The sequence below is a fragment of the Pseudomonas sp. GW822-FHT07A10 genome, from assembly GCF_058798795.1.
Genome location: NZ_JBXAKV010000001.1, coordinates 519,043 through 576,713, shown reverse-complemented (window position 1 = coordinate 576,713; position 57,671 = coordinate 519,043). Strand labels below are relative to the sequence as shown.

37 protein-coding genes and 1 tRNA gene (2 of these 38 only partly in view) are annotated in these 57,671 nt (G+C 58.4%); 28 read left to right on the top strand and 10 right to left on the bottom strand.

Annotated elements, in window-relative coordinates:
- The 6 genes from AC1RL4_RS02380 to AC1RL4_RS02355 all read left to right on the top strand — a co-directional run.
- Positions 1-935, top strand: partial view of a glycosyltransferase family 2 protein gene (locus tag AC1RL4_RS02380; protein WP_230172245.1) — the 3' portion only. 19 nt of this gene lie to the left of the window's left edge; the window shows 935 of its 954 coding nt (coding positions 20-954); the start codon falls outside the window, past its left edge; its stop codon occupies positions 933-935.
- A 13-nt stretch (positions 936-948) separates the two neighbouring features.
- Positions 949-2,367: an oligosaccharide flippase family protein gene (locus AC1RL4_RS02375; protein WP_096480325.1), complete on the top strand. Its 1,419-nt coding sequence runs from the start codon at positions 949-951 to the stop codon at positions 2,365-2,367.
- 83 nt (positions 2,368-2,450) lie between these two features.
- Positions 2,451-3,515, top strand: a complete 1,065-nt coding sequence (gene galE, locus AC1RL4_RS02370) for a UDP-glucose 4-epimerase GalE (protein ID WP_096480326.1) — start codon at positions 2,451-2,453, stop codon at positions 3,513-3,515.
- Positions 3,512-4,981 carry a family 16 glycosylhydrolase gene (locus AC1RL4_RS02365; protein ID WP_493119020.1) on the top strand — a complete coding sequence of 490 codons (1,470 nt, stop codon included), beginning with the start codon at positions 3,512-3,514 and terminating at the stop codon, positions 4,979-4,981. Before galE ends, AC1RL4_RS02365 begins: the two co-directional genes overlap by 4 nt.
- 68 nt (positions 4,982-5,049) lie before the next feature.
- Positions 5,050-5,343 carry a hypothetical protein gene (locus AC1RL4_RS02360; RefSeq protein ID WP_028940779.1) on the top strand — a complete coding sequence of 98 codons (294 nt, stop codon included), beginning with the start codon at positions 5,050-5,052 and terminating at the stop codon, positions 5,341-5,343.
- Between the two features lie 119 nt (positions 5,344-5,462).
- The gene (locus tag AC1RL4_RS02355; protein WP_018928889.1) at positions 5,463-7,460 is read left to right on the top strand and encodes a peptidase U32 family protein; all 1,998 of its coding nucleotides are present in this window, start codon (positions 5,463-5,465) and stop codon (positions 7,458-7,460) included.
- A gap of 171 nt (positions 7,461-7,631) precedes the next feature.
- On the opposite strand, the gene AC1RL4_RS02350 is transcribed toward AC1RL4_RS02355, so the two are convergent.
- A tRNA-Gln gene (locus AC1RL4_RS02350) sits at positions 7,632-7,706 on the bottom strand.
- Positions 7,707-7,930: 224 nt separating this feature from the next.
- Here AC1RL4_RS02350 and AC1RL4_RS02345 point away from each other — a divergent pair.
- The 5 genes from AC1RL4_RS02345 to AC1RL4_RS02325 all read left to right on the top strand — a co-directional run bounded on the left by AC1RL4_RS02345 (position 7,931) and on the right by AC1RL4_RS02325 (position 24,079).
- Entirely contained in the window at positions 7,931-9,043 is a 1,113-nt protein-coding gene (locus AC1RL4_RS02345; RefSeq protein ID WP_230172238.1) for a CapA family protein, read from the top strand.
- 154 nt (positions 9,044-9,197) lie between these two features.
- Entirely contained in the window at positions 9,198-10,937 is a 1,740-nt protein-coding gene (locus tag AC1RL4_RS02340) for a dipeptidase (RefSeq protein ID WP_230172237.1), read from the top strand.
- A 156-nt stretch (positions 10,938-11,093) separates the two neighbouring features.
- A complete protein-coding gene (locus tag AC1RL4_RS02335; RefSeq protein WP_230172236.1) occupies positions 11,094-13,070 on the top strand; it encodes a metallophosphoesterase in 1,977 nt (658 codons plus the stop codon).
- A gap of 302 nt (positions 13,071-13,372) precedes the next feature.
- Positions 13,373-19,402: a DUF5801 repeats-in-toxin domain-containing protein gene (locus tag AC1RL4_RS02330; RefSeq protein WP_493119016.1), complete on the top strand. Its 6,030-nt coding sequence runs from the start codon at positions 13,373-13,375 to the stop codon at positions 19,400-19,402.
- 288 nt (positions 19,403-19,690) lie between these two features.
- A complete protein-coding gene (locus tag AC1RL4_RS02325) occupies positions 19,691-24,079 on the top strand; it encodes a T1SS-143 repeat domain-containing protein (RefSeq protein ID WP_230172232.1) in 4,389 nt (1,462 codons plus the stop codon).
- A 284-nt stretch (positions 24,080-24,363) separates the two neighbouring features.
- On the opposite strand, the gene AC1RL4_RS02320 is transcribed toward AC1RL4_RS02325, so the two are convergent.
- The 4 genes from AC1RL4_RS02320 to AC1RL4_RS02305 all read right to left on the bottom strand — a co-directional run bounded on the left by AC1RL4_RS02320 (position 24,364) and on the right by AC1RL4_RS02305 (position 30,008).
- On the bottom strand, positions 24,364-25,083 hold the full coding sequence (locus AC1RL4_RS02320) for a response regulator transcription factor (protein WP_096480330.1): 720 nt from the start codon (positions 25,081-25,083) through the stop codon (positions 24,364-24,366).
- 470 nt (positions 25,084-25,553) lie between these two features.
- Entirely contained in the window at positions 25,554-26,933 is a 1,380-nt protein-coding gene (locus tag AC1RL4_RS02315) for a TolC family outer membrane protein (protein ID WP_026331615.1), read from the bottom strand.
- A gap of 2 nt (positions 26,934-26,935) precedes the next feature.
- Entirely contained in the window at positions 26,936-28,249 is a 1,314-nt protein-coding gene (locus AC1RL4_RS02310; protein ID WP_019578661.1) for an HlyD family type I secretion periplasmic adaptor subunit, read from the bottom strand.
- On the bottom strand, positions 28,227-30,008 hold the full coding sequence (locus tag AC1RL4_RS02305; protein WP_096480331.1) for a type I secretion system permease/ATPase: 1,782 nt from the start codon (positions 30,006-30,008) through the stop codon (positions 28,227-28,229). Before AC1RL4_RS02305 ends, AC1RL4_RS02310 begins: the two co-directional genes overlap by 23 nt.
- A gap of 209 nt (positions 30,009-30,217) precedes the next feature.
- Between AC1RL4_RS02305 and AC1RL4_RS02300 the strand changes: the two genes are divergently transcribed.
- Positions 30,218-30,883: a class I SAM-dependent methyltransferase gene (locus AC1RL4_RS02300; protein WP_019578659.1), complete on the top strand. Its 666-nt coding sequence runs from the start codon at positions 30,218-30,220 to the stop codon at positions 30,881-30,883.
- 118 nt (positions 30,884-31,001) lie between these two features.
- Here the strand turns inward: AC1RL4_RS02300 and AC1RL4_RS02295 are convergent, their stop codons facing one another.
- Both AC1RL4_RS02295 and AC1RL4_RS02290 read right to left on the bottom strand, forming a co-directional pair.
- The gene (locus AC1RL4_RS02295; RefSeq protein ID WP_028940787.1) at positions 31,002-32,342 is read right to left on the bottom strand and encodes a sensor histidine kinase; all 1,341 of its coding nucleotides are present in this window, start codon (positions 32,340-32,342) and stop codon (positions 31,002-31,004) included.
- Positions 32,339-32,998 carry a response regulator transcription factor gene (locus AC1RL4_RS02290; RefSeq protein ID WP_019578657.1) on the bottom strand — a complete coding sequence of 220 codons (660 nt, stop codon included), beginning with the start codon at positions 32,996-32,998 and terminating at the stop codon, positions 32,339-32,341. The genes AC1RL4_RS02295 and AC1RL4_RS02290 overlap by 4 nt, the downstream gene beginning before the upstream one ends.
- 162 nt (positions 32,999-33,160) lie before the next feature.
- On the opposite strand from AC1RL4_RS02290, the gene AC1RL4_RS02285 reads away from it, so the two are divergent.
- The 4 genes from AC1RL4_RS02285 (at position 33,161) to AC1RL4_RS02270 (ending at position 38,218) form a co-directional block, all read left to right on the top strand.
- On the top strand, positions 33,161-33,631 hold the full coding sequence (locus tag AC1RL4_RS02285) for a DUF2271 domain-containing protein (protein WP_019578656.1): 471 nt from the start codon (positions 33,161-33,163) through the stop codon (positions 33,629-33,631).
- A 24-nt stretch (positions 33,632-33,655) separates the two neighbouring features.
- Entirely contained in the window at positions 33,656-35,836 is a 2,181-nt protein-coding gene (locus tag AC1RL4_RS02280) for a PepSY domain-containing protein (protein ID WP_230172229.1), read from the top strand.
- On the top strand, positions 35,826-36,791 hold the full coding sequence (locus AC1RL4_RS02275; protein WP_019578654.1) for an FAD:protein FMN transferase: 966 nt from the start codon (positions 35,826-35,828) through the stop codon (positions 36,789-36,791). The genes AC1RL4_RS02280 and AC1RL4_RS02275 overlap by 11 nt, the downstream gene beginning before the upstream one ends.
- Positions 36,792-37,177: 386 nt before the next feature.
- Entirely contained in the window at positions 37,178-38,218 is a 1,041-nt protein-coding gene (locus AC1RL4_RS02270) for an ABC transporter substrate-binding protein (protein WP_019578653.1), read from the top strand.
- A gap of 182 nt (positions 38,219-38,400) precedes the next feature.
- Here the strand turns inward: AC1RL4_RS02270 and AC1RL4_RS02265 are convergent, their stop codons facing one another.
- On the bottom strand, positions 38,401-39,273 hold the full coding sequence (locus AC1RL4_RS02265; RefSeq protein WP_019578652.1) for a DNA/RNA non-specific endonuclease: 873 nt from the start codon (positions 39,271-39,273) through the stop codon (positions 38,401-38,403).
- 370 nt (positions 39,274-39,643) lie between these two features.
- Here AC1RL4_RS02265 and AC1RL4_RS02260 point away from each other — a divergent pair, with 370 nt between their 5' ends.
- Positions 39,644-40,264, top strand: coding sequence for a glutathione S-transferase family protein (locus AC1RL4_RS02260; protein ID WP_019578647.1), 621 nt, complete (start codon positions 39,644-39,646; stop codon positions 40,262-40,264).
- A gap of 117 nt (positions 40,265-40,381) precedes the next feature.
- Here AC1RL4_RS02260 and AC1RL4_RS02255 read toward each other — a convergent pair whose 3' ends face one another.
- A complete protein-coding gene (locus AC1RL4_RS02255) occupies positions 40,382-40,978 on the bottom strand; it encodes a TetR/AcrR family transcriptional regulator (protein ID WP_230172227.1) in 597 nt (198 codons plus the stop codon).
- Between the two features lie 529 nt (positions 40,979-41,507).
- Here AC1RL4_RS02255 and AC1RL4_RS02250 point away from each other — a divergent pair.
- From AC1RL4_RS02250 to AC1RL4_RS02215, 8 genes are all read left to right on the top strand, one after another.
- Positions 41,508-42,521, top strand: coding sequence for an SDR family oxidoreductase (locus AC1RL4_RS02250; RefSeq protein ID WP_018927950.1), 1,014 nt, complete (start codon positions 41,508-41,510; stop codon positions 42,519-42,521).
- A gap of 80 nt (positions 42,522-42,601) precedes the next feature.
- Positions 42,602-44,122 carry a class I adenylate-forming enzyme family protein gene (locus tag AC1RL4_RS02245; RefSeq protein WP_230172225.1) on the top strand — a complete coding sequence of 507 codons (1,521 nt, stop codon included), beginning with the start codon at positions 42,602-42,604 and terminating at the stop codon, positions 44,120-44,122.
- On the top strand, positions 44,112-44,723 hold the full coding sequence (locus AC1RL4_RS02240) for an HAD-IB family hydrolase (protein WP_019578645.1): 612 nt from the start codon (positions 44,112-44,114) through the stop codon (positions 44,721-44,723). The genes AC1RL4_RS02245 and AC1RL4_RS02240 overlap by 11 nt, the downstream gene beginning before the upstream one ends.
- Positions 44,724-44,726: 3 nt before the next feature.
- Positions 44,727-46,490 (top strand): FAD-dependent monooxygenase, encoded by a 1,764-nt coding sequence (locus tag AC1RL4_RS02235; RefSeq protein WP_019578644.1) that lies wholly within the window; start codon positions 44,727-44,729, stop codon positions 46,488-46,490.
- 118 nt (positions 46,491-46,608) lie between these two features.
- Positions 46,609-47,694: an acyl carrier protein gene (locus AC1RL4_RS02230; RefSeq protein ID WP_096480337.1), complete on the top strand. Its 1,086-nt coding sequence runs from the start codon at positions 46,609-46,611 to the stop codon at positions 47,692-47,694.
- Between the two features lie 83 nt (positions 47,695-47,777).
- Positions 47,778-51,188, top strand: a complete 3,411-nt coding sequence (locus AC1RL4_RS02225; RefSeq protein ID WP_230172218.1) for a polyketide synthase family protein — start codon at positions 47,778-47,780, stop codon at positions 51,186-51,188.
- A 59-nt stretch (positions 51,189-51,247) separates the two neighbouring features.
- Positions 51,248-51,724 (top strand): SRPBCC family protein, encoded by a 477-nt coding sequence (locus tag AC1RL4_RS02220; RefSeq protein ID WP_019578642.1) that lies wholly within the window; start codon positions 51,248-51,250, stop codon positions 51,722-51,724.
- 85 nt (positions 51,725-51,809) lie between these two features.
- Positions 51,810-52,508, top strand: a complete 699-nt coding sequence (locus tag AC1RL4_RS02215) for an outer membrane protein (RefSeq protein ID WP_096480339.1) — start codon at positions 51,810-51,812, stop codon at positions 52,506-52,508.
- Between the two features lie 197 nt (positions 52,509-52,705).
- On the opposite strand, the gene AC1RL4_RS02210 is transcribed toward AC1RL4_RS02215, so the two are convergent.
- Positions 52,706-53,482 (bottom strand): alpha/beta fold hydrolase, encoded by a 777-nt coding sequence (locus tag AC1RL4_RS02210; protein ID WP_096480340.1) that lies wholly within the window; start codon positions 53,480-53,482, stop codon positions 52,706-52,708.
- Between the two features lie 610 nt (positions 53,483-54,092).
- On the opposite strand from AC1RL4_RS02210, the gene bcsQ reads away from it, so the two are divergent.
- The 3 genes in view from bcsQ to bcsB are tightly spaced (each overlapping or abutting the next) and all read left to right on the top strand, a layout consistent with a single transcriptional unit that may run on beyond the window.
- Positions 54,093-55,178, top strand: coding sequence for a cellulose biosynthesis protein BcsQ (gene bcsQ, locus AC1RL4_RS02205; RefSeq protein WP_230172216.1), 1,086 nt, complete (start codon positions 54,093-54,095; stop codon positions 55,176-55,178).
- A complete protein-coding gene (bcsA, locus tag AC1RL4_RS02200) occupies positions 55,175-57,406 on the top strand; it encodes a UDP-forming cellulose synthase catalytic subunit (RefSeq protein WP_028940799.1) in 2,232 nt (743 codons plus the stop codon). Before bcsQ ends, bcsA begins: the two co-directional genes overlap by 4 nt.
- Positions 57,403-57,671, top strand: the beginning of a protein-coding gene (gene bcsB / locus AC1RL4_RS02195; RefSeq protein WP_290371264.1) for a cellulose biosynthesis cyclic di-GMP-binding regulatory protein BcsB. The gene runs 2,035 nt beyond the window's last position; 269 of the gene's 2,304 nt are visible here — the first part of the coding sequence; it begins with the start codon at positions 57,403-57,405; its stop codon lies beyond the right edge, outside the window. Before bcsA ends, bcsB begins: the two co-directional genes overlap by 4 nt.

Below are 57,671 nucleotides of genomic sequence, written 5' to 3'. Positions count from 1 at the left end.
CTTCACCCAATACCGTGTGCGTCATAATCGCGATGTACAACGGCGCCGACAGCATTGAGCAAACACTGGCGTCCGTGGCCGGGCAAACGCGACTGCCCGATCACGTCATCGTCATCGACGATGGTTCCACCGATGATGGACCCCAACGGGTCAGGGACTTCAAGGCGCCGTTTCGCCTGACGCTGTTGCATCAAGCCAACGAAGGCCAGGCCAGCGCCCGCAACCACGGCCTGCAGCACACTGAAGAGACTCTTGTGGCGTTTCTCGATGCCGATGACAGATGGTATCCGCGAAAGCTGGAGCAACAAGTGGCACTGTTTGAAGAACTGGATCGTCAGGGACGGCCGGTGGGGCTGATAGATTGCTACGTGCATAACGACTACAGCGACGGCAGGCGAATACTGGAAGACCGGCAAAAAAACGGTAGGCATTTCGACGATTTCATCCGCGCCAACGTCCTCAATGGCGTGTCCTCCGCGATGGTCAAACGCGACGTGATCATGCAACTCGGCGGCTTCAATGCCAGCCTGCGTTACTCCGAAGACCGCTTCATGTGGACCCGGATCGCCGAACACTGGGAGGTCCATACGGTGCCAGAGGTGCTGCTGCAGCGCATGGTCAACAGCGCCAACATGACCGCGCAACCGACAAGGTACTACCCGTACAAGATCAAGTTCATCGAAGCGTTCCTCGCCCAATTTGGCGCGCAGCTCAGCAAGCAGCAACGGATCGATTTCGCGCTGGGCAGCCTCTCCGACTTTCTCGAACTGTTTTCCCGCAGAGGCGAGCACACCCAAGTGATCGGTGTGTACCGGCGAATGCTGGAGTATTCCTGGCAAACGCTGATCTTCAGGAACGGCAAACCGACATTGCGCTTCCTCTATGCATGCGTCCAATCATTGCGCAAGGCACCTGCGTCCACCACCGCTCATTGAGCCGGTATCCGCCATGGCCAATCATCGTCTGGTTAAATTGATCTGGATTTTCACCGAGAAATTCGGCCTGATTTTCCTGTCGATGATTACCTTTGTCGCGTATGCCAGGCTGCTGTCGCCCACAGAGTTGGGGGTGGGCACGGTCATCATTGCCGTCGTCGAGTTGATCGGGATGATTTATTCCTCGGTTCTGGAAGACCCGCTGGTACGACTCGAACGACTGGAAGACAAACACATCGCCACAGCCTTCTGGGCGTCGGTACTCGTCAGCCTGCTGTCCATCGTCGTCATCTCGGGCGCGGTAACGCTGTACACACCCGACCCGGTGCAGCGATGGATGACGGCGGTGGCCTCGGTGAAAATCCTGTTCACCATGATGGCGCGGGTCTATGTGGCGCAAATGCGCCGTAGCGGCAACTTCAGGATGTTGGCGTCGCGCACGTTACTGGGCAAAGTGTGTGGTGGCGTGGGTGGCATCGCTGTCGCGCTTTGGGGGTTGGGGGCCTGGGCGGTCATTGCCCAGGTACTGATCATGGAGTTCGTGTCCATTGTCGTATTAATGCGTGCAGACCCGCGCCGCATTGCCTTTAGCATTGACGGCCCGCTCCTGCGCGAACTGTTGAAGGCCGGCGCACCGGTTGCCATCAACGCGCTGAGTTCGCAAACGCTACAGCGCGGGGTCACCGTCATCCTGGGCATGACGGCCGGTAGCAACGCGGTGGGCATGTTCAACATGGCGATGCGCATCATCGATCTGCCGCGCACGGCGATCTATCACGGCCTGATCAGCTATGCGCTGCCGGTGTTTGCCCGGCGCAGCGCCGATCCCTCGCGGTTGCGCGCGATCATCAGCGATTCGACCGCCGTCAGCGGCTTCCTGCTGACGCCCCTGTTCATCGGCATCGCACTCACGGCGCATGACCTGATCCTGTTGATCTTCGGCGCCAAATGGACCGAGGCCATTCCCCTGCTGCAAGTGCTTGCGTGCACGGCAGCCATCGGCAATACCGCCATGTACGCCACAACCGCACTGGTCGCGGTCAATTGCAGCCACCTGACCATCAAGGCCGAAGTGGCAACCACCGTACTGGCACTGGCGCTGGTCTATAGCTTCGGCAGCCTTTATGGCGGCATGGCCGCCGCCCTCGCCCTGCTAGCCCGGATGGCGATCATCACGCCACTGCAAATCCGTGGGTTGAACCGCGCAATCGGCTATGACTGGCGGCTGTTTTTCGAAACCAACTATCGCAGCGTGGTTGCCTCGTTGGTCATGGCTGCGATCGTCCTGATGGTTTCTTTCCGATTGAGTGTTCAAGGCTACCTGCACCTGTTCTGCAGCATCGTGGTTGGCGCGCTGAGCTATGCCGTGGCGTACAGCGTGATGCATCCGCGCTGGCTGCAAGAATTCAAATCGGTTTTCACCACCCGCTGAGAGGACGCACCCGACAACCTTTCTCCTACCCGGACCACATTCTCCTGACTCGCGCAATTTCCTTGTGACAGGAACGCCTCATCATGCACAAAACCACGTTGATTACCGGCGGGGCCGGATACATCGGCTCGCATACCACCCTGACCCTGATTGACGCCGGTCAACAGGTGCTGGTCCTCGATAACTTGTGTAACAGCTGCCGCGAATCGCTCGCGCGCCTGGAGTATCTGACTCGCAAGCGAGTCGACTTCATTGAAGGTGATATCCGCGATAACCACCTGCTCGATGATATCTTCAGCCGCTACGACATCGATGCCGTGGTGCACTTTGCCGGTCTCAAATCCGTGGAGGAAAGCATTCGAAAGCCGCTGGACTATTACGCCAACAATGTCATTGGCACGCTCAATCTTTGCCATGCGATGGCCCGATTCGAGGTCTTCAAACTGGTGTTCAGCTCATCGGCCACGGTGTATGGCATTCCCCGACAGATACCGCTCATTGAAGATCTGGGCACAGGCAAACCGATCAATCCCTATGGTCGTACCAAGCTGCTGATCGAAGAGTTGCTCACCGACTTGTGCCTGTCCGATCCGCAGTGGAGCATTGCGGTGCTGCGCTACTTCAACCCGATTGGTGCTCACGATAGCGGGCTGATCGGGGAGAACCCCAATGGCAAGCCCAACAATCTGCTGCCTTGCCTGACACGAGTCGCGATGAGGCAAATGCCCGAACTCACCGTATACGGCAGCGACTATCCCACTGTCGACGGAACGTGCGTGCGCGATTACGTCCATGTGGTCGACCTTGCCGAAGGCCATCTCAAAGCGTTGCGGGCGTTGCAGAACAGAAACGGTATCCACGTCTGGAACCTGGGAACAGGCATTGGCCACAGCGTGCTGCAAATCATCCGCAGCTTCGAGGACATTACCGGTATTACCATCCCGTTCCGGTTCGCGCCACGCCGTGTCGGCGATATCGCCGAATGCTGGGCCGACCCCACCAAGGCGGGGCGTGATCTGGGCTGGTACGCACAGCGCGACCTGATGCAGATGATCATCGACACCTGGCGATGGCAAATGTGTAATCCGCACGGATACCGCTCCCAACCCGGATTGGCCGCATCGATTGTGTTAAAGCAATGGGTATGAGCAGGTACATTCTTTTGGCAGCCCTGGTATCGGTGGTGTGCTACGCGTCGGGGGGTACTCCCCCGCCGCTGGCCAACGGCCTGGTGCTGTGGCTTGACGCTGCCGATGCTTCAAAAATGACCTTCGATGCCCAGAACCACCTCCTGCGGTGGCACGACAAGTCCGGCAAATCCAATGACGTTACCGTAGACGATGCCGCAGGCGCCCTCCCTCAGCGTGTGGAGGACGCCATGAATGGCCATTCGGTGGTGCGTTTGAGTGGCTCGTCGGCGTTCCTTGGCAAGACAATTCGTGCCGCAAAAGGCCCCATGACCTTATTGATCGTGTCACGCAGACTGAACGGGCAAAGCGGCGGCGAGACCTGGCAGCGGCTGTTCAGCTCGCGCCCGTGGATCGCTGAAAACGACAACGTGGCACCGAATTTCGCGATCAGCGTGCAACAGCCCTCCGCCTACGCCCCGGCCCTCTTCGTTCTGGAACTCAACGACGTGCCCATAGGCCCGTTTGCGGTGGGGCGCAATGTGGTCGGTAGCACCGAAGACTTGCGTGGCGACATCGCGGAAGTGTTGATGTACGACCGTCACCTGGCCTCTCTGGAGGAACGGCAGCGCGTGTTTCAGTATCTGGCGCAAAAATGGTCCGTCGCTATCCCCAAGGCGGCCAATTCCTGGACCCGTATTGGCCCCCTGGATGCTCTACCGCAGCGGATCAATGCCGAACTGCCGCTGTCCGATCAGGCCAATGTCGGCCAATGGAGGGTGGACAGCCAATTTTCCGACGACTTCAACGGTGCGACCCTTAACACCAGTCGCTGGCACGTCAACAATGCCACGGGCACCGAATCGCTCGGGCGTAAACCAGCGCTGTTCACGCCGAACAATGCCTACCTGAGTGATGGCCATCTGAACATCGTTTTCCGCAAGGAAAACGTGCCGCAAAAGTACGTTCGGCTGGGTTACCAAGGCTATAGCTCGGCGATGGTCCGCACGATCGAGCGCAGTTTTTACGGCTACTACGAAGCCCGCGCCAAACCCATGGAATCGGCGGGTTCCAGCGCCTTCTGGCTAGCGTGGACGGGGCTTGCCGACAATGCCACGGAGATCGACATATTCGAGATCGGCGGCAAGACCAAGGGCGCTGCCTTCGACCGTCTATACAACATGAACGCCCATGTCTGGGCCACGCCACAGAGCACCGCCCACCTCAGCGACGGCAGCAGCTGGATCGCCCCGTGGCGCCTGGCCCGCGACTTTCATGTCTACGGTTTTGACTGGCAACCCGACACCTTGCGCTGGTACGTAGACGGCGTCCTGGTGCGAGAGGCCAAGAACACCCACTGGTTCTTCCCGATGCAAATCAACTTTGACAGCGAGGCCATGTGGAATTGGTTCGGCGTTGTCGACGACGCCGATCTGCCCTCCACTTTCAGCGTGGACTACCTCAAGGTGTGGCGGCGCGGTCGATAGCCGGGTCTTGATCCAGCGTCTTTGAATTTGATCCTTCCCCCTTCACGCCAATCGAGAGGGTGCGGCAAATGAACGGTACGATGACTTCCGAGCAAGCGACAGCCTGTCTGAATCTGGCGCTTGAACGAAACAGACAACTGTTCAATGAAGCCTATGACCTGAGCCGCGCCGCCCTTGATCTTCTCGATCAGCCCCACATGGACGCGGAAAAATTCACGCAGTACCAGGAGAAAAGACGCAACGCCGATCGTAAATACCAGGAAGCCATCGAACACTTGCGATTAATCATGGCTGAATATCCTGTCCATCCTTGCTCAGCGGCAGATTCATCACATCAGCCATCGGATTCGGCCAAGGGATGAAGCCGATGGTTATTCGTGTTGCTCAGCGGACAAACGCCATCGGGCAGCACATGGGTGCCGGTCAGGCGTTTCGCCGCTACAATGCGCACCTTGACCGTGACAAGCCAGACTAAAAAAACATGTCCCTACCCAAGCATCACCTGGAATTGCTCAGCCCCGCCCGCGACGTGGCCATCGCCCGCGAGGCCATCCTGCATGGCGCCGACGCGGTGTACATTGGCGGCCCGAGCTTCGGCGCCCGCCACAACGCCTGTAACGAGGTGAGCGATATCGCCCAATTGGTGGAATTCGCCCGTCGCTATCACGCGCGGGTGTTCACCACCATCAACACAATCCTGCATGACAACGAGCTGGAGCCGGCGCGCAAGCTGATCCACCAGTTGTATGACGCCGGTGTCGATGCGCTGATCGTCCAGGATCTGGGCGTGATGGAACTGGACATCCCGCCGATCGAGCTGCACGCCAGCACCCAGACCGACATCCGCACCCTGGCGCGGGCGAAGTTCCTCGATCAGGCCGGTTTCTCGCAGCTGGTACTGGCCCGCGAGCTGAACCTCCAGGAGATCCGCGCGATTGCCGACGAGACCGACGCGGCCATCGAATTTTTCATCCATGGCGCGCTGTGCGTGGCGTTCTCCGGCCAGTGCAACATCTCCCATGCGCAGACCGGTCGCAGTGCCAACCGTGGCGACTGCTCCCAGGCATGCCGCCTGCCCTACACCCTCAAGGATGAAAAAGGCGGTGTGATCGCCTACGAAAAACACCTGCTGTCGATGAAGGACAATAACCAGAGCGCCAACATCCGCGCGCTGGTGGAAGCCGGTGTACGCTCGTTCAAGATCGAGGGACGCTACAAGGACATGGGCTATGTGAAGAACATCACCGCCTACTATCGCCAGCGCCTGGACGACGTCCTCGAAGACCGTCCGGACCTGGCTCGCGCTTCCAGCGGCCGCACCGCGCACTTCTTCCTGCCCGATCCGGACAAGACTTTCCATCGTGGCAGCACCGACTACTTCGTCAGCGAGCGCAAGATCGACATCGGCGCCTTCGACTCGCCGACCTTCACCGGCCTGCCGGTGGGCGTGGTGGAGAAAGTCGGCAAGCGCGACCTGCTGGTGGTCACCCACGAACCGCTGTCCAACGGCGACGGCCTCAATGTGCTGGTCAAGCGCGAGGTGGTGGGCTGGCGTACCAACATCGCCGAACCGAAAGGCGAGTTCGAAGAAGACGGTGAAAAGCGCTACCGCTACCGTGTCGAGCCCAACGAAATGCCGAAGGGGCTGCACCAGTTGCGGCCGAATCACCCGCTGAGCCGCAACCTCGACCACAACTGGCAGCAAGCCCTGCTCAAGACCTCCGCCGAGCGCCGGGTGGGCCTGGCCTGGGTCGCTCGCCTGCGCGAGGATCGCCTGGAACTGACCGCCACCAGCGAGGAAGGTGTCAGCGCCAATGTCGCCCTGGACGGTCCATTCGGCCTGGCCAACAAGCCGGAACAAGCCCTGGAGCAACTGCACGACTTGCTCGGCCAATTGGGCACCACGCAGTACCACGCCACGGATATCAAGCTGGATGCACCGCAGGCGTATTTCATCCCGAACTCGCAGCTCAAGGCCTTGCGCCGCGAAGTCATCGAAGCGTTGACCGCGGCCCGCATCGAAGCCCACCCACGGGGTGGTCGCAAGGCCGAGACCAATCCGCCACCGGTGTACCCGGAGTCCCACCTGTCGTTCCTGGCCAACGTCTACAACCAGAAAGCCCGCGACTTCTATCACCGTCACGGCGTCAAGCTGATCGACGCGGCCTATGAGGCTCACGAGGAGACCGGCGAGGTGCCGGTGATGATCACCAAGCACTGCCTGCGTTTCTCCTTCAACCTCTGCCCCAAGCAGGCCAAAGGCGTCACCGGCGTGCGCACCAAGGTCGCGCCGATGCAGCTGGTGCACGGTGACGAAGTGCTGACACTGAAGTTCGACTGCAAGCCTTGCGAGATGCACGTGATCGGCAAGATGAAGGGGCACATCCTTGGTCTGCCGCAACCGGGCAGCGTGCAGCAGGTTGTCGGGCACATCAGCCCTGAAGACCTGCTCAAGACCATCCCTCGCGCGCCCCACTGAGTGACGGACGAGCGCGCCGCTACGGCGTCGCGCTCGCTGCGTTCGGAGGGATATTTAACCGACACAAAAAAACGCCAGGCCGAATCGGCACTGGCGTTTCTCGTAAACACGACCATCCAGGACTCGCGCAATACCGCCGACAGAGTCATAACTGAATAAGTGTAAGGAAAATGGCAGGGGCGGCTGGATTCGAACCAACGCATGGCAGGATCAAAACCTGCTGCCTTACCGCTTGGCGACGCCCCTGTAGCTGTTGCGATGAGTGCCTGGCACTCTCTTTCTGATTTCGCAGCTTGCGAGCAATATCGAGCTGCTGCGTCCCTACGCTGCAAGCCCCGTAAGGGCCTCTGCAAGAACGCGCGGAAATTTATCAACTTTCGCGGCATCTGGGAAGCCCAAAAACAAGCTAATTTGTTTTAAAACAGACATTTACTATTGAATCAGGCTATTCGGGATATCCGGAGGGTGCCATGGCAGCCGTTACCGATACGCTGAAGCTGTTTCTCACCGGCGATGTCATGACCGCCCGAGGCATCGACGCAGTGCTGCCGCATCCTGGCGATCCACGGCTTTACGAAGACTACGTCAAGAAAGCCGGCGATTACGTCCGGTTGGCAGAACGACGCAATGGCCCGATTCCCCGCCCGGTCGATTTCAACTATATCTGGGGCGTTGCGCTGGATGAGTTCGAACGTCGCCAGCCACACGCACGCATCATCAACCTGGAAACAGCGGTGTCCCGACGCGGACGACCGGAGCCAAAGGGCATCAATTACCGCATGAGCCCGGAGAACTTCCCGGCCATCAGTGCCGCCGGCATCGACTGCTGCGTGCTGTCCAACAACCATGTGCTGGACTGGGGCGCGCCTGGCCTGGCCGATACGTTGGCCACCCTGGCGAACAACGGCATATGCAGTGCCGGCGCCGGACACAACCGGCAATCCGCCGAAGCGCCCGCCGTGCTGGCGCAGCCTGACGGGCGGCGCTTGCTGGTGTTTGGCCTCGGCGCTCCCGACAGCGGCATTCCACCGCAGTGGGCCGCCACGGATAGCCGCGCGGGCGTCGCGCGACTGGAAGATCTGTCGATGCAAAGCCTGCGCCCTGTGGCCGAACGAATTCTCAAGTACAAAAATCCGGGGGATCGGGTGGTGGCCTCCATTCACTGGGGCGGCAACTGGGGGTTTGAGATCCCTCGTGAACAGGTCCGGTTCGCCCATGCCTTGATCGACGAGGCCGGAGTTGATGTGGTGCACGGCCACTCCTCGCACCACATCAAGGGCATCGAGGTGTACCGCGAACGCCTGATTCTCTATGGCTGCGGGGATCTGCTAAACGATTACGAAGGCATCGAGGGCCACGCAGATTATCGCGGCGACCTGGGGCTTTTGTACTTTGCCTCGCTGGCCCCGGACGGGCACCTGCAGACGCTGGAGCTGATACCCACTCGCCTGCAGCGCTTTCGCCTCTGTCGCGCCGAAGGGGATGACCGTCAATGGCTGCAAGACACCCTTTCTCGCGAGTGCAAACGCTTGGGCAGCAGCCTCCAGACGGGCGCGCAAAATGCCTTCGAGTTGCATTGGTAGGCTTTTTCATTTCTGCGTCGCTTTTGCATTTCTGTGCGACAGATCGCACTTCAGGTACTCCCGTACTACTCCCTATTGGTGTTAATTTGGAAAAGTTTCTGACTAATCAATCAGATATTTCCTACCAACCACCTGCAAAGGAATGCCCCCAGCAATGGATTTCTCACTCAAGCACCTGGCCGCGACAACCCTGATGCTGGCCAGCCTTTCGTCGTTCACCACCTCAGCGCACGCCAACATTACCCCGCAACAGAGCGCGACCATCCTCAAGACCTTCAGCGATGCATCAGTAACGGATTTCAGGCAGTTCCTGGAACGCCTGGCCAAGAGCGAGCTTGCCAAAACCGGCAATCTTGGCCCGACAATCAGTGCTTTCCAGGGCAACAAGCCCCTTTCCGCTGAACAGCAGAACGAGATTCATCGCCTGCTTGGCCTCTATGCGCGGGTGAAGTACGGCAACGCTGCCACCGAGACCTTGCGCGAACTGGTGGCCATCCCGACCTTCCGCGTGGACGGTGTGGCCCAGCACGAGAACCCTGAATTCATCAAGATCGCCGACAAGCTCAAGGGCCTTGCCCAGGCCTTCGACCTGAACTTTCGCAATATCGACAACCGCGTCTATGAAATCTCCCTCGAAGGGGCTGGCGACGAAATCGTGGGCATTCACGCGCACGCCGATGTGGTGCCCGTGACGCCGGAGAACTGGGTTCTGAAAGACGGCACCCGCCTCGATCCGTTCAAGGTCACCCTGGTCGGCGACCGTATGTATGGCCGAGGCACCGAAGATGACAAGAACGGCATCGTGGTTGCGCTCTACGCCATGAAGATCATCAAGGAAGAGAAGCTGCCGCTGGCTCGCCATTTCAAGCTGCTGGTAGACACCACCGAGGAAACCACCGGCGACGCCATCCCCTATTACTTCGAACACAACCCGACACCCAACTACAACCTGGCGCTGGATGGCGGCTACCCGGTGGTGATTGCCGAGAAAGGCTACGGCACCGTCATGGCGAACTTTGCCCTGCGGAGCGCTCAGGGCAAGGGCGCCGAAATCACCTCAATGACCGGCGGCCTGGCAACCAACCAGATTCCGTCAACGTCGGTCGCTACCCTTGTGACTGACAAGCCCGCCGAACTGGCCGCCAGCCTGCAGAAGGCAGGTAGCGATTATGCCAAGCGCAATGGCGGCAACTTCGAGGTGACCGCCAAGGTCGTCGGCAAGGACGTCAAGCTCACGGTCACCGGCGTTTCTGCCCACTCCTCCGAACCCGAGTCAGGCATCAACCCGGTGGCACGGATGCTGGGCTTCATCAACAGCCTCGATGGCAAGGTCGCGCTCAAGCACAACCACATTACCGACGCCGCCCGCTACGCCGTCGACAACTGGGGGCTGGACTACCTGGGCGGCAAATTGGGGGTCGGTTTTTCCGATGCCTTCATGGGGCCGCTGACCACCTCCCTGACCTATGTCGGGATGGATGAAAAAGCCTTCAAGCTTGCGGTCAACCTGCGCGTGCCGAAGGGCAAGTCCCCGGAAGCGCTCAAGGCTGAAATCGCCGAAAAGCTGGGTGCCTGGAGCAAGAAGACTCACATTGCAGTGGCCTTCGACTACAAGATCGCCGAGCCGATGTACCGCAACCCCGAAGGTGAATGGGTCAAGGCGCTGTTGGCCGTGGCCAGCGAAAACCTTGGCATGGAACACAAGTTCGGTACCTCAGCCGGCGCCACTTCGGTCCATGAGCTGCCCAACGGCGTGCAGTTCGGTTTGGCCAGGCCCGAGCTCAAGTACACCGGCCACAACGACAACGAGTTCAAGACCGTCGACCAGTTCCTGCTGGACCTGCAGATCGTGACCGAGATGATGGGTCGCATCGGGCAGTTGCCGACACTCTGATCCCCCTTCCGGACCCGCCATTGCGGCGGGTCCATCGTTTTGATCGTCTTGCCATGAACCGGCGGCTATCGCATAACTGACCTATTCTGAATCAACCGACAAGAAGTCAAACCCCACCTGATGTACCCGGACTCTTACAGCAATGGAGGCTAGGCGATGAAGGAGCAATCGATTGAGTTCCGCGCTGGAGATGGCGACTTTGGAGAGGGGCACTCTGCGCTCCTCGCCATGACCCACGCCACCCAATCTTCCACGACCAATAGCCGCATCGAGCTTTACACCCAGGAGTCGATGGTCAACTGGTTAGGCCCGTTTCAGCTCATGCGCACGGGCATGCAATCGGCCGCCGCCACCACCATGGGTGCCTTCGCAGACCCACGCGATGTGTTGGCCATGCTCAACCCCCGGGACTCCAACCCGCCCATCCAGGTGGCTGCCGAGGGTGATGTGTGGATCGACTACCTGGCGGATACCGGCGATGGCTGGGACTCCACCTATTCCATGGCGCTGTGCGTCAGCCAGGATGTCAAGTTGCCGGAGCTCACGCTGCCGCGCGGCGACGTGCTGCTGCTCGGCGGCGATCAGGTCTACCCCACACCGGCCCAATCCGGCTATCGCACCCGCTTCCTTGATCCCTTCCGCGCCGCCTTCCCCGGGCCGGTCCCCAAGGTTCGCCCGAATGAGCAGGACCAGCCCGTGCCGCAGCCGGGTGCACCGTGGATGGTGGCGACGCCCGGCAACCACGATTGGTATGACGGCCTGCGCGGTTTCTCTCAACTGTTTTGCGAGCAGAAGCCCATCGGCGGCTGGGAAACCCGTCAGCGCGCCAGTTATTACGTACTGCAGCTGCCCAATGGCTGGTGGATCTGGGGCCTGGACCTGCAATTGGAGTCGATGATCGATCGACAGCAGAAGCAGTACTTCGAAGAGATGCGCGCCAAACTGCAGCCAGGCGACCGCGTGATCCTCTGTACACCCGAGCCGAGCTGGGTGGATGAGGCCGAACGACTCGCACGCGTGGGGCGCAAGACCCTGCCCTCGATCGAGACCCAGACCCTGCGCTTCAGCAGTCTGCGCGAGATCGAACAGCTCTTGGGTGACCACTTGGCGGTGGTCCTGGCCGGAGACTCGCACCACTACGCGCGCTACCAGCCAAAAGCCGGCAGCCAAGCACCGCAACGCATCACCTGTGGAGGCGGTGGCGCCTTCCTGCATGGCACTCATCAACTTCCCGATCCGCCCGAGCCGATCAGCGTCGGCGGAACGCCACAGCACTACGAGCTGGCGGCAACCTACCCGGACAAAAAGACCTCCGAACAGCTGCGTAATCGGGCATGGCGGCTACCCACCCACAACCTCTCGTTCTGCGGCATGCTGGCCATCATGTACTTGCTGTTCGACTGGATGGTAGAAAGCGCCAGCAAGGTGCCCCATCCGGCGCGCGATAATCGCAGCCTCGTCGAGGTATTGTCTGGCCTCGAAGTATCTATTCCCAACCTGCGCGAGGTATGGCGACAACTGGTCCTGGTCCTGGCACACAGTCCTTCGTCGGTGATGCTCGCCGTGATCATTGTGTTGGGCTGCGCAGTGCTCTCAGCCGCCGGGGTCAAGCGCACCCGAAAGCTTGCCTATGGCGTCGGGGCCGTTCACGGGTTGCTTCATCTGGGACTGGCGATCGGGCTGCTGTGGCTCATGGGCCGTATCAACATCCACTACTTGCAGTTCGAGGTAGAAAACCTGCTCCAGGTCTTGTTGTTCCTGGTGGGGACACTGGTGCTCGGTGGTAGTTTGGGAGGCCTGCTATTCGGTGCCTGGATGGTGATGGCCAACACTTTATGGGGGCTGCATAGCGAGGTGGTTTTTTCCTCGCAACGCATCGCCGACCATAAATGCTTCCTGCGCATGCACTTCAACGGCGACCAACTCACCATTTACCCGCTCAAGCTGGAGAAGGTCTGCCGGCGCTGGTCCGTGGCGTCGGGAGTCGCCAAACTGGCAAAGGTGCAGCGCACCTGGAGGTTGCGGGCAACGCCTGAAAGCACTGGCCCGCGCTTCGTGCCGGCCTCGGGCGAGCTCGAACTGCGGCTGATCGAGCAGCCTATCGTGATTCGGCGTCGAGGAAGCAGCGCATGAACTCCGCCTGCCAGTAATCACTTGGGGGGTTCCCAAATCCGGCCGCCCGAGTTGACTCAAATTCAGCTCGACATACGGGCGGGTAAAGACCGGACAACCTTGAGCCCCGGCGTCATATCCTCATACATAAACGGAATATGTGGTGCCGCTTTTTAGCGTCCTCACTCCGTTCCCCCTCCCATATAGGCCGAAACTCCCACCCCGTTTGGGAGTATCGGCCAATGTTCAATCTCCAGCGCTTAGTCATAGTTGTAGAGGTCAATGGTCAGGCCTCGATGACCGTAATTGCTCAGGAGAACGTCATGACTATTCGCGAGCAAAATTCATCGCTAACGAGCGATCCGACCTCTCTCAACTTAACGTCGATTACGGCCAACGCTCTGAGCGTTACGCCCGGTGCAAACGTTACGCTGGATGAAACGGCCGGGTTGCAGAACCTCACCGCCACGCCAACCCCCGCGGGAGACGCTGACGACAACGACATTCTGCTGGCCTCTCTACCTTCGGCCTTCTCTACCCGTTTGACCGCACTGGGTGCAGGTACCGCAACAGGTGCGGCCTTGAGTGGCTATACCGGTGCCGCGGGCGACACCGGCAGCAATGCGTTCACCCTCACCGACGCGTCCGGCATTACCGACATCAGATTCGTCGACAGCGCTGGCGCACCGCTCGACGGCGTGGACAGTGGACTGGATACCCTCGATGGCACCAGCATCCTTCTCTATACCGATACGAACAACAACAATATCGTTGTGGGCCGAGCCGGTGGCCCAGCCGGCGCGATCGTGTTCGCTGGCTATATCGAAGAAACCGGATCGCCGGTCACGGGCGGCAAGATCTGGACCGTGGAGTACCAACCGCTCAAGCATCCCGATGCGACGAATCCCGATGATTCGCTTAATCTGCAGGATAAGGTGTTCGTCGGAGTCACTCAGGACCTGGGATTCAGCCTGGCCGGTGCGCCCTCGGGTCAGAACCTCTTCCTGATGTTCACGAAAGCGAACCCGACAACTGAAACCGTCAATGGTGTTGTGCGGATCACCGATCCCACCATCATCGCCACCGGTAAGGACCCTGCAGACCAGTCAAGTGGCGCCAACATAAACACCGGCGACACGATCAATACCAGCCAGGGCGGTGGGCCGACCACCATAGGCACCAACAACCAGATGATTGTGGAACAGGAAGGCATCCGCTTTTCGTTCGTCACCGGTGCCCGGCAGGATGTGACCGTTCCCAACCTTAGTCAGACCGAAGCCGATGTTGAGTCCAACATCGACTTTACCGGCGTCTACAATTCGACATCGGCCAATTTCGACGTCGTACAGTTGCAAAGCGGTAAGAGTGCGGTGGTAAAAATCAGCGCATTCAGCACCGCTGCTGAACCTGGCGCGAATTTCGTCAACGGCTATGCGAATGACACGCCGGTTGCCATCACCAATGTTCAAGTCATCAACAATAGCACCGGGCTGGTAATCGAAAACTCCGACGGCTCGGTGAATGATCCGACCATCACCATCAGCTTTACGGGTGGGGTTGCAACACTCACCGGCATTAAAGCCGGCTACCAGATTGAATACACCACAACCTCAGATCACAACCGCGTGCTCATCGAGAACGGCGCGGCCCTAGACGCCAGGGGAGATAACCACGCCGACTTTGATATCGGCGGCTTCTCGCTGCGCCAAGCCTCCACCTCCACCGCCGAAATCGGCTCCAAGATGATCTTCGAAGACGACGGGCCGAGCGTCAGTGCGACCGGCACGGAGCCAACGCTGACAGTCGACGAAACGGTGCTGACCACCGACGCCACCCAGAACTTTGCCGCCAACTTCAGCTCGGCGTTTGGCGCCGATGGTGCGGGTACGTTGACCTATGCGCTGGGCGTGGTCGCGGGCGGCTCCGGGCTGACCGATACGGCCACTGGTGAGGCCGTCAACCTGTCGCTCAATGGCACCGTGGTCGAAGGCCGAACGGCCACCACCAACCTGTTGGTGTTCACCGTCAGCGTGGCGGCTAATGGCGACGTCACCCTCGACCAGCAACGGGCGGTGGTACATCCCGACGCCACCAACCCCGATGATTCAACGAGTCTGACTTCGGACACTCTGGTGACCCTGACCGCCACCATCACCGACAAGGACGGCGACAGCGCTCATGCGACCCTGAACATCGGGCAGAACCTGGTGTTCAAGGATGACGGACCGAGCATCAGCACCTCCGGCACGGAGCCAGTCCTGACGGTCGATGAAACGGTACTGACGACCGACGCCACCCAGAACTTCGCGGCTAACTTCACCTCGGCGTTTGGCGCCGATGGCGCGGGCACGCTGACCTATGCGCTGGGCGTGGTCGCGGGTGCCTCCGGGCTAACCGACACGGCCACCGGTGAGGCAGTCAACCTGTCGCTCAACGGTGCCGTGGTCGAAGGCCGCACCGCCACCACCAACCTGCTGGTGTTCACCGTCAGTGTCGCCGCCAACGGTGACGTCACTCTCGACCAGCAACGGGCGGTGGTGCATCCCGACCCAACCAATCCCGATGATTCGACCAGTCTGACCTCAGACAACCTGGTGACCCTGACCGCCACCATCACCGACAAGGACGGCGACAGTGCCCATGCCACCCTCAATATCGGGCAAAACCTGGTGTTCAAGGATGACGGACCGAGCATCAGCACCACCGGCACGGAGCCAGTCCTGACAGTCGACGAAACGGTACTGACCACCGACGCTACCCAGAGCTTCGCGGCGAACTTCAGCTCGGCGTTTGGCGCCGACGGTGCGGGCACGCTGACCTATGCGCTGGGCGTGGTAGCGGGTGCCTCCGGACTGACCGATACGGCCACCGGTGAAGCCGTCAACCTGTCACTCAACGGCACTGTGGTCGAAGGCCGCACCGCCACCACCAACCTGCTGGTGTTCACCGTCAGCGTGGCGGCTAATGGAGACGTCACTCTCGACCAGCAACGGGCCGTGGTGCATCCCGACCCAACCAATCCCGATGATTCGACGAGTCTGACCTCGGACAACCTGGTGACCCTGACGGCCACCATCACCGACAAGGATGGCGACAGCGCCCATGCCACGCTGAATATTGGACAGAACCTGGTGTTCAAGGACGACGGACCGAGCATCAGCACCACTGGCACGGAACCAGTCCTGACGGTCGATGAAACGGTACTGACCACCGACGCCACCCAGAACTTCGCGGCTAACTTCAGCTCGGCGTTTGGCGCTGATGGTGCGGGTACGCTGACCTATGCGTTGGGCGTGACTGCCGGCCCGTCGGGGCTGACGGATACCGCCACCGGTGAGGCGGTCAACCTGTCACTCAACGGCACCGTGGTCGAAGGCCGCACGGCCACCACCAACCTGCTGGTGTTCACCGTCAGTGTCGCCGCCAATGGTGACGTCACTCTCGACCAGCAACGGGCCGTGGTGCATCCCGACGCGACCAATCCGGACGATTCGACCAGTCTGACCTCGGACGATCTGGTGACGCTGACCGCCACCATCACCGACAAGGATGGCGACAGTGCCCATGCCACGCTGAACATCGGGCAAAACCTGGTGTTCAAGGACGACGGGCCAAGCATCAGCACCACCGGCACGGAACCAATCCTGACGGTCGATGAAACGGTGCTGGCCACCAACGACACCCAGAGCTTTACCGCCAACTTCAGCTCGGCGTTTGGCGCTGACGGTGCGGGTACGTTGACCTATGCGTTGGGCGTGGTCGCGGGCGGCTCCGGACTGACGGATACGGCCACTGGTGAGGCCGTCAACCTGTCACTCAACGGCACCGTGGTCGAAGGCCGAACGGCCACCACCAACCTGCTGGTGTTCACCGTCAGCGTGGCGGCTAATGGCGACGTCACCCTCGACCAGCAACGGGCGGTGGTGCATCCAGACCCAACCAATCCGGATGATTCGACGAGTCTGACCTCGGACAATCTGGTGACCCTGACTGCCACCATCACCGACAAGGACGGCGACAGCGCCCATGCCACGCTGAACATCGGCCAAAACCTGGTGTTCAAGGATGACGGGCCAAGCATCAGCACCACCGGCACGGAGCCAGTCCTGACGGTCGACGAAACGGTACTGGCGACCAACGATACCCAGAGCTTTACCGCCAACTTCAGCTCGGCGTTTGGCGCTGATGGTGCGGGCACGCTGACCTATGCACTGGGCGTGGTCGCGGGCGGCTCCGGGCTGACCGATACCGCTACCGGCCAAGCGGTGAATTTGTCGCTTAACGGTACAGTCGTGGAAGGCCGCACGGCGATTAGCAACGATCTGGTATTCACCGTCAGCGTCGCCGCAAATGGTGACGTCACCCTCGATCAGCTCCGCGCCATAGTGCATCCAGACCCAACCAATCCGGATGATTCGAAGACGCTGACCTCGGATAATCTGGTGACCCTGACCGCCACCATCACCGACAAGGACGGCGACAGTGCCCATGCCACGCTGAACATCGGCCAAAACCTGGTGTTCAAGGATGACGGGCCAAGCATCAGCACTACCGGCACGGAGCCAACCCTGACGGTTGACGAAACGGTACTGACGACCGACGACACCCAGAACTTCGCGGCGAACTTCACCTCGGCGTTTGGCGCCGACGGTGCCGGTACGCTGACCTATGCGCTGGGCGTGGTGGCCGGAGGCTCCGGACTGACCGATACGGCCACCGGTGAGGCGGTCAACCTGTCGCTCAACGGCAGCGTGGTCGAAGGCCGCACGGCCATCACCAACCTGCTGGTGTTCACCGTCAGCGTGGCGGCTAATGGCGATGTCACCCTCGACCAGCAACGGGCCGTGGTGCATCCCGACCCAACCAATCCGAATGATTCGACGAGTCTGAGCTCGGACAATCTGGTGACCCTGACCGCAACCATCACCGACAAGGACGGCGACAGTGCCCATGCCACCCTGAACATCGGACAAAACCTGGTGTTCCAGGACGACGGCCCTACACTCGCCTTTGGCAACCTGATCGGCACCGGTAGCATCCTTCCACAACAAGGGTACTGGGATCACTCGGCCGGAGCCGACGGACTGGGTGCAACAGGTCTGGATATTTCGTTGGTGAATAACCAATTCACCCTCGTCAGGCCAGACAACACGACCACGACCGGAACCGGCACGCTCACCGAGCAATCGCCCTCACCGGACGTCAATGGCGCGTTCCACTTCGCAGGGACTCTGACCGGCGATTTCGACAACAACGCCGCCACCGCGAATACCACCGTTGACTACACGCTGACCGCCTTTGCCAATGGCACCTATGCACTGGACCTGGTGCAAGGCTTCAGTTCGCAGATCGTGCTCAGTAGTGCCGACGGCTCGCTCAGTGCCGGCGGCCCGGATCCGGTGCGCACCTTGTTAATCCCGCCGCAGAATCCGCCGACTATTCCTTCGCCATCTGAGGAGATTGTGTTCTTTTCCGCGAAGGCAACGGCGTCGACTGCGGACATCCTGACCGGTATCGGGCTTGGAGCCCCCGACCCCACCGAAGCCCAGCTACAGACCAACCCGCTGCCGTCGTACATCGACCCGGCGGCCATGAACGTCAGCACGGCGGGCATCGGTATCGCCAATAACCTGTTCCAGGGAGACAACCTGGCGGCCATCAGCAATGCCGATGAAAGCTTCGTGATCAACCCGGAAAGCCTGCTGACGAGCGTGAAGGTCTTCATCGACAACTCCGTGGGGGGGTACAACACGGCGACCGAGGACCTGTACTACAGGGCCTACTATGACGATGGCACGTTCTCGAACCTCACCGAGGTGAACACCCTGACGCCGGAGGCCGGTGGACAGGTGTCCTTCCTCATTGAGCAGCAGGGCACGAAGCTGATCGACGCGGTTCAGCTCACGATGGGTCGAGGCGAGATCAAGATCCCGACGATCGAGTTCACTCATGAGACCGAGAGCCTGGCCAGCGATGTCAAGCTGGCGTTCAACGCGACGCTGACGGACAAGGATGGGGACTCGGCGACGAGTACGTTCGACGCCAACCTGTTCGCCAACGACTTGGGCACCACCTTCGACTTCACACTGGTGGGCACGACCGGTGAGCGGGATGCCTTCAACGTCGATTTGTCATTCACCCAGAACAAGTATCAGGTCACCGGCTTCGATGCGAGCGCAGGACTGCGCGACACGCTGGTGCTCAACGGCGACCAGAACGCCGTTGTCCAGTCGATCGACAACAGCGGCGCAGACAGCATCGTGACGGTTGCCGAAACGGGAGGACAAATCACGACCATCACCTTGGTCGGGGTTGATGTTCTGAATACCGACATTGTCCATGGCAGCGCCTGAGGCAGCGCGCATGTAAAACAATGCGAGGGTGGTGAAAACCACCCTCACATTGTCTTTTGCAGTTCTGATATGAAATTCGCACGAATCGCAGGCGGCATGCCCCAAACGGAATAGGCGGCGCCGCGCCTTCGCGTCCTCATCCCGTTTCCCCCTCCCAAGTAGTCTGAAACTCCCAGCCCGTCTGGGAGTATCGGTCGATGCGCAGTACCCCGGCGCCTTGCCATAGTTGCGCGAAGATCAACGGTCCAACGGTCAGGCCTCGATGACCGCAACTGCACAGGAAAAGTCATGACTATTAGCACTCTGAGCGTCGTGTCCACCGGCGTGGACGTTACGCTGGACGAAACGACCGGGTTGCAGAACGCCACCGCCACGTCAAGCCCTGCGGAAGACGCTAACGACAACGACACGGCGACACCCCTGCCCTCGGCCTTCTCTACTCGTTTGACCGCCCTAGGGGTAGGTACCGCAATGGATGCGGCCTTGAGTGGTTATACCGGTGCCGTGGGCAACACCGGCAGTGATGCGTTCACCATCAGCGGCGCGACAAGCGCTACCGATGTCAGCTTCGTTGGCAGCAATGGCGCGCCACTCAATGGCGTGGACAGCGGACTGGATACCCTCGATGGCACCAGCATCCTTCTCTATACCGATACGGTGAACAACAATATCCTTGTGGGCCGAGCTGGGGCAGGTGGCGCGATCGTGTTCGCTGCCTATATTGAAGAAACCGGATCGCCAGTCACGGGCGGCAAGATCTGGACCGTGGAGTACCAACCGCTCAGCAATCCAGACGCTACGGACCCCGATGATCCGGTCGATCTGTCGGGTGTGGTTTTCATCGGAGCCAGTCAGAACCTGGAGTTCAGCCTCCAGAATGCTCCTTCCGGTCAGAACCTCTTTCTGATGTTCACGACAGCGACCCCGGCAACTGAAACGGTCAATGGTGTCGTGCGGATCACGGATCCCGCCGTCATTGCCACTGGCAAGCTACCGGCGAATCAGTCCGGGGTTGACCCCAATAGCACGGCCGACGACATCAATATAACGACTGGCGACACGATCAATACCAGCCAGGCGGGCGGGCCGACCACCTTCGGCACCAACAACCAGATGATTACGGAACAGGAAGGCATTCGTTTTTCGTTCGTCTCGGGTGCCAGGCAGAATGTGACCATTCCCAACCTGGATCAGAATGAAGCCGATCTTGAGTCCAACATCGATTTTACCGGCGTCGTCAATGTGAAGACGGTCAGTTTCGACGTCGTGCAGTTGCAAAGCGGCAAGAGTGCTGTCGTAAAAATCAGCGCATTCAGCACTGCCGTTGAATCTGGCACGCAATTCATCGACGGATATGCGAATGATACGAAGGTTGACATCGTCAGTGTTCGCGTCATCAACCTCAGCACCGGGCAAGTGATCGAGAATTCAAACGGACCGGAGAATGATCCGGCCATTACCATCAGCTTTGCGGCCGGGGTTGCAACCCTCACCGGCATTAAAGCCGGCTATCAGATTGAATACACCACAACGCTGGATCACAACCGAGTGCTCATCGAGAACGGGGCGGCCCTCGACGCCAAGGGCAATACCCACGCCGATTTTGATATCGACGGCCTTCACCTGCTCCAAGCCTCTATTACGAAAGCCGAAGTCGGCTCCCAGATGATCTTCGAAGACGACGGACCGGCGGCAGCCGGGACCGCTGTAACGGGAACCGTCGACGAGGACGGCCTGACCAATGGCATTGCCGGTGGTGTGGGCGACGTGACTGGCGAGGCGACCACGGCCACCGGCAGCGTGACCGGCATCTTCCAGTCCGGCGTCGACACGCCGCTGACCTACGCCTTGTCGAGTGACACCAGCGGCTTGGCGGCGCTGAGCTCGGGTGGAGTGGCGCTGGTGTACAGCGTCTTGGGTAACACGCTCACCGCCAAGGCCGGTACGACCGACGTATTCACCTTCAGCCTCACCGCAGCGGGCGCCTACACCTTTACCCTGCTCAAGCCGCTGGATCACGCGGCAGGCAACGACGAGAACGACATCACCATCAACCTGGGTTCACTGCTGAAAGCCACCGACAAGGACGGTGACACGGTGACGGCCGCGGCCGAGAAACTGGTCATCACCGTCGACGACGATACGCCGACGGCGACCGGGACCGCCGTGACGGGAACCGTCGACGAGGACGGCCTGACCAATGGCATTGCCGGTGGTGTGGGCGACGTGGCTGGCGAGGCGACCACGGCCACCGGCAGCGTGACCGGTATCTTCCAGTCCGGCGCCGATACGCCGCTGACCTATGCCTTGTCGAGTGACACCAGCGGCTTGCCGGCGCTGAGCTCTGGCGGGGTGGCGCTGGTATACAGCGTCTTGGGTAACACGCTCACCGCCACGGCCGGCGCGACCGACGTATTCACCTTCAGCCTCACCGCAGCGGGTGCCTACACCTTTACGCTGCTCAAGCCGCTGGATCACGCGGCAGGCAACAACGAGAACGACATCACCATCAACCTGGGCTCGCTGCTGCAAGCCACCGACAAGGACGGTGACACGGTGACGGCCGCGGCCGAGAAACTGGTCATCACCGTCGACGACGACACGCCAACGGCGACCGGGACCGCCGTGACGGGAACCGTCGACGAGGACGGCCTGACCAATGGCATTCCCGGTGGTACGGGCGACGTGGCTGGCGAGGCGACCACGGCCACCGGCAGCGTGACCGGCATCTTCCAGTCCGGCGCCGATACGCCGCTGACCTATGCCTTGTCGAGTGTCACCAGCGGCTTGTCGGCGCTGAGCTCGGGCGGGGTGGCGCTGGTGTACAGCGTCGCAGGCGACACGCTCACCGCCAAGGCCGGCGTAGCCGGTGCCGACGTGTTCACGTTCAGCCTCACCGCAGCGGGTGCCTACACCTTCACGCTGCTCAAGCAGCTGGATCACGCGGCTGGCAACGATGAGAACGATATCACCATCAACCTGGGCACGCTGCTGCAAGCCACCGACTACGATGGCGACACGGTGACGGCCGCAGCCGAGAAACTGGTCATTACCGTCGACGACGACACGCCAATCGTGACGGCCAAGTCGAACCTGATCTATGCGAACAGCAGCAACGGGTCGCTTGTGACGGATCACGGTGGAACGGGTGTCTTCGGTTACTCGATTGGCGCGGACACCCACGCGACACCTTACAGCGCTTCGAACTCCGACTTCCTGTCCGTGGCCCTCACGGGCGTCACGGTCGGTACGAACGCCATCACCAACAAATCGGTGAGTTGGGTCTCGGAGACTGATAGCCAGGCGACGTTCAACGTGGGCTTCACCTACGTGTCCAACAATCCGGCGCAGGGAGCGACCAGCAACGCCACCGGCACGCTGATCTTTGACAAGGTGGCTGACACCTATACCTTGAAACTGGATCAGGAGATTCAGAGCTTCAGCATCCTGAACACCTCGACGCCTGGAAACCCCCTGCAGGGCTATGCGCTTAACTCAGACACGACCGTTGGATCGAATCCGCCAGTCTCGGTGATGACGCTTGCCAGCAACTTCTTTGTGCAGTTCGAAGGATTTGGCGTGAATAATGGGACGCCGCAAACCTTCGCTTATGACTCCGGCACAGGCTTGTTCTCGAATGATCGACGGTATGTCACGGTCTCATCGGATTCGATTGGCGCTGCCAGCGACACACTCCAATCGGACGAGGTGATTGATCTGGACTTTTACAAGGCAAATCCGAAAGGGCACACCGATTCTCTCCTGGACAGGGCCACGAGCAAGGCAATCTTTATCGAGTTCACACAAGCCGGTATTGGCGCCGGCAAAGACATGGTGGTGGTATTGAAGCTGGTTGATGATGTTTCCGGGGCAACCATCAATCGGACCTTCATTGTTGGGAACTCCGTCGGTAACGACGACGTTCTCAATGACAGTGTGCCCGCCTACGGCTTCGTGGCCAAGGCACAGAACGGCATCGTGGTCTTCGAGAGCAATGACTACAACTTCGGCACAGAACACTACTCGATCCAGGGCGCGCAAGTGGTGACATCGACCCAAAACACAAGCGGAAACGGGTACCAGCTCAATGGGGCCATCGACAATCCCGCGACTCCGGGGATTGAGGGCGCAACGCTCAGTTCCAGCCTGACAGCTTTCGGCGGCGACACGACTGAGGGCAATAACGAACCCATCAAGATCGTCAACATCGGCTTCGTGTCCACGACTACACCGGACGCCCACCTGACCTTCGATGTGGCGCTGACGGATGCCGACGCTGACACAACGGCCACGCAAACCCTGGACGTGACGATTGTTGGCGACAACCGCGTGACGGCCTCAACGGGGGTGAACACGTTTGTGATCGCCGACACCGACGTCGACGGGCTGCTCTCCACGGTCTTGACTGTCGTCGATGGCGGCTTTGCCACTGGCACTGACAAGCTGGACTTCACAGTGGCGGGTTCGGTGACGAACTTTACCGAAGTGCCGGCACCAGCCACCAACCTGGCGGCGTTCACCGCCGCCGCCGATACCGCGCTGGACGGCACGACGAAATACTACTTCGGCGTCGTTGGAGGCGACGGCTACCTGGCATTTGATGCCGATGGCAATGGTATTACCACCATCATCGAGTTGGTCGGTGTGACCCACATCGCAAGCACTGACATTGTCTGAACATCACTGAGGGCAAACGGCCTGGCTCCCGAAAGGGGCCAGGCCGTTTTCATTTGGGTCGCTTCGTTCCTGAGCCAACGAGGCCAGACGAGCTTCCCGGGTTCAAGGGGTGCAAAGTCTTTGACACCACGCACGCCAACGCCGCAAACAGCCTCTGACGCTGCTGCACAGCAAAACGATGGGTCCAGGGGTATTTGGGGGTTGGGTAGAAGCTATTGACGGGATTGGAGGGGGTACAGGAGCCCGTTTGTCCCCTGCCTGCGCCACACCGTGGCGCGCACCCGTCAGTCCGATTGTGCCCGAGTGGACTCGGGCGGGTCTTCGTTGTTGTTGGTGAGCCCATGCTTCTGCGCGTACATCAGCAAGTCGATGCGATTAACGAGATGAAGCTTTTGATAGATGTTGCTGAGGTGGTTATGCACAGTGTGTTCACTGATGCCCAGGCGCCCGGCGATGCACATGTATTTGGCGGACGGATCCCCCACGATGGCGCAAATCAGTTCCCTCTCGCGCAGTGTCAGTTGCGCCTGTTTCGCCTGCTCCGAATTGCGTTTCAAGGGCATATGCCCGGTCGCGGCATAACCCGAAAGCCCAACGGCCCAAGACCTATTCTGTCCGATGTCGCGATGGTGGACCTGGATGATGGCGCGAATGATCGATTCCGTCGGGTCTTCCGCCAGCACGATGCCGCGTGCGCCCGCTTCTATCGCCTGGGCAACGGGGACGGTTTCGTACAGGCCCTTGAGCACCAGCACTTTCATTTCGGCGCTACGGGCGAGTCCGGTGATGACCGACAGCGGGTTCAGCGCATCCGGAAAGAAACTGAAAAAAATGACATCGGGATGCAACTGATCGGCAAGGTCCAGCGCGTTGGTATAGGTGGTGGCCTGGCCGCTCACTTCCATCTGAGGCTTTCGGGCATTGATCACGTCTTGAAGACCCATGAGCACGAGGGGACGACAATCGATCAGCATCACGCGTATTGGATTTCTTTGGGCCGTCATTACTTTCCTGACTCCCTTGAAAGATGGACTATGGCCTTACACCCGCTGGCCTTTCTGGATCAGCAACTCGCCGGGCAAAGCCATCGAAACGACATAAATAGGAATAATCATCAATGGCTTGCGCATGATGATGTGCTACTGCCAGCCGCTCAACTGAGTCTAGGCCAGCACAGCACGCTGCCGGCCCGCCCATCTGCCAGTCGTCGACTCAAGCCTTATACGGATAGCACGGGAGACGCTCAAAATAGATATAAAACTCTTTAAAATCAATGTAATAGCTTCGAACTTGGCGGCTCGAAACCAAAGTCTGACCCCGACCAAATCGTCAATTAACCGACGAATGGCGCACGAACAAGTACAGAAGTAATAATGGCGTCAATTTATCGTCGAAATCTGTCGAGCACGCATTGAAAAACCAGCCTGGCAGCGTCCAGTCAGGCCGGAATACAAGATCGGTATTGCTGGCAGGATCAGGGGGATGTGAGGCTTTGGCTGGAGCTGCCCGGGCCCAACCAGGCATTAACGTTTTCGACACCCTCGACAGGCGGTTTTCCCGCCCAGCGATTGAGCGTGAAGACATTGGTGACGAAGTCGTATTGCGTCTTGAGCAGATCTCGACGAGCCCGGAATTCGTTGCGTACGCTGGTCAGTACATCGACGGCATTGACCATTCCGTAACTGAGTCCTTTCTCTGCCGCCACTCTGGACAGCTGTGCCGAGGCCAAGGCATGCCGGCTCGCACTGATTTTTTCTGCACTCGAGTTGGCAGTCAGATAGGCGGTGGTGATCTCCTTGACCACCTGGCGCTGGACCGATTCCAGTTGCTGCTCTGCCACAATCTGATCCTGATAGAGCCCACGCACCCGCGCCGAGGTTGAACCACCGCTGTATATCGGCACTTGCACGCCAATACCGGCGACATAACTGTCGGTACGGGGCGCCAGGGAGTTGTTGTAGCCCTCGTTGGTCTGCTGCGCGCTCAGCGTAAGGCTCACGGTTGGATAGTGCCCGCCCTTGCCGCTGCGCAACGCAGCGCCTGCTGCTTCGACACCGCTTTGGTTGGCCTTGAGCGCCGGGTTTTGCTCTATACCCTCGCGGACCCACGAATCAAGACTCTGTGCCGACACCTGTAGCTGCACGTCATCGCGAATCCGGTTGAGCTTCTCCTTGACCGGCCGGCCGACGATCTCCGCCAGTGCTTCGCGCGTGATACTGGCCTGGTTCCGTGCATCCAGTTCCTGCGCCGCCAGCAAATCCACCCGGGCCTTGAGGTCGAGCTGATCGGTAATCATTGCCAGCTGCTTTTCGTACAACGCATTGACTCTGTCCAGACTCTTTTGCGTGGTTTGACGCTCCGCCTTCACCAACTCCAGCTCATCCTCGGCCGCCAACGCGGCGAAGTAACGCTGCGCCAATTCCACTGTGGCCTCGGCTTGGGTTTCCAGCGCTTCCGATTCTGATTGCTTGGCCAGGCTTTTGAATTTTTGGTAGTTCTCCCACGCGGCCTTGTTGTAGAGGTACTGACGCAGCACCAGGCTGTAGATTTCGCTATCGTAACTGCGCTGCACCAGGTCGTTCTCCTGATGAATCCGGTTCTGCCCGGCGTTGAGCGATACCTGTGGCAACAGCGAACCCAGGGCCTCGCGCTGATGTTCCTGGCCCGCCTTCGCTCGCGCAAAGGAGGCCAATACCTTCGGATCTTCCAACCGGGCTTCGCGATATAACTGCATGAGGTCGGTGGAATACGTCGAGGCACTGACCCCGGTCGGCTTTGCTTCAGTGGTTTGCGCCAGAACGGGACCCGCGGCAAACATGAACGCCCCGCCCAGCAGAACTGTCGACGCTCGCATGATCATTCCTCGATCATTGATTGAGACATGACATCACGGGCCGGCTGCATCAAGTAATGCAATAGCGTGCGTTCCCCGGTGATGATCAACACGTCCGCCGGCATCCCCGGCAATAACTTGCGCTCACCCAAGGTACGCACACCAGCTTCGGTTACCCGAACCCGCGCCAGGTAATAGCCCGCACCGGTCTTTTCGTTGGTCAGCCGGTCTGCCGACACGCTACTGACCACGCCCTCGATCACCGGAGTGGTCGAGCTTTTGAACGCGCCGAAACGAATATCGGCACGCTTGCCGATGGCGATGCGGTCGATATCGACCGGTGCCACCTGGGCCTCTATGACCAGTTCGGAAACCGATGGAACAATGTCCAGCAGCGGCGTCGCCGGGCGCACGACGCCACCAATCGTATGCACCGTCATGCCAATCACCATACCCGCCTCGGGTGCGCGGATGATGATATGGCTGAGCCGGTCCTCCAAGGCGGAAGCTCTTTCTTGCAGGTCGTAGATTTTGGTCTGAACCTCGGCCAATTGTTTGGCGACGTCGGCATTAAAGTCTTTATCGACTTGTAGAATCTGCAGCTGTGTTTCGTTGATCTGCAGGCGAGTCCTGGTAATGGTGGAACGGTGGTCGGCCAATTCGGACTTGACCATTTCAAGCTTGCGCTGCTGCTCAAGCAGGCGTTGTTTGTCGACGAATCCTTGCGACAACATGTCGGTCAATTCAACGATTTCACCGCTGTAGGATTTATTCAGTTGGCCCTTGACACCAATCATCGCCTCCAGCCCCTTGATCTGTTGATTCAACTGACCAATGCGCTCTTGCAGCACCGATATCTGGCCCAGTCGTGACCCCCGTCGTGCATTGAATACCTGGGTCTCACCCTGGCGGGCTTCGGCACCTCGCAGACTGTCGGGATCGGTCATGACGCCAAAGTCAATCACCGGCAGATTGTCCCGCTCAGCCTTGAGTCTTGCCTCCATGGCTTTGGCGGCAATGAGCTGGCCTCGGGTCATCTCGTATTCGGCTCGCAACTGGGCATCATCGAGAATAATCAGCGGGTCATCACGCTTGACGATGTCACCATCATGGACCAGCACCTCTTTGACGATGCCACCTTCGAGGTGTTGTACCGTTTTTCGGTAAGCCTGCACGGTGACCACGCCAGGCGCGTAAGCAGCGCCATCGAGCGGTGCGATCGCCGCCCAGGTGCCGAACACCCCGAAGGTCATCAATACAATGCCAAAACCCAGGCGACGGATCTTTCGATCAGATACCGCCAGATCGGCGAAGTTATCCATTTGACGACTGAGCATCGTACGGTTCATCGGCATCGCCCTTACGAGTAGCCACCGAAGCCACGCTTGCACCTGCTTGTGTGGCGTGCCTTTGCGCCTGCTGCGCATTGAGTTCGGCCAGCACTTGCTCGCGTGGTCCATAGTGACTGATGGTGCCACCGATCATCACCATCAGCCGGTCAAGTTGGGACACGATGTTGGTTCGGTGGGTAATCACAAAGAGGGTTGCCCCTGTCAGCTTGATCTGCTGGATGGCCGCCGCCAAGGCGCGATCACCAACTTCGTCGAGATTGGAATTGGGCTCGTCGAGAATAATCAGCCGCGGGTTGCCATACAGGGCGCGGGCCAGGCCTATGCGTTGGCGCTGCCCTCCCGACAGCATGACGCCATCGCTGCCAATGACGGTGTCATAGCCATCGGGTAACTGCAGAATCATTTCGTGAACGCCAGCAGTCTTGGCCGCCAGAATGACTTTCTCGGAATCGACCTCGGCGAAGCGGGCAATGTTCTCGCTGATGCTGCCCTCGAATAACTCAATGTCCTGGGGCAAGTAACCTATGTACGGCCCAAGTTCATGTTTGTCCCACGCGCTGATGTCCGCGCCATCGAGCCGGACCACCCCATGCTGCGGCGCCCATACCCCCATCAGTGCCCTGGCCAGGGTGGACTTGCCCGCGGCACTTGGACCGATGATTCCGACAACGCAGCCAGCAGGTACGCTGAAACTTATGTTGTTGATGATTGGGGTTTTCGAGCCAGGTGCAGCGACGACTAAACTCTCCACCTGCACGTTCCCTTTAGGCGCAGGCAATGACATACGCTCGGGCTGAGCCTGTTGTTTGTCGAGGATGTCGTTGAGACGGCGGTACTGCGAGCGGGCTGCAATAAAGCCCTTCCAGCTGCCGATGATCAGATCGATGGGGGCCAAGGCGCGCCCTAGCAGCACGGACCCGGCAAACACCATGCCTGGCCCCACCTGGTGGTCCACGGTCAGGTACGCCCCCAGACCCAGGATCAGCGATTGCACCAGGATCCGGATGGACCTGGAAAGCGTACTGATGATGCCACCTCTATCGCTCGCCCCGGATTGCAGCAACAGGACATTTCTCTGGCGACGCCCCCAGCGGTCCATCAGGGTTTCTAGCATGCCCATGGACTCGATGACTTCAGCGTTGCGCAGATTTTTCGTGGTGTGGAGCGTCGCGCCAATATGTTCCTTGTTAGCCTGGGCAAGTGTCGGCCCCGTCAACCTCTCGTTGAGAAATGCGAGAAATAACAACAACAACGCACTGCCCACCGCTACCCAGCCATACCAGGGATGGAACATGAACATCACAGCGACGTAGATAGGCAACCAGGGCGCATCGAAAAAGGCGAACAATCCATTACCGGAGAGAAACTGTCTCAAGCCCGTCAAGTCGTTGAGCGGCTGGGCCGAGGCATCCATGCCGCCACTGTCCAGCGCCCGTTTGAAACTGGCCTTATAGACTTGGCGACCCAGCAACACATCCAGCCGGGTACTGACCCGAACCATGATGCGCGAACGGACCCATTCCAGCGCGCCGAGCGTGACCACCAGCCCAGTCATGATCAGCGTCAACATGGCCAGGGTGGTCAGACTGCCGCTGGTGACCACTCGTCCATACACCTGAAGCATATAGAAGGTAGGAACGAGCATCAGCGCGTTGATGAAAAAGCTGAAAAAGCCAACAGAAACAAAGCTGTCTCTACAGGCTTTCAACGCTATTTTCAGACTGTTTTCAGGTGTGTTTCGCATGGAAACCCCTGCTCGGGAAGTCATACCTTGAGGAGCTTAGATCATGCCGAACGACTGTGCGCAGCCGTTGGCCAGATCGCTTCAGGCAACGAGTTTTATCCCGGGTTGACGGTCATTTCGACTGGACGCAAGTAAAGCGTCACCGACAAGATCCGTTCCGCCAGTACTTGTCCTATCCTTCCCTCCAACTCATCACTGCGGACATCGAAATGCCCAGCCCCGAATCCACCCTCCTCCAGAGCTGGCACCACAACGCCAAGCCCTGGATCGAGGCTATCCGCACCGGTACCATCGAAAGCCGCCTCAAGGTCACCGACCAGGCAATCCTGCTGGCGATACTGGGCCGCCAACCCGAGCGCGTGCTCGACCTGGGCTGCGGCGAGGGCTGGCTGTTGCGTGCGTTGGCTGAACGGGCCATCGAGGCGGTCGGTGTGGATGGCGATGCGACACTGGTCGAGGCAGCGCGGGCGGCGGGCTCTTCGCGGGTGCATTTGGCGAGCTATGAAGAGTTGGTAGAGGCCAAGGTGGACATCGGCAGCGACTACGACCTGATCTGCGCCAACTTCGCCCTGCTGCACCAGGACATCATCCCCCTGCTCGCCGCCATGAACGCCCTGCTCGCCCCCGGTGGCGCGCTGGTAATCCAGACGCTGCATCCGTGGACTGCGGCGGCGGGCGACTATCAGGACGGTTGGCGTGAAGAGACCTTCGCCGGGTTCAAGGGGCAGTGGCAACCCATGCCGTGGTACTCGCGCACCTTGTCCAGTTGGCTCAATGCCCTGGACATGGCCGGTTTTCGGCTGGCCAGCCTGCAAGAGCCGCAGCACCCGCAAAGTCCGGTGCCGCAGTCGTTGTTGTTGGTGGCTGAGCGATAACGCTTTTACACCTGTCAACCTGGTCTGAGATCGGTGCTGTAATTCTGCCCGGACTCTCCTCGTCCATGGGCAGCCAGGGAAAATAGTGGCGAACAGTTAGCACGTGCCAAGCATGCCCTCAGCCTTCGACAGCGGAAACTAGCGGTAACCAGACGCAGACTTCGAATCCCTCCTGTCGACCTGTTGCCGGCGACACCAGCATCATTCGCGCGTTGACCCCCTGCACAATGGTTTTGGCAATCGCCAACCCCAACCCTGACCCGCTGGCTTCACTGTGACCGCGCACAAAACGCTCGGTCAGGTGCTGCAACACGGGCTCCGGCACCACCGGGCCGCCGTTGACCACCCGTAGCAGCGCCTGGTCGGTCAGGCTGACTTCGATCGGTTGATCCATCGCACCGTACTTCAGCGCATTCTCGATCAGGTTGCGCAACAGAATACCGAAAGCGTCTGGATCAATGACCGAGTACACGCAGGCCTGGGTTGGCAGCTGCAGCTCAATGTGGCGAGCGCTGCTATGGTTCCACTCATCAACCACATGGACCAGCAACGGAACGAGATCCTGGGGCGTTTCGGACAGCAGCCCACCTCCCTCGGCCTTGGCCAGTTGCATGAGCTTTTCCGAGAGCCGCGCCAACTCGCGCAACGAGTTTTCGATCTTTGCCGCGCGCACTCGCAGCGGACCTTCGGGCGCTTCGTGACGCAGCCGCTGGACCTGCGCCAGGGTAGCGGCCAGTGGCGTGCGCAGTTCATGAGCGCTATTGGCGGTAAAACTACGTTCGGCCTCCAGGGCCTTGCGCAAACGCTCCAGCAAATGGTTGACCGCATCAGCCAGCGGATCGATTTCGGCCGGCAGGCGCGACGTTTTGATCGGTGACAGATCACCCACCCCACGGGCCTCCACCGCTCGACGATAGGCCAATACGCTGCGCAGGCTGATGCGCACGAATAACCAGGTGCCCAACAGGCTGATGGGAATCAGCGCCAATAGCGGCATCAGCAAGGCAAACAAGGCTTCCCGCGCGGCCTCACGGCGATGGCCAAGGGGCTCGGCGATTTCGATGAACAGCGTTTCCCGCAACGCACTGGCGCCATACAGACGGTATTTTTCAGTGGTGGAGAAACCTTCGGTCGGTTGTTTGTTGAAGATGTTCGGGTTGGCGTCGTGGGATTGCATCAGGATCTTGCCCCTCGCATCGCGCACCAGATAGGTCAGGTATTCCTTGTGCATTGTCAGGGGGGCCACGTGGTGTGTCTCATCGGGCTTTTCCCGATTGCTGATTTCCAGTACGACCAGGGGCAGCATGCGTTGCGCCGTCTCTTCCAGCGCGCTGTCGAATGCCTCATTCAACTCATGTTGCACCACCAGCCATGCGCCGACGGTCGCCCCCAGCCAAAGCAAGGTCATGCCCAGGGTCAAGCCCAGGCCGAGACGTTTTTGCAGGCTGGACGACTTCATGCGGACGTCAACCGGTAGCCCATGCCGCGCACGGTTTCAATCAGGTCGCGCCCGAGTTTCTTACGCAACCGGCTGATATAGACCTCGATTGTGTTGCTCTCGATTTCGGCACCGAAAGCGTACAACCGTTCTTCGAGCTGCGCCTTGGACAGCAGTGCGCTGGGGCGCTGGAGAAATGCCTCGAACAGCGCCCACTCCCGCGCCGTGAGGTCCACAGTCGCACCGGCCCGCTGCACCGTACGGGCACTCATATCGATCTGCAATTCGCCGAGTTTGATCTGCGGGTTGGGGTTGCCACTATAGCGGCGAGCCACTGCAGCCACACGGGCCGATAGTTCAAACAGGTCGAACGGTTTGACCAGATAATCATCGGCCCCGGCATTGAGGCCGGCGATACGATCGGATATCTGATCCTGGGCGGTCAGGATGATCACCGGCGTTGCATCCCCTGCGGAACGCTGCTGACGCAAAAAATCCAGCCCGCCACCGTCCGGCAACATCAGGTCAAGCAGGATCAGGTCGTAAGGGGTAGTGCGCACACTGTTGCGCGCATGCTCCAGGCGCTGCACCCAATCGACGGCGTGGCCGTCATCGGCGATCTGTTCGCGCACCGCCTCCCCCAACCCCGGTGCGTCCTCGACCAATAAAACCCGCATCTGGCACCTCCTTGATGGTTATCGTGCAGCACCTTAATCGTCTTACCTGACGTGAATCTGAAGATTCAGGTGAGTTCATCTATCGATGATTTTTACTGCGCTTCAGGTTGCTGTCAGCAAGCAAGTCCAGGATCTGGACCCAACGATCAAAAGGACAATCCCATGAAAAAAATTATCGCTGCATCCTGCCTCGCCGGCGCCGTTGCCCTGCCAGGGCTGGTCCAGGCCCGTGAAGTGACCTTGACCACTCAGCTCAAGGACTACAGCGGCAATGATGCGTATCTGGCGATCTACGTCACCAACGCCACTGGCCAATACCAGAAAACCCTCTGGGTGGCCGGCAAGAAGGCCAAGTATTACAAGCATCTGGCCGACTGGGCCCGTGGAAGCGGGATGAACCCGAGCGAGTTTGACGGGGTCAGCGGCGCCAGCGTCGGCAGTGGGCGCACCCTCAAAGTCAGTGTCGAACTGGCAGACACCCTGATCGATGCCGGCTATCAAATCCGCATCGACAGCGCCGTCGAGGACAAACGTGATGCCCGCGCCGATGTCAGCGTGCCCCTGACGTCCAAGGGCACAGGCAAGCCGGCGACCGGCAGCGCCTACGTCGAGTCCTTTACTTACGATCTGTAGCACTGGCCATTCTGGAGGCTGAACATGCTTCGCCAGTTCCATTCCCTGCCCGGCCTGATCGCCGCCCTGCTGGTCATGCTGTTGGCCATCAGCGGCGCGATTCTATCAGTCGACCCCGCCCTGGAACGCCTGCACACCACGTCCACCGCTGCCGGGCAAGTCAACGTCAGTCAACTGGCCGGGCGCATAGCCAGCCATTTCCAGGGCGTGGAACAGATCCAGCGCACAGCGTCCGGGACGGTCATCGTCTACTACAACCAGGACGGTCAGGCCGGGGCCGAAAAGGTCGATCCACTGACCGGTCAAGGCCTCACACCTTACGAGCCATCCGCCTTCTCGCGCTGGATGAAAGAACTGCACCGCTCGCTGTTCCTTGGCACACCTGGCCACGGGGTGTCTGGAGTCGGCGCGCTGTTTATGCTGATGCTGTCGGTGTCTGGTGCGCTGTTGCTGGCCCGGCGGCTGGGCGGCTGGCGCAACCTGTTGCGGCCATTGCGAGGTTCCTTCAGCCAGCGCTGGCATGCTGAAGTCGGACGCCTGGCATTGCTTGGGCTGCTGCTGTCGGCACTGAGCGGGCTCTATATGTGCGCCACGACTTTCGGCTTTATCGCTGACGGCAGTCAGAATGAGCCCACCTTCCCCGCCCACGTCAGCGCCGGCCCGGCCTTGCCGGTGGCGAACCTGAAAGCCTTGCAGGCCACAGACCTGAATGACCTGCGCGAGCTGGTCTACCCGACCCCCAATAACCCGCAAGACGTGTTTTCCCTGCGCACGGCCCAGGGCGACGGTTACGTGGACCAGACCAGCGGCACTTTGCTGTCCTATCAAGCCCACGATTCGATGCGCAACGTCTACGAATTGATTTATCAATTGCACACCGGTGAAGGCCTCTGGTGGCTTGGTCTGCCGCTGGGGCTCTGTGCCCTCTGCGTGCCGTTGATGAGCGTGACCGGCATCCTGCTGTGGTGGCGCCGCCGCAAGGCCGCTCCGAACATCCGTGAAAACTGCACCGCGCAATCCGCCGACAGCGTGATTCTGGTCGGCAGTGAAAACAACAGCACCTGGGGCTTTGCCAACACCTTGCATGACGCCTTGCACCAGGCTGGACACCGGGTACATAGCGCGGCGATGAATCAATACACCAGCAAATACGGCAATGCCCAACGCATGTTCATCCTCACCGCGACCCACGGCGACGGCGATGCCCCGGCCTCGGCTTCGCAGTTCCTGGCACGGTTGACCAGGGTCGGCCTCAAACCCGGCCTGCCGTTTGCCGTGCTGGGCCTGGGTGATCGGCAGTTTGCGCAGTTCTGTCAGTACGCCCATCAGGTGCAGGACGCGATGTTACAGGCCGGTGGCTCACCGCTGCTGGAGCTGGAAACCGTCAACCGCCAGTCCGCACAGGAATTTGCTCGCTGGGGCCGCGCACTGGGAAAAGTACTGGGGCAGGACCTGACACTGGTTCACACCCCGGAGCAGCCACGTACCCATCAACTGATTCTGATGGAGCGCATTGCCTACGGCGAACAGGTGAATGCGCCGACTCACGTACTACGCTTCAAGGCAGCCAGCGAGCTGCCGGAGTTTCTGGCCGGTGACTTGGCAGGGATTCTGCCCCCTGGTAGCGCGATCCCGCGGTTCTACTCGCTGGCCAGCAGTTCGCAGGACGGTGTGCTGGAAATCTGCGTACGTAAACACGAAGGTGGTGTGTGCTCGCAATTCCTTCACAACCTGGACCTCGGTGCGTCGATCGAAGCTTTTATCCAGCCCAACCCACAATTTCGTCCGGCGTCGGGCGCGCATCCGGTGATCCTGATCGGCGCCGGAACCGGCATAGGTCCCTTGACCGGTTTTATTCGCAACAACAAGGCCCGACACCCCATGCACTTGTATTGGGGCGGGCGTAACCCGGCTTCGGATTTTCTCTATGAATCAGAGCTCAAACGTTACCTGGCGGACCAGCGCCTCACGGCATTGCGTGCCGCCTTCTCCCAGGTCATGGATGGCAGTTACGTGCAAGACCGGTTGATCAGCGATGCGCTGGTCTTGCGCCGGTTGATTGAGAAAGGCGCCCAAGTGTTGGTGTGTGGCGGTCGCGAGATGGCCAAGGGCGTGATGCAGGCCCTGGATGAAGTGCTGGCGCCGATCAACCTGAGTGTGCTGACCCTCAAGGCACAAGGACGCTACCGTGAAGATGTCTACTGACTTGCAACGCTACAGCCTGAATGGCGAGACCATGGGCACCCGTTACACCGCCCTGTTCTATGCGCAAGCCGGGATCAATACCGACAACATCGACCATAGCCTGGCACGCGCCGTGGCCCGGGTGGACCAGCAAATGTCCACCTGGAAACCCGACTCCGATCTCAACCGCCTCAACGCCGCCCCCGAGCAGGAGTGGGTGCCGGTACCCAAGGAACTGGCCATGGTGCTGTCTGCCGCGCTGCGTGTCAGTCAGCAATCCGGCGGCGCCTTCGACATCGCAGTCGGCGATCTGGTGAATGCCTGGGGGTTCGGCCCCGGCGAACAGACCGTCACGGAGCAGATGCTCGACACGCTGCCGCCGCAAGCTCGCCTGTCCGCCAGTGCGGCGCTGAGCGTTGACCCGCAACGTAATCAAGTGCGCAAACGCGCGCCGCTGAACCTCGACCTGAACGGTATCGCCAAGGGTTTTGCTGTCGATGAGCTGGCCCGCTGTCTGGAGAGTTTTGGCATCACTCGTTATCTGGTCGGCATCGATGGCGAGATGCGCGCCCGCGGCGTCAAGCCTGATGCTCAACCCTGGGTCGTAGCCATTGAAAAACCCTGCCGGGGTGTGCGTGAAGTCATGGGTGTGATGGAACTCAGCGACGCTGCCATCGCCACGTCCGGAGACTACCGACACTGGGTCGATGTGAGGGGGCAGTCCTATGCCCACACCATGAACCCGACCACCGGCGCACCACTGTGCAACGCACTCGCAGCCGTCACAGTGGTGGCGGCCTCATGCATGCTCGCCGACGCCTGGGCCACGGCGCTGATGGTGCTGGGCGAAACCGAAGGCCCACGCCTGGCACAAGAGCGCGGGATGGACGCGTTGTTCGTGCTGCGCGACGGTGAACAGTTCAAAGAAATATCCATCGTCGGCGGCCAGTTGCAGGCGCAGATTGAAATGCGCTGAAGGACCATTCGAAATCAGTACGAATCAAGCCGCCAGATGAAACATGACGCCCTGGGCGGCCACGCCCAGTTCGAGCCTTTATTGGTGACAGGTCGGTAGAAGACCCAGTGACCGGTTGATCCGCTTCATCTGAATACAACCCGGATCAGCATTGCACTGCTGAAGAGCTTTTTTATAGCTCCCAAGCATATTTTTAATAATTTTCCTCTTCCGATTGATGCCGCACTATCAAACCGCACTGAGCACCTCTGGTCCGGCTTTCCCGGATGAAAGCTTTTTTCATAACGATGCCGGCCCCAAGAGCCCGGCACGGTGGAACTTTATCGGCCTCTGGCCAGCACTGCCCGGCTTTACACCATTCTAAAAACCAGCTGTGGGAGCGTTCCATGTCTTTATCCTTACGTACCTGTGTTCCTATTTCTCTGGCCCTGTTGTGCACCGGCGTGCTCGCCGAGCCCCAGGCCCTGACCGTCATTTCGTTCGGCGGCGCCACCAAGCAGGCCCAGGACAAGGCCTATTTCCAGCCCTTCAATGCAAGCGGTGCGGGACATATCGTCGCCGGCGAATACAATGGCGAACTGTCGAAAATCAAGGCCATGGTCGATGTGGGCCATGCCACCTGGGATGTGGTCGAGGTGGAGAGTCCGGAACTGTTGCGTGGCTGTGATGCCGGCTTGTTCGAGCGACTGGACAAGGCCAGCTTTGGCGACCAGGCCCAGTTCGTACCGGGGACCTTGACCGAGTGTGGTGTGGCCACCTACGTCTGGTCGATGGTCATGGCCTTCAACAAGGACAAGCTGGCCAAGACCCCGACTTCCTGGGCGGACTTCTGGAACGTAACCGACTTTCCGGGCAAGCGCGGCTTGCGCAAAGGCGCCAAGTACACCCTGGAAATCGCTCTGCTGGCCGATGGCGTCAAGCCTGACCAGCTCTACAAAGTGCTGGGTACCCCTGAGGGCGTGAACCGAGCCTTCGCCAAGCTCGACAAGATCAAGTCAAACATCCAGTGGTGGGAGGCCGGAGCCCAACCGGCGCAGTGGTTGATCGCCGGTGACGTGGTGATGACTGCCGCCTACAACGGTCGTATCGCCTCGGCGCAGAAAGAAGGCATGAACCTGAGCATCGTCTGGCCCCAGAGCCTGTACGACCCGGAATACTGGGCCGTGGTCAAAGGGTCGCCGAACAAGGCGCTGGCCGAGCGTTTCATCGCGTTTGCCAGCCAGCCGCAAGCCCAGAAGGTTTTCTCGGAAAACATCCCTTACGGCCCAGTCCACCGCCAGGCCCTGGCGCTGCTGCCGGAGCCAGTACGCCAGCAATTGCCGACGGCCGAAGCCAACTTGGCCAAGGCCCGGTCGGTAGATGCGGAGTTCTGGGTGGACCATGGCGAGGAGTTGGAAGAGCACTTCAACGCCTGGGCGGCGCGCTAGCCGCGACGCACTCTCTGTAGCAGCGGCCGAGCCTGCGAGGCTGCGTTCGGCTGCGAAGCAGTCGTGAATCCGGCTGACGCGGTCTGCCTGACGCACCGTAAGTTCTGGTTTTACGACCGCTGCGCAGCCGAACGCAGCCTCGCCCCGGCTCGACAGCTGCTACGGATTAATCCATCAAGCCATCAAGAGCGCCCCACGGAACCTGTGACCGGTAGATTTCCCAGCAAGTTGAGCCCGGTACTCTTCACGAAAGCGTCATAGTCCATCGGTCTCTCGATACGGGTTTCAGCATTGGGCAGTACGTAAGCCCAGGCACGCTTGGACGATGCGTCGTAAACCAGTTTGAACAGGCGGGTCGGCACCCAGACCTTGTTGTCACCGACGGTGGCGTGGCCTGAGTCAAAGAGCGGGCCGGTGAAGACAAAGACATTGCCATCGGCTCGTTTGGCAAACTTTCTGACATCGGACTCGACCTTACTCCAGATCTTCCGGTTGTTGGTTGGGTCTTGCGGCACCATGTTCGACAGCGCAAAGGATTGGGCCATTGCATTGGGGTTCGGTGCATCGGCTGCCGGGGATTGATGGCCACGGTCCACGGCCGGATGTTGGCTACGGTAGTCGCTCAACTCTGCCCGCCCACTCTTGGGAATGCGTGGGTCCGGATAGAACTGGTTGGTACGCTCCTCCCCTTTGGCATCCTGCAGCTGGGCGGCATTAAGGCGTTCGACCACTACCAGCGGTGTCTTGCTGGTTTGCGAGTACAGCACCGCGAAGTTGTCGGAACACAGGGCCAAGGGTTTCATTGTGGCAGGCACAGTGGCCATGCTGATCGGTTTCGCGGCCGGGAACAGATCCGTGCAGCCGTCAAACGATGCCTGTTTCTGTTTGTTTGAATAGAGCTCCAGCGCCGCGCTCTGGCTGATCGAGCCCGAGTGGGAGGTTTGTTGCTGATGCTGGGTGGGCGGCTTGATGAAATCCAGCAGACTGCGGGCTTGTGCCCCGGTCGAGAGCAAAACAAGGGCCGACAGCCCAACTGCAATTTTGCGTAGGTGCATGCTTTAAATCTTCGAATTGGATTGAGGGGTAAACGTACGGCGAGTCCCGATTTACGGAACCAGGTGAAGGCGGTTGCGGATTATATTGCGGTGAGCATGCTTTCACTGTCCTTGATCAAATTGCCGATGCGGATCCGGTCGGCGCCGGGCAGTACGACCGCTGACGGTCGCGCGGGGTTTATTGACCATCACAAGTCACATTAGTGCTGAGCAGCGTACACATTCTACTTGGCCATGCTCGTCGAATGGGCATACCTAAGCGGGCTGGTTAACTGGCGCGAAACGTTGTGCGTACTCCTTGTAGGCAGGCGCGTATGCCGCTTTTCACTTAGCATCCAATAATCATCCATTCATTTTCAGGGAGTGTCTGATGAACCCGAAAATAGAGCTGTATGGCGCGCCTACTGGCAACAGTCTGAGGGCTGCAATAGCCTTGGAGGAAGCAGGTATCCCCTACACCGCACGAAGACTGAACTTGCAGGCAAATGAGCAACGCGACTTGTCGTACCTGGCGCTTAATCCGGCAGGAAAAGTCCCAACCCTGGTCGACCTTTCATCGACACCCCCGCTGGTCATTAACCAATCGAACGCAATCATTCAGTTCGCTGATGCAAAAGCTCCGGGTCGGCTCGCACCAGCGCATCGTGGACCAAAACGCGACCGGGTGTTTGATCGTTATTTCTTTTTCGTAACGGACGTCATCGGGCCCAGTCATGCTGCATTTTCCCTGCGCCAGGCAGGATTTAATGATGCGGCCACAGTTATCGATCAACGCGTCATTGAACAACTCGTCTATTCAGAACGGTTTCTTACTGACGACTTTATGGCCGGAGATCAGTTCTCCATGGCGGACATCTCCGCTTTTACCATTGCGGCATCATTTCGTGATCGGCTGGATTGGGCAGTGCTTTCACGCTTATCACGCTGGTTCGACGCGATCGAAGCCAGGCCCGCCGTACAGCGAGGATTGAAAGTGTTCCAGAATCACTGAGCGCTACTGCGCAGACCTTATTGTGTGCGCTAAAGATGGGCATGGCAGCTCGCATCCTGCCCGAGGTCTGAGCCCCGGACATGCGAATATCGTATGTATCACAAGAATGGCAGCGTTCTATAAGGGCTCTGCTGTCTGGATAAGCGAGTTCAACACCAGTTTTATTTCAGAGGCCGGATCTTTATGCCCTTGCAGTATCAAACCTTCCGACAAAGCGGTGAAGGTCCTTGCAAGAGCGGCATTCGCCAAAGGAGGCTTCTTGCCTGCATGATTAAATATGATGGTAATCAACTTACCCAAGGCTTCACTATTTTCCTGATGCAGATCGTAGTAATGCGTTGAGAACTCTTCATCACGCAAGGCGATCAGTTGCAACTCAGCATCAAGAATCGCGCAACTGGTATTATTTTTAAGCGTGTCAATATAGGCATTCAATCCATGGGTCAGCTCTTCCGATGAATACCCTGAAGTCAGGGTGACACTCAATCGATCAATCTCAACCCCCTTGAATCTCTGAGTTAACTGCAGAAGCAAGTCCGACTTACTTGTAAAGTTTGAAAAGAAGGCCCCCTTCGAAAAACCGGCCTCCTCGGAAATAGCGTTGACACTGGTGGCGTGAAAACCTTTTCTCACCATAAGGTCAGCGGCGGTATCGAATAACTTATCCCTTGTTATTTGCTGACTTTCTTCTCGACCTAATCTCTTTTTAATCACGCCTTCGGCTCCTTTGGCCAAACAAATCTATTTGTAACTGGATGCAACGGATCTGCCACTCACTGCGCAAACCTGTTTTAACTATCATATCTTATACTAAGCCCTCTTAATCACTTTGCATTTAAACTTTTAAGGAGTGCCATGTAAATGCCATGTATTGGGCCCCGCACGTTCAGGCGCCTTGGTATCCAGCCTGACGCGCGCGCCCTGATGAATCGAGTCAGCGAGGGTGTCTTTTGACTCCCCCCAGAAGGCAGGCGACGGACGGCGAAAATGTCGTGCGATGACCTCGATCCGCTCGATTCCGGTGAATGTCTGTTGTCGACAACGCTCTAAATCGCAGGATTTTCGTGTTTCAGGTCGGGTTCAAGGACGTCGACCTTGTGGCGACTGTTAAATACCGCTTGATTTCCAGATACCGAATGGTTTTTACTTGCCGCCGTTGACGCCCCCCGCCTGATCAAAGCATCGAGCGCGGTGACATCAATCTCAATGCAGTAGCAGGTTACCCCACAGGAGCTGGATTTTAATGGAATATGCCTTTGTTACAGGCGCTACAGGCCTGCTCGGTAATAATGTGGTTCATGCGCTTTTAAAACGAAACATCAAAGTAAAAGCGCTGGTCCGCTCCGTCGAAAAAGCCAAGAAGCAGTTCGGCAATCTGCCTGTCGAATTTGTCGAAGGCGACATGCTCAATGTCGACGCCTTCAGCCATGCCTTGCAAGGCTGTGATGCCTTGTTTCATACAGCCGCCTATTTCCGCGATAGTTACAAAGGCGGAAAGCACTGGCAGAAACTGTATGACACTAACGTGACCGGAACCGAGCGCCTGTTGCAGGCCGCTTATGCCGCAGGCATTCGTCGTGCAGTCCATACCTCCTCCATTGCCGTCTTGAAGGGCGATAAAGATCAGGTGATCGATGAAACAATGTCTCGCAGTGAATCGGAGGCTGACGATTACTACCTGAGTAAAATATTGTCTGAACAGAAAGTTCAGGAATTCCTGGCGCGGCATCCTGACATGTTCGTTGCCATGGTATTGCCTGGCTGGATGTTTGGCCCTGGGGACATCGGCCCGACCTCATCAGGACAGTTCCTGCTCGACTTTGTCGGACAGAAATTGCCCGGCGTACTGCCTGGAAGTTTTTCCGTTGTCGATGCCAGGGATGTAGCAGAGCATCAACTCGCGGCGATCACTCGCGGCCGATCCGGAGAACGCTACCTGGCAGCCGGCAATCACATGGACATGAAAAGCATTTTCCAGGCGCTCTCCAGTGTCAGCGGCGTAAAAGCGCCGGAGCGCAAAGTGCCACTGTTCATGCTGCGTATAATTGCCTTGATCTATGAAGGTTATTACCGAATCACGAAAAAGCCGGTACTCATCAGTACTTCTACTGTCAAACTCATGGAGCAAGAGCAAGGGCGCACCCATTTCAGCCACAACAAAAGCCTGAAAGAATTGCAGTGCAAGTTCCGCCCCGTGACGGAAACATTGACCGACACCCTGGATTGGTATCGGAAAAATAACTACATTGATGCTTAATTGAAACATTTTAAATATAGCCTGCCTCTGTAGTACTTTTTTGTCTAACCATAAATTCAAGGATTGAGAGAGGTTGGTAAATGAAAAGCCTTTCATCTAAAGAAGGTTTTCTGCATCGCTTCGTCGGTTTTTCAGAGTCGTTCCCCGATCACATTGCCATCAGGAATCTGGACGCGGAAGAAGATACCGTCACTTACCGTGAGTTGCGTATAAAGGCTGAAGAGTGCAATGGCGCACTCTCAGCATTAAATGTATTGCCTGGCGACAAAGTAGCGCTCGTTCTACCCAATGGGGTGGAGTTCATCGCTTACTATTTGGCGATCATCGGTCGCGGTGCGGTTCCGGTCATTCTCAACTACAAACTGACGCCATTCGAAATGAACAGCGTCATCAGCATCGCCAGACCGACGCTGGTAGTGACCACCGAAACGCTGTTCGAGCAGCATAGCGAGACATTTCAGCCTGACTACGGCGTTAAGCACTCCTTGGTGTTGAACGCCGCAAGCGAGCCGTCATCGCCCCTGCCCGACAACGCAACGGCGGACTCTCGGCTTCCCCGACAGACCGAGCCCTTGTTACTGCCCGAAGGCAATCCGATTGTCTCGGTACAGTTCACCTACCGGGGCATCGGTAAACCGCTGGCCGTTTCTCACCGCTACCTTGATTTGACGCAATCGAGTGATGGCCTGCATGAGCAGTTTCATCTTCAAGGTGTCGGTTCCGTTCATCTGGTGACGCTGCCGCTGTATGCCATCTTCGGCCTGTCGGTGATGATGGTTTTCCCCTTGAGTGTGGGCGCCACACTGTTAATGACTAACACCCTGCTCAACAGGGATCTGGCAGAAGTCTTGTCCCAGCATAAGGTCACCTTTGCCTGCCTGGTGCCCGACGTCATTCGCTACTTCAATACACGACTGGCCAAACGCAAGGGCGCGCTGTTGCCGTTGCACCCTCACCTGATGATTTATTCAGGTGGCAGCCATTTACCCGCAGACGAAGCCGAGAAGCTGGGAAGGCTGCTGGGGTGCAATCCGGTGCTGCAAGGCTATGGATTAACCGAGAGCATGCCGGTGATTGTCCAGAGCTCGATTGGCAAGGTCCATCGCGGCGCCATGGGACAACCGATCAGAGGCGTAGAACTAAGGGTCGTCGATGCCGAAGGGCGGGATGTCGCACCTGGACGCATTGGCGAACTGCTGATTCGCGGCTCGATGGTGATTGACGGCTATAACGATGCAGAGGACGCCAATGCCCGGTTCTTCCGTGATGGCTGGCTACACACGGGTGATCTGGTCTGGCGGGACGACGACGGGCATGTGTTCTTCTATTGCCAACGCCTGCGAATCTCGAAGATCAAAGCGCAAATGGTCGATCTGACTGAAATCGAATCCATTGCCCTGAAGCACCCGGATGTGGTGCGCGCGAAAGCTTACATCGTCCCGGACAACAAGGAAGTCAACGTACTGCACCTGTGCGTTGAAGGGGGCGGCGACCTGACCCAGAGCGCTGTCTCTACCCTGCTCTCGCGCTACCTCTCGGGCTTCAAGTTGCCCAAAACCATCGAGATCATCTCTCTCAAGGAAGAGATTCATGCAAGCTAATGGCACACAACCGGTACTGGCCGTGTTTGACTTTGACGGCACATTGACCGACAGACATACGTTCTGGCGCTACATGCGTTATATCGTGGGAACCCGAACGTTTTGGCTCAGGATCATTCCCCTGCTGCCCAAAATGCTCAGTGTAATCGTTGGCATCACGCCATTGATGCAAGCCCGACTGGCATTCATTGCCTGTTATCTGGGCGGTCTGTCCGTTGAGCAAGAACGCGAGCATGCCAAGTATTTCATCAGCGAGCTGCTACCGCTCTGGCTCAGGCCCGAGGCCCTGCGCCGGCTGCAATGGCATCAGTCCATGGGGCATGTCACTGCGCTGGTCAGCAACTCGCCGGAAAACTACCTGATTCCCTGGGGTCAGGCAGCGGGGTTTGACTATGTCTGCGGCACCCGCCTGGCGACTGCGAAGAACAAACTGACCGGCGGAATATCAGGTACCAACTGTGTTGAGAGAGAGAAAGTCACACGGCTCAAGGGCTGTCTGAGCAACCTTGATGACTTTTACATTTATGCCTACGGGGATTCATCCGGTGACGATGCCCTGCTCGGCATTGCCAACTCTCCCTTCTACAGAAACTGGTACTAACCGATGAACACTCTGAGCACTTTGGCCCCCAAGCACTTCAGCCAACCCGGTAATACCCCGACAGTCATGATCGTAGGCGCCGGCCCGATTGGCCTGTCCCTGGCAATCATGCTGAAGAAGTGGGGCGTCTCTTTTCGCATCATTGAAAAGAATGCCGGTCCCTCGACCGCTACCAAAGCGATGGCCATCCATTCCAGAACCCTGGAAATTTTCCGAGATCTGGGAGTTGCCGATCAGGCCATCGGTGACGGATTCACTATCAACCAGTTTTCGGTGCAATCGAACGCCAAACGGGTGCTGAACTACAACTTCTCCTACCTGGACGCCACCTACCCCCTGCTCCTCAGCCTGCCACAACCGCAGACAGAGAAGATTCTGCTTGAGCGACTGAACAAGTTGGGAGCAGATGTTGAATGGAATACCGAGCTGGTCGATATAGAAAACCAGCCGGGCTCGGTGCAGATGACGCTTCAGCATGCGGACGGCAGCGCCGAGTCCTTTTCCAGCCGCTGGGTGGTCGCGTGCGACGGTGCTCGCAGCAACATCAGAAAACGTCTTGATATGACCTTCGAAGGATCGTCCTACGACCGCTTCTTCATGCTCGCCGATGCCGATATCGAGTGGTCTGGAAGCAAGGACGAAGGCGCTTTCTTCCTGGGTGCACAGGACGGTTATGTCGCGGTCGCGCCGATCAGCGCCCAATCCCGTTATCGACTTTTCATCGAGATGCCCTACAACCTGCCACCAGAAGGTGAGCGCCCTTCCTTGAGCCTGGAGAACTTTCAGCGGTTGTGCGAAGGACGCGGGCAAAAGATGACGTTGTCCAATATTTCATCGACCACCATCGCCTCTTTCCAACATCGCCGCGTGCAGTCGTTGCAGCAAGGCTCTGTGTTTCTGGTAGGCGACTCGGCTCATATCGGCAGCCCGATCGGTGGCCAATGGATGAACCTGGGGGTTTCCGAGGCCTATAACCTGGCGTGGAAAATGGCCTATGTCGATCAGGGCCTGGCTGATCCATCGTTGCTGGAAAGCTACAACGAAGAGCGCTACCCGGTGGCCCTGGAAGTCGAGAACACAGCACATCGACTGACCGGACTGATTACCGTCAAGCATCGCGCCCTCGTTTGGCTGCGCGACAATGTTCTGCCACTGATAAGCAACCGGCGCAAGGTTCAGCGCAAACTGCCGTCGATGATTTCCGGTCATCAGTACCACTACGGCAAGAGTGATTACATCCAGGAATCGCTGACGAAAAAGCAGCGCATGAATTGGGATAAAAAAGGCAAGAAACCTGAATTCCAGACGTCGGTGCCTCGCGCCGGGCAACTGGCACCCGATGTCGAGTTGTGGCAACTGCAAGGTATGCCGCCAAAGCGCTTGATCGACTTGTTCCACGGAACGTTCACGCTGTTGATTTTCAGCGCAGCCGATCAGTTTTCCCCGTTGTTGCCGGGCTATTACTCGCTGGCCGAGTCGGTGGAGAAGGACTACCCGGGCATCAAGGCTTATTGTGTTATTGATGCCCTGAGCAGCGCCGAACTGCCTTCTTGGCACTCGACGTTGCTGGACCCCGATTGGCGTCTGCACAAGCGTTACCATGCCAAAGCGGGCACGTTGATGCTGATTCGTCCTGACGGCTACATCGCTTTCCAGGGAGCCGATGCAATAACGCTCTTCACTTATCTGAACGTAAGATCCGGGCTGCTCAAGGGAGCCAGAAAAACAACATCTTCCGAGATCGACGCAGTGGAACTCCAACTTTAAGTCGCTATATGGCTACTGCCAACTTGGTTCATTGATTCACACAAGGCCCAACCCTGGGCCAAGACTTGTTATTTCTTGTTTGTAGAAAATATATACCGACTTTGGTTAGGAGAACCTCATGCGCTTCCAACTCAACGATGTTGTGCAGGAATTCATCGTGTCCAATGGAAAAATAGCCAACAGCTATTTTTCTCTTTCAGAAAAAATCATTGATTCACTGTGCGAGTCCAATATCGCAAAAGAATCAATATTGATGCGTTTGCTGGAGCAGGCCGAATCCGTCACCGCGCATTACTTCAATGCTCACCAACAAGTCCTCGAGGGCGTTTATGCCAATGGGATTGAAGCCCCCGTCAATAAAAACCTTGCGGTGCTGGAGCCCGTACACTCGAACCCGGTAATACTGGAATCGACACCTGTAGTGGAACAAACGCCTGCACTCAACTACGGGCAATGGTTACGCGCCGAAATAAGTACGGTCACCGGATTCAAAAAGGAACAAATCGACTTCGATCAAAGTTTCGAAAGTCTGGGTATCGACTCTCTCGGCATGGTCGATATTTTCGAATCCCTGGCCCAGCACTTCCCGGAAAAGAAAGAGCTCACCTCGCAGCTCTTTGATGCCCCCACTCCTACCGCCTTGCTGGCGCGACTTGAAGCCGATCCGCAGGCACCTGCCGTGGATGTTGAAGCATGGGTACTGGAACAACTGGCGAATATCACCGGTTTTACGGTTGACCAGATCGACCAAAAACAAAGCTATGAAAGCCTGGGCCTGGACTCCCTCGTGCAGCTGGACTTCCTGGAGTCGGTCGTCGCATTGTGGCCGCAACTCAAGGCCAACAGCACTGAGCTGGCCAACGCCAAGTATCCGCAGGCAACAATCGCCCTGATTAAAGCCGCCCTGGCCGCCCCCGAGTCAACATCAACACCCGCTACCGAAGTGCAAGCACCTGCCACAACGGACGCCCAAGGGCAGGCAAGCAACCTGCTTTTCAACTCCCTGTCACCCCTGATCCCGGACGCGCCACAGTCGATCGACATTGAGACGCCCTTTGCACAGTTGGGGCTCAATGGTTTTGCCCGAGAAGCACTCTGCCAATCAATGGCGCAACAGTGTTCTGCCAGCGAGTTTGCCGGTGAAGCACTGATGTCGCGTCGTACGCCGCAGGATGCCTTGTCGCTTCTGGCACGACTGAGCTGAAGCACTGAGCCGCTGTAAAAAATGGCATGGAATCCGGGTGATCGGACAGATCACCCAGCATTTTGGCAATCAGGAGACAGGGTATGAATGGCGCGGTAACAACAGAGGGCGACTTTTGCTTCAGCGCAATGGCCGGCGAGTTTCCCGGGGCACCGTCAACGGATGCGCTTTGGCACTTGCTGTCGGAAGGACAGATAGCGCCTATCAATTCGATGCTGACACGCTGGGAACTGGATAAGGCGTCAATCTATTCAGCAAAGACAGGTGAAAAGGATCGCGTTTACCTGGACAGTGCTTTTTGCCTGAAGGATGACGCTTCAATCCCTTCACGGCATGAAGGACGGCAGGTCGCCATCGGTAAGAAAGTACTGCAGACACTCCTCGCCCAGCTTGCCGGACAAGGCTCGACACTGATCAAGGAACGCACTGCATTGGTGGTCGCAACATCCTGGAGCGACGAGAGTTATTTCGTCACAGGCATGTCCGGAAAAACCGAAGCACCACAGGGCTACACGCCGGGTGAACAAGTGGCTGAACTGGCTGCGGCTTTTGCCTTCGGTGGCCCGGCGTTGTCCGTCGACACTGCCTGTAGTTCGTTTCCCTATGCAATCGACATGGCTCAGGCTCTGGTCAACAGCGGACAGGCGGATAACGCGATTGTCATGGCACTGAACACCGTGCTGCCACCGGCGCTGTTTCTGGGCTTCTCGCAGTTGACCGCCTTTTCCGCCCGGGCCCAAATGCAGGCGTTCGGTCAGGACGCTGACGGTATTGTGCCGGGCGAATGTGCAGTCGCCTTTTTGGTCGAACCGCTATCGCAGGCCCTGATTGCGCAGCGCCGTCCCCTGGGTGTTTTACGGGCATTGGGAATGTCCGCCGATGGCGCCGAAGGTTCGGTGTTTGCGCCTGGCAAACAGGCCCAGTACACGGCTTACCAGCGTGCCTATATCGGTCTGGATCCCAATGACGTGGACTACATCGAAACCCATGGCACCGGTACTCCGCTGGGTGATGCGACAGAGCTGGACTCGCTGAACAGCTTCTTCGCCCCCCATTGCACAGACGGCAAAAAAATCACCATCGGTTCGATCAAGTCCGTCATTGGCCACCCACTGGCCGCCGCTGGAGGCGCTTCGCTCGCCAAAGCGCTGATGATCTTGCGTCACAAAGGGATTCCACCTCAGCCCGACTACCGAACCAGCGCAAAAGTCGACGAGACCAGCCTGCGACTGGCCACAAAGCAGATACAACCCCTCGCGGATCGTCAGTCGGCGATCCGTATAGGCATCTCGAGTTTTGGCTTTGGCGGCGCCAATGCGCATCTGGTGGTGGATGAATATATTCCCGATAACCGCCCTGCCGTCCCTCTAAGCGCCCCCGGCGTGTTGATGCTGGACCTCGCGATTGTCGAGGCTGAAGCAGCGATCGGCAGTCACGGTTCATTGCAGTCATTCAAGCAACAGCTCGATCGGCCGGCAGCGCCATCGGTCAGTTTCCCTTATGGGCGTTTCGTTGATTACTCCCCTGCCCCAGGTCAGCCGTTACTGGGCCAATTCCTGGCGCAGGATCGCGTCATTGATATCGACGGTTTCGGCATGGGCCCCAAACCTCTGGCCCATGTCGATCCGTTCAAGTTGTTGATCACCGATCGCGTCAATCATTTGCTGCGACGCCTGCCGGGTGTGGCCGGCTCACCCGGCACGGCGATGGTCATGTGCTGCAACATGGGTGGGGAACGCTTCAGCAATGCGTACAGCAGCGCTCACAGCTTCTACTCCCAGGCTCAAGGCACGCCACCGGGCGTGGAGGTAGCGGACGTGGCAACCATGTTGCCGAACATGTTGTCCGGCTACCCGACGCAGATTTTTGACTTCAAGGGTTTCCATCAAACACTGGTCGGCACCCCGGGTCTGTTCTGGCAAACCTTGCTGGCGTCGCAGCAATGGTTCAAGAACGGCATAACCACGCTGTTGCTCGGTGCAGGGCGCTTTATCAGTGGTGAAATCGAGATCGAACGTGCCCGGCATTCAGCGACGGTGCAAGGTGAAGGACTGGGGCTGATTGCGCTGCGTCCTTATCAACCAGAGGCCAGCGACAAACCTTTACTGGTGATCCGCGCAGCGGTCCTCGCCCATGCCGCGAACTCGCTGGAAGAGGCTTGCCAACTGCTGGGCAAAAAGCGCAGTCAATACCAGAGCATTGAAGTCTGCGAGCTGCAACCTGATGCGACTCATGCCAGCGGATCCCTGCAAGAAATGACTGGCTTCCTGGCTGAAGCCAGTGGCGTCGAAACCCTGCTGGCGGTGATGTTGAGTGCATCGGCTCACACGGTGATCGAGGTTCGCGAAGCCGGCAAGGCAGTGATGTGGTTGTTTACTGAAAAGCTTCGGGAATGGAGCACGGTGGCCGAACCCGCTCCTGCCATCAAGCATCCCTTTACCCTGCGTTTTGCTCACTCGGCCCACCATGAACTGCAGCCGGTGATCCCGCCTGCCCGTCCTGTCAGCCTTGTCCGCGAACCACAAAACGACGGCGTCGATGTGTTGCAACTCAGCGACATGCTGACCAACACCCTGCTCTCAGGGCTGCGTGTCCGGGTTCGCGCCATGGAGAGTCTTTTCGCCCTGCACCGTGGCACTGAAGCCCAGCGCCCGGCGCACTGGCAACGTCGCCCGGAAAACGTCGTAATCACCAACGTCCAGCGCGGCCCCCAGTCACTGCGTGCCCAGCTCGTGGTGAATGAAGCGCACCCTTATTTCTTCGATCACCCTCTTGATCACATCCCCGGCATTTTATTGCTTGAGGGCGTGTTGCAATTGATTGAACTTGCCATGCCGCCACTGAGTGGACGGGTCGCCTATGTCAAAACCCTGAATATCAAGTTCCAGCAATACGTACAAAAGGAGGGTGTGATCGATCTGCATCTGGAACAGGGTAAAGACCCGCAGGTGTTCAATGCCAAGGTCATGCAAGCCGGAAAGCTGATGTGCACCTGCGTCCTTGGGATGGCCTACAGCTCGGCGTTCGAGAAATCGCCCGCCGGCGAGTTCACGGCCACTCGCTGCCGCGACAAAGCCTTGCTGCACAAGGCCAGGGAAGAAAACGTCATCGTCAGTGACATGAGCGGCATCGCTCAGGGTTTGAGCGTGGACACGCTCAAACTGCCGGATGAGCACTTCTTCCAGGAGGGCGACCCCGAGCACTATTCGATGGTGTATTTCCTCGAAGTTGCCCGCCAGTGCTACATGCAGATTGCCCACAGCCATCTGCGGATTCCACTCAACACTCCGATGAACCTGCTGGCCTTGAGTTTCACCCTGGATCGGCCAATCCCCAGGAACAGTCCGCTGTCATTGGCACCGCAAGCGGGTTTTGACGCACAGCAGCCGTTCAAAACCAACCGCATCTATATCGACCTGTTCAACCGGGGCGAAAAAATCGGTCAAGCCAGCATTACAGCTCAAGTGCTGAGTCAATCCGCACCCGCTGCCTGAGGCACTCAATTGATCCCACTCTCCCGCATGACCGTGCCCCCAACAATCAAGGTGTCGCCGTGAACGATGTCAAAGTGCAAGTCATAGTCAAATCGCCGCGTGCTGAAATCTGGAATATCTGGAGCAATTTTTCAGAAGCGCCGCTATGGGATACCGACGTTCGCCAGTGTGAACTCAATGGCCCGTTTCAACCTGGAACGCGAGGCAAATGCGTCCTCAAAAATGGCCTGAACATGCCGCTGAAACTGGAAGCAGTGAAGCTGCATGAAAGCTATCGGAACACGGCAAGACTGCTTTGGATCGACCTTGAGTTCGATCACCAGATGCGCAGGCTTTCCCCGAATGAAACCCAGGTCATCCATAGCGCGAAGATCTCTGGCCCCTTGAGTTTTTTATACCGCGGGCTGCTACGCAAAATGCTCACCGCGGCAATGACCACCGCACTCCGCAACCTGTGCACGTTGGCTGAACAACGAGCGAATGCCATCAGTACCCCAGGGCTCGAAAAGCCTGGAAAGCATTTGCACCGTGTATGAAATATCCCGGGAGGGAGCGTGTTGAACGCTCGCTCCCGAACACCCCCCCGCTTACTTATCGATAACGGCACACTTCGGACCGAGCATGAACCTATTTAAAAAACCTCAGTATCTCGTGATGGGCGTCATTGGCATGGGCCTTATTGCCCCTGAGTCCAGTTCCGCCGACACGCTCGGCCCCTATGTCAGTGTCATGGGTGGTCTGAACTGGGTGGCTGCGCAGGACCTTAACCAGAACAACCTCGACTTTGTCGAGATGGAATTCAACCAACCGTTACACTCAGGCTACGCCACCGGACTGGCACTGGGCTGGCGATTCCCCATCGGGCTCAGACCTGAAGTGGAACTCAGCTACCGCAAAAACACCCTGACCCAATTCAATAACCGGGTCTATGAAGGCGGCGGGAGCATCGACGGTAAAGGCGAAGAGGAAGCCACCAGCGTCATGGCCAACCTCTGGTATGACGTCTTGAACCTGCCAGCACCTTTCAGTCGGTTCACCCCTTACATCGGCGGCGGCCTGGGTTACACCACGCTGTCGGTCAGTGGCCTGGAAGCCGGCGGCGTCCAGTTCGGCGGCACTCATCGCGACACCGTATCGGCCTATCAACTCGGCGCCGGTATAGGTTACGAACTCACCGAACAATGGTCCATGTCCCTGGATTATCGATACCTCAAGACTCGCGATGCTCACTTCGGTGACATTCAGGGCCTGCCCCAAGGCGATGTGCGTACTGACTACAGCGCCCAGTCATTAATGCTCGGCCTGCATTATTGGTTCTAAGGGGTTAAACAGATCGGCGCCTTGCAAGGCGTCGCTACGGCAAGCCGGTGAAACGCTTCGGCGCAGAGGCTCACCGGCTGATTAACTGACTGACGACCACCCGTTCAAAAATCGATCAAGGCACAAATGAGTTCCTCACTTGATGCCTTGATTCGATACTTGACCCTCTGCCTAACTGCACTTCACAAGCGCAGGAATCACATCGCCGTAGCCGCTTTTTCAATCAGCCGGGCTACCGGTTCCGGGTTTGAAACCATCACGACATGGGAAGCCCCTTTAACGACTTTCACCACCTTGGCCTCGGCTCGCTTGGCCATGAATTCCATGGCCTGCGGTGGAATGTTCTTGTCCTTGTCGCCATAGATGTACCAGGACGGAATGTGCTTCCAGGCAGGAGAACCTGACTGCTCGTTCAGCGCCGCTTCGGTGACCGGGCGCTGAGTCGCCGCCATCAATGCCGCCTGCGCGGCGGGGACGTCAGCGGCGAACTGATCGTGAAACTTGTCCTGCTGGATGTACAAATCCTTGCCGCCATCAGCCAGTGCGACAGGCGCTGCGAGGGCTGGGCCGAGGGTACTCCCCGGGAATTTGCCGGCTAGCCCGGCGACCGTTTCGCCCGCCTCGGGCGCGAAGGCGGCGACATAAACGAGTGCCTTTACATTGGCATGGTCGTTGGCCGCTTCGCTGATGACGTTGCCACCGTAGGAGTGGCCGACCAGCACAACAGGCGACTTGATGCCATCGAGCAACGCAGAAACAGCAGCACCATCGCTCTTCACACTGCGCAATGGATTGGCGGCGGCCACAACAGGGTAGCCATCTTTTTCGAGGATCTTCACCACGCCATTCCAACTCGAAGCATCGGCAAAGGCGCCGTGTACGAGGACGACAGTAGGCTTTTCAGCTTGCGCCGACGCGTTGGCGCCGATGATCAGGCTGGCGGTGCAGGCCAGAGCGGCCATTACTTTTTTCATTGGAAACTCCTTGGGTGGTTGAACTATTGAGCGATGTCTCGATGGAGTTCATTTGACGCCGATCAGGTATCCCGGATGTGTCACCAACCGCCCATAAAAGAAACAGTCCGTATCGACATGCGGCCTGGATACACAAAGATACATTTGCGTCAGAAGTGGTGAAACTTGGCGAACATAAAAAAGAGACCGAAGTTTCTTTTTCCAATTCTCACAGGCTTCACCGTAAGCCAATAGAACAACAACTTTAGTGAAAAACGCGACTCACACTCCGCCCCATTGAAATCGAAGAGATTCCTTTTATCCCCGAAACAGGAATACTCGGAAATTATTCTTCCGATAAATGCATTTATTACCTGTTGCCGCACCACACCTCATTGGATAGTTATTATTTGGGCGCACTTTAACATTCGCACTCTCTACAAATATCACAACACACAAATAACACTTGGACAAACACCAACATGACTCGCTGACTTTTTATAACAATCATTGACACACCTACATGGAAACCCTAAATTAATGGCACTCTGCCAACGCCTAGACGACGCATCAACTTTGTTAAGTTAATGGAATGCTGAGTTTCTAAGTTATTTCATTCCTGGTACAACGCATGAAATATGTAGACGACATTACGAAACTCTTTACACGTTTTGGCGCCAATGCAGAGACTTACCAGGAAATACAACCGAACTATAAAGATTTCAAAGACGACCCGGTTATACCTGCGGTGGCTGAGCCAGAACCGCCGGTCGAGCCGGTGAAAAATACTGCCCCCTCGCCACCATCGCCCAAGTCCCCTCCCCTGACCGAACCACTTGCGAATTCTGCTACGGGTGACCGTCAGCGTTTGAGCGACCTGTTGCGTGAACTCAACCAGGTTCGCCGAGACGGTCTGCCAGAAACGATTCGCAAGCGGACCAAGGCGAAGGTCATTGCCATCGTTTCAGCGAATGGTGGGGTGGGTAAAAGCACCGTCGCCGCTGGCCTCGCGAAAACCCTTCGGCACCCTGGCGGGCGAGTCATCGCGATTGATCTGGACCCTCAGAACGCGCTGTCCAGCCACTTGGGTATCACCCGGCCGGCTCCCGGGCTGATCCAGCTCAAAGAACAGGACGCCGACTGGAGCGCTCATCGCCTGCCGGGCTTTAGCGACAGTGAGTGCCTGCCCTTCGGCACTGGCGAGCTGAACGAACGCCGCTTGCTCAGGCAGATGCTGCTTGAAGATGCTGACTGGTTGAATCAGCACCTTGCGTCGATGAACCTCAGCGAAAACGATACCGTGATCCTGGATACGCCTTCGGGTGCGACCGTCTATTCGCAACAGGCACTCGACGCCGCCGATCTGGTGCTGGTGATGACGGTGGCCGACGCGGCCTCCTACCTGGCACTGGACACCATGACCCAGTGGCTGGAAACCAGCCCGCGACGCGCACAGCGGCAGCGGTATGTGCTCAACCAACGGGATGACTCCCGTGCGTTCAGCAGGGACATGGGCGTGCTGTTTCAGCGACGGCTCGGCGCTAACCTGATCGGGACGATTCGCCTCGATCACCAGTTCAACGAGTCGCTGGCCTATGGTCGGGACCTGTTGCAGTACGCACCTGAGAGCATTGGCTGTCAGGACATTCTGTCGCTATCAGGCGCGGTCCATGCCCTGCTGTTCGCGGATGCTTCCAGCCAGCAGGGCACGCCATGACCGTCCAGCTGAATCAGCTACCTGCAAAGACCTGGTGGTTGCAGAAGCTGCTGGATAGCTTCCAGGATCGCTTTAGCCAATGGCCCCTGCGTTGGCGCCTGGGCCTGAAAATCTCAGGCGGGCTGATTGCAGCATTGTTGGTGCTGGGTATCCTCACTGCACCGCAGAATCTGTATTCCCAGGCCGCGTTTGCCACCGTCTGTTTTGCCGCCAGCCTGATCATCCGCAAGCAAACCGGGCGTCTGGCGATCCTGACCCTGATCACCCTCTCGCTGATCGCTTCGTTGCGTTACATGTACTGGCGCCTGTCCGATACCCTGGACTTCGACAACTGGCAGGATGCCGTATTTGGCTACGGGCTGGTGTTGGCCGAACTGTATGCCTTGCTCGTCCTGGTCTTCGGCTATGTACAGACCGCCTGGCCGTTGCAACGTAAACCGCAGTTTCTGCAGCAGCCACCCGCGCAATGGCCGACGGTGGATGTGTTCATTCCCACCTATAACGAAGCATTGGGTATCGTCAAACTGGTGGTACTCGCGGCTCAGGCCATTGACTGGCCCGAGGGCAAACTGCGGGTGCACGTGCTCGATGACGGACGGAGGGAGGAATTCAAGGCTTTCTGTCAGAAGATTGGTGTCAACTACATCACCCGCGACAACAATCAACATGCCAAGGCCGGCAACCTCAACGAGGCACTCAAAGTCACCGATGGCGAGTTCATTGCCGTATTCGACGCCGACCACGTGCCCACCCGCTCCTTCCTGCAAATCACCATGGGCTGGTTTTTAAAGGACCCGAATCTGGCGTTGCTGCAAACGCCGCACTTTTTCTACTCACCCGATCCGTTCGAAAAAAACCTCGATACCTTTCGCTCGGTACCCAATGAAGGTGAGCTGTTCTACGGCCTGGTGCAGGACGGCAACGACCTGTGGAACGCGGCATTTTTCTGTGGGTCCTGCGCGGTCATCCGGCGGACTCACTTGCTGGAAGTCGGCGGCATCGCCACCGAGACCGTGACCGAAGATGCGCACACGGCACTCAAGCTCAATCGCCGTGGTTTCAACACCGCGTATCTCGCCATTCCACAAGCGGCGGGACTGGCCACCGAAAGCCTTTCCCGACACATCAGCCAGCGCATACGCTGGGCGCGGGGCATGGTGCAGATTTTTCGGACCGACAATCCCTTGTTTGGCAAAGGACTGAACCTGGGGCAGCGCATCTGCTACCTCAACGCCATGATGCACTTTTTCTACAGCCTGCCCCGCCTGGTGTTCTTGACTGCACCATTGGCCTACCTGTTTTTCGACGCGCAGATTTTCCATGCCTCGGCGTTGATGGTCACGGTTTATGTACTGCCGCATATTTTCCATTCCAGCCTGACCAACTCCAGCATCCAGGGGCGCTTCCGCCATTCCTTCTGGAACGAAGTGTATGAGTCGGTGTTGGCCTGGCACATCATGCGCCCGGTACTCCTGGCCCTGATCAGCCCTTCGCTGGGCAAATTCAACGTAACCGACAAGGGCGGCACCGTCGAAAAGGACTATTTCAACTGGAAGCTCGCGCGGCCTTACATCGTCCTGCTGACCTTGAACATGATCGGTCTGGCGATCGGCGTGGTGAAACTGGTCGGGAGTGATTCGGCCGAAGTCACTACCCTGCTGATCAACCTGGTCTGGACCGTGTACAACATCATCATCGTCAGCACCGCCGTGGCGGTGGCCACTGAGTCCTCTCAGGTGCGCAACGAGCCCAGGGTGCCCGCGGATCTGCCCGTGCGCGTCTATCGCGAAGACGGCACATCGTTCGATTGCATAACCCGGGATTTCTCACAAAACGGCGTGGGCCTGGCACTGCCACCGCAAGTTCAGCTCAACGCCAAAGAGAAGCTGCGGCTGTGCATTCTGCGCACACCTCCCTCAAGCCTCTTTCCCGCAACAACGATCTTCAGCAACGACAACGTGGCAGGCGTGAAATTCGAGGGTTTGACCCTGCGCCAGCAAAGTGAACTGGTGCGACTGACCTTTTCACGGGCCGACACCTGGGCCAACACGTGGGGCAACGGCCGCCTCGACGCGCCAATGTCAGCGTTGCGCGAGGTCAGCAGCATTGGCTTGCGCGCCATCCTGCGCTTGTTCGTTGCCACCCTAAAGGACAGCCAGGCGCTGCTGCGCAAACGCCCGGCCACTCCATCACCCATCGACCCCACCGCGGACACGCAACGATCTTGAAGCCTTCCACTCGCCGGACCTTTCCTCCTCGTCGCTCACTCATGCTGCTCGCCTGCTCACTAGTGGGCTGGAGCGACTGGGCGTTGAGTGCTACCACCCCAATCAGCGCCACAGAGCCGGCGGTGATGCCGGTCGCATCGTTGCCAGGGACCGATGCCCCGAGCAATAGCTATACCCGCACCCTCAAGGAGCTGGGCAAAAGCTATTCGATGAACCTTAAAGGCGTGGAGGCTACCGACAGTGTGAATTTCAATGTGCGCGCCGA

Bases quoted from the DNA above. Each gene is read 5' to 3' on its own strand.
- AC1RL4_RS02375 (WP_096480325.1), top strand. From the start codon at position 949: ATGGCCAATCATCGTCTGGTTAAATTGATCTGGATTTTCACCGAGAAA.
- galE (WP_096480326.1), top strand. From the start codon at position 2,451: ATGCACAAAACCACGTTGATTACCGGCGGGGCCGGATACATCGGCTCG.
- AC1RL4_RS02365 (WP_493119020.1), top strand. From the start codon at position 3,512: ATGAGCAGGTACATTCTTTTGGCAGCCCTGGTATCGGTGGTGTGCTAC.
- AC1RL4_RS02360 (WP_028940779.1), top strand. From the start codon at position 5,050: ATGAACGGTACGATGACTTCCGAGCAAGCGACAGCCTGTCTGAATCTG.
- AC1RL4_RS02355 (WP_018928889.1), top strand. From the start codon at position 5,463: ATGTCCCTACCCAAGCATCACCTGGAATTGCTCAGCCCCGCCCGCGAC.
- AC1RL4_RS02345 (WP_230172238.1), top strand. From the start codon at position 7,931: ATGGCAGCCGTTACCGATACGCTGAAGCTGTTTCTCACCGGCGATGTC.
- AC1RL4_RS02340 (WP_230172237.1), top strand. From the start codon at position 9,198: ATGGATTTCTCACTCAAGCACCTGGCCGCGACAACCCTGATGCTGGCC.
- AC1RL4_RS02335 (WP_230172236.1), top strand. From the start codon at position 11,094: ATGAAGGAGCAATCGATTGAGTTCCGCGCTGGAGATGGCGACTTTGGA.
- AC1RL4_RS02330 (WP_493119016.1), top strand. From the start codon at position 13,373: ATGACTATTCGCGAGCAAAATTCATCGCTAACGAGCGATCCGACCTCT.
- AC1RL4_RS02325 (WP_230172232.1), top strand. From the start codon at position 19,691: ATGACTATTAGCACTCTGAGCGTCGTGTCCACCGGCGTGGACGTTACG.
- AC1RL4_RS02320 (WP_096480330.1), bottom strand. From the start codon at position 25,083: ATGACGGCCCAAAGAAATCCAATACGCGTGATGCTGATCGATTGTCGT.
- AC1RL4_RS02315 (WP_026331615.1), bottom strand. From the start codon at position 26,933: ATGCGAGCGTCGACAGTTCTGCTGGGCGGGGCGTTCATGTTTGCCGCG.
- AC1RL4_RS02310 (WP_019578661.1), bottom strand. From the start codon at position 28,249: ATGCTCAGTCGTCAAATGGATAACTTCGCCGATCTGGCGGTATCTGAT.
- AC1RL4_RS02305 (WP_096480331.1), bottom strand. From the start codon at position 30,008: ATGCGAAACACACCTGAAAACAGTCTGAAAATAGCGTTGAAAGCCTGT.
- AC1RL4_RS02300 (WP_019578659.1), top strand. From the start codon at position 30,218: ATGCCCAGCCCCGAATCCACCCTCCTCCAGAGCTGGCACCACAACGCC.
- AC1RL4_RS02295 (WP_028940787.1), bottom strand. From the start codon at position 32,342: ATGAAGTCGTCCAGCCTGCAAAAACGTCTCGGCCTGGGCTTGACCCTG.
- AC1RL4_RS02290 (WP_019578657.1), bottom strand. From the start codon at position 32,998: ATGCGGGTTTTATTGGTCGAGGACGCACCGGGGTTGGGGGAGGCGGTG.
- AC1RL4_RS02285 (WP_019578656.1), top strand. From the start codon at position 33,161: ATGAAAAAAATTATCGCTGCATCCTGCCTCGCCGGCGCCGTTGCCCTG.
- AC1RL4_RS02280 (WP_230172229.1), top strand. From the start codon at position 33,656: ATGCTTCGCCAGTTCCATTCCCTGCCCGGCCTGATCGCCGCCCTGCTG.
- AC1RL4_RS02275 (WP_019578654.1), top strand. From the start codon at position 35,826: ATGTCTACTGACTTGCAACGCTACAGCCTGAATGGCGAGACCATGGGC.
- AC1RL4_RS02270 (WP_019578653.1), top strand. From the start codon at position 37,178: ATGTCTTTATCCTTACGTACCTGTGTTCCTATTTCTCTGGCCCTGTTG.
- AC1RL4_RS02265 (WP_019578652.1), bottom strand. From the start codon at position 39,273: ATGCACCTACGCAAAATTGCAGTTGGGCTGTCGGCCCTTGTTTTGCTC.
- AC1RL4_RS02260 (WP_019578647.1), top strand. From the start codon at position 39,644: ATGAACCCGAAAATAGAGCTGTATGGCGCGCCTACTGGCAACAGTCTG.
- AC1RL4_RS02250 (WP_018927950.1), top strand. From the start codon at position 41,508: ATGGAATATGCCTTTGTTACAGGCGCTACAGGCCTGCTCGGTAATAAT.
- AC1RL4_RS02245 (WP_230172225.1), top strand. From the start codon at position 42,602: ATGAAAAGCCTTTCATCTAAAGAAGGTTTTCTGCATCGCTTCGTCGGT.
- AC1RL4_RS02240 (WP_019578645.1), top strand. From the start codon at position 44,112: ATGCAAGCTAATGGCACACAACCGGTACTGGCCGTGTTTGACTTTGAC.
- AC1RL4_RS02235 (WP_019578644.1), top strand. From the start codon at position 44,727: ATGAACACTCTGAGCACTTTGGCCCCCAAGCACTTCAGCCAACCCGGT.
- AC1RL4_RS02230 (WP_096480337.1), top strand. From the start codon at position 46,609: ATGCGCTTCCAACTCAACGATGTTGTGCAGGAATTCATCGTGTCCAAT.
- AC1RL4_RS02225 (WP_230172218.1), top strand. From the start codon at position 47,778: ATGAATGGCGCGGTAACAACAGAGGGCGACTTTTGCTTCAGCGCAATG.
- AC1RL4_RS02215 (WP_096480339.1), top strand. From the start codon at position 51,810: ATGAACCTATTTAAAAAACCTCAGTATCTCGTGATGGGCGTCATTGGC.
- AC1RL4_RS02210 (WP_096480340.1), bottom strand. From the start codon at position 53,482: ATGAAAAAAGTAATGGCCGCTCTGGCCTGCACCGCCAGCCTGATCATC.
- bcsQ (WP_230172216.1), top strand. From the start codon at position 54,093: ATGAAATATGTAGACGACATTACGAAACTCTTTACACGTTTTGGCGCC.
- bcsA (WP_028940799.1), top strand. From the start codon at position 55,175: ATGACCGTCCAGCTGAATCAGCTACCTGCAAAGACCTGGTGGTTGCAG.